Genomic DNA, 57,671 nt, shown 5'->3' on the forward strand with positions numbered 1-57,671 from the left:
CATGCTGCACCCCGGCACAAGGTGCGTGCCTGTGAAGGAGAGGGCGGGATCAATCAAGGAGTCTGATACTCGTGCTCAAGGCAACAATCCACGGTGCCCATGGAAACCCTCCGCACCAAGCTGACCCTCAAGCTCAAAGGCATTACAGATGCACCGGTGTCGACGGTCACAGACACCATTATCATCACCCCGCTGGAACCATCTTGCAAGAGCCACCGCGCAACGGAAACGCACAAATTTACGGCGGCCACTGGCGCGGCGAAGCCGCCCACAAGCTGACCCGCAGAAATGGTCGCTGAATCAACTAGTCTGAGTTGATTCAACGACCACTTCTGCGGGTCATTTTTTTAATGCACGACGGCGGGAGGCACCTTCCCGGGGCCTGCGCGCCATCGCGGCAGGGTGTCGGCGGCCCGGGCGCCTACTGCACGTTCGCGGGAACCGTTTCGAAGATCGCCTCCAACACACCCTGCGCCCACTTGAGCACCTCGGCGTCGGCCAGGTCGCGGCCGCCGATGCGTGCGGTCTTGGGCTTGGGGATCAACACCGAATTCAACGCCGGCTTCACCATTGATCCGGGGTACATGCGGGTCAGCCGCATGACCTTGGATTCAGGCAGGTCGGCAGGGGCGAACTTGATGAAGTTCCCCTGCAGCGCCACGTCGGAAAGACCGGCGGCCCGCGCCAGGACCTTGAAGTGCGCCACGGCAATGAGGTTGACGGCGGCCGGCGGCAGCTCGCCGTACCTGTCCTCCAGTTCCGCCTGAACCTCGGCGATGCCTTCAACCGTCACAGCCGCGGCAAGCTTCCGATAGGCCTCAAGGCGCAGCCGCTCCCCCGGCACATAGTCGTGCGGCAGGTGGGCGTTGACAGGCAGCTCAATCTTCATTTCGGCCAGCCGCTCCTCACCCTCGCCGCGGAATTCGGCCACGGCCTCGCCCACCAGCCGGATGTACAGGTCAAAACCAACACCCTGAATGTGGCCCGACTGCTCCCCGCCGAGCAGGTTGCCCGCCCCGCGGATTTCAAGGTCCTTCATGGCCAGGGCCATGCCTGCACCCAGCTCGTTGTGGGCCGCCACCGCCTTCAACCGCTCAAGGGCCACCTCGCCCAGCGGCTTGTCCGCCGGATACAGGAAGTAGGCGTAGGCGCGCTCCCGCCCGCGGCCCACACGCCCGCGCAGCTGGTGCAGCTGCGAGAGGCCGTAGTTGTTGGCCTGCTCCACAATGAGCGTGTTGGCGTTGGAAATGTCCAGGCCCGTTTCAATGATGGTGGTGCACACGAGCACGTCAAAGCGCTTCTCCCAGAAGTCAACAATGATCTGCTCCAGCCGCGACTCGGACATCTGGCCGTGGGCCACGGCGATGCGGGCGTCGGGCACCAGCTGCTGGATGTGCGCGGCCGTGCGCTCAATCGATTTAACCCGGTTGTGCACATAAAACACCTGGCCCTCGCGCATCAGTTCCCGGCGGATGGCGGCACCGACCTGCTTGTCGCTGTGGGCTCCCACATAGGTCAGCACGGGGTGGCGTTCCTCGGGCGGGGTGGCCAGTGTCGACGTCTCACGAATGCCCGTCATGGACATCTCAAGGGTGCGCGGGATCGGGGTGGCACTCATGGCCAGCACATCGACGTTGGTGCGCATCTTCTTCAGCGCCTCCTTGTGTTCAACACCAAAGCGCTGCTCCTCGTCAACGATCACCAGGCCCAGGTCCTTGAACGCGAAGTCCTTCGACAGCAGCCTGTGCGTGCCAATGATGACGTCCACGGTCCCCACCCGGACACCCTCCACGATCTCCTTGGACTCCTTGGTCGTCTGGAACCGCGACAGCGGCCGGACCTGGATGGGGAACCCGGAGAAGCGCTCGTTGAACGTCTCGAAGTGCTGCTGGGCCAGCAGCGTGGTGGGCACCAAAATGGCCACCTGCTTGCCGTCCTGGACAGCCTTGAACGCGGCACGGACGGCAATTTCGGTCTTGCCGTAGCCCACGTCGCCGGAGATCAGCCGGTCCATGGGAACTTCCTTCTCCATGTCGGCCTTGACCTCGTTGATGGCCACGAGCTGGTCGGGCGTCTCCACATAAGGGAACGCCTCCTCCAGCTCGGCCTGCCAGGGCGTGTCCGGCCCGAAGGCGTGCCCGCGGCTGGCCATGCGGGCGGAGTACAGGCGGATGAGCTCGCCCGCAATTTCCTTGACTGCCTTGCGCGCCCTGCCCTTGGTGGCCGCCCAGTCCGAACCGCCCATTTTGGACAGCGCTGGCGCGTCGCCGCCAACATAGGCCGTCACCTGGTCCAGCTGGTCGGTGGGCACAAACAGCCTGTCGCCCGGCGCCCCGCGCTTGGACGGCGCATATTCCAGCACCAGGTACTCGCGCAGCCCGGCCGCACCGCCAACACCGGCCCCGGGCACCTTGCGCTGGATCAGCTCCACAAACTTGCCGACGCCATGCTGCTCGTGGACCACATGGTCGCCCGCCTGCAGCTGGAGAGGGTCGACGGCGTTCCTGCGCTTGGAGGGCATCTTGCGCATGTCCCGGGTCGAGACAGCGGAGGCACGGCCCAGCAGGTCGGCCTCCGTCAGCAGCCCCAGCTTCAGCGAGTCCAGGACAAAGCCGCGGCCGGTGTCCGCCGTGGTCACCTCGATGATGCCCGGCTGCGGTTCCGCATCCAGGGATTCAACGCGCGACGCCGGGATGTTGGCTTCGTGGAACAGCTCGGCCAGGCGCTGGGCCGGGCCGGGGCCCTGGGTGGCCACGACCACGCGCCACTGGTCCTTGATCCGTGAGCCGATGAACTCCATCATTTCGGCCACGTCGCCGCGGTAGCCGCGGGGTTCGCGGGCGTGCAGGTTCATCACGTCGGTGGTTGTTTCAAGTTCTTCGTCCTGGGCCAGTGCGCTCATGGTCCACCAGCTCACGCCGTGGCCAAGTGTCGCCTCACGGGTTTCGGTCAGGGACTTGAATCCGGCCGAGGCGAGGTCGATGGCGCCTCCGCCGGCAAGGGAGGCAGAGGCCAGGTCCAGGGGTGCGCTGCCGCCGTCGGAGGCCGTGGACCAGGCCGCTTCGAGGAACTCCTCGTTCGTGGACTCCAGGTCGTGGGCCCGGGCACTGACCTTTTCGGGATCCAGCACCACTGTGATGGAGCTGGCGGGCAGCAGTGAGGACATCGCGACCATGCCGTCGACCAGGGCCGGGGCGAGGGACTCCATGCCTTCCACGGCGATGCCGCCGGCAATTTTTTCCAGCATGGCTGCCGCGGCCGGCATGCTGTCCTTGAGCTTGGCGGCCCGGCCCATGACCGTCGGTGTGATCAGGATTTCCCGGCACGGCGGCGCATACAGCTCGGCGGGGTGGTCGATGCTGCCCTTCACCGAGGTCAAGGTGCGCTGGTCGGCGACGCTGAACCAGCGCATCGCTTCCACCTCGTCGCCAAAGAACTCGATCCGGACGGGGTGGTTTTCGGTGGGTGAGAAGACGTCCAGGATGCCGCCGCGAACGGCAAACTCGCCGCGGTGGGTGACCATGTCAACGCGGGAGTACGCGGCATCGGCCAGCCGCTTGATGAGTTCGGTGAACGGGATTTCCTCGCCCACCTTCACGCGCACGGGGACCAGTTCGCCCAGGCCGGCCACCAGCGGCTGCACAACGGCGCGGATGGGTGCCACGACCACCCGGAGGTGGGTCCCGGCGTCGAGCTCGGGATGGGCAAGCCGGCGCAGCACGGCAAGGCGCCGCCCCACGGTGTCCGAGCGCGGGGACAGCCGCTCGTGCGGGAGGGTCTCCCAGCTGGGGAACTCGGCCACGGAGCCTTCGGGCAGGTAGGAGCGCAGGGCCGCCACGGTGTCCTCTGCCTCTCGGCCGGTCGCCGTGACGGCAAGGACAATCCCGGGACCGTCCGGCATCTCGGTGGAAGCGGCCCGCTCGGCGAGCCCGTCGGCCACCTCGGCCAGGAGCACGGCACGCATCCCGGCAGGGGCGCTGAAGGCTACGTCGGTGCTGCGCGTGGCAGGATCCGCCGACGCAAAACTGCGCACCCGGGCGAAGACGGGATCAGCTGAAAGTGCGGTCCGCAACCCTGCAAGACTCATGGGTGATTTTCTCCTCATTGCTTCCCGTGCCGGACAGCACGAAAGCCCGGAATTTCAAAGAAGTCCCGGGACCTTTTCCAGCTTACTCGCAGGAGGGCCGGCCTTGGTATCCTAGGAGCTGCCCCAAACACACCCCCTATCTTGGAGGAACCATGGCGCTTGCCGCCTCAACGACTCTCTCGGCCCCGGCCCAGCGTGTGACAGATGTTTTTGCCAACGCCGATTTCATCAAGCATGTCAGCGAAACTGTTGGCGGGGAGCTGAAATCGTTCACGATCAGCGGACCGACCACCGGCGCGTTCACCACGAAGACGGTGCGCACGCTGCCCACCACCCGGATGCCTGACATCGCCAAAAAGGTCCTCGGAGAAACGTTGACGGTGACGCAGGACGAGTCCTGGAGCGCGCCGGGCGCCGACGGCTCCCGCACCAACACCATCAAGCTCTCGGTGGCCAAGGCCCCGGTGGATGTTTCCGCAGTGCAGAAGCTGGTTGTTGCCGGCGACGCCACGGTGGTTGAGCTGACGGGCGAGGTCAAGTCGAGCGTGCCGTTCCTCGGCGCCAAGATCGCCTCCGCCGCCGAGCCTGTCATCGGCCGTGCGCTGAACCTGCAGGCAACGCTTGCTCAGGAATGGCTGGACACGCACGCCTGAATTTGTCATCACGCATGGCGAAGGGCTGCGGCCTTTCGCCATGCTTGGGGTGTCGATTCCCGAAGGTGCAGCCCACGGCAGCTACGAACAGGAAAAGTACCGGGCCAGCAACACCCCGGGATGGTAGACGATCGTACGGGCAGGCGATGTCGCGTCGGGTGTCCGCCAGCTGATGTTGACTCCCGTGGGATCCACAGTCTTGCCATCGCTGGTGCGTACCACCAGCAATTGCACTGCCAGCGTCTGGTTGCCACCTTCCGTAACCAGACCGAGCAGGGCAAGCCCCGGCCCATATGAGGCTTGGGTGGTCCCCGGGGGCAGGTCGGTATAGGCGTAGCTCGTGCCACTTGTCTGCAACCGTAAGGCGTATCGGGCTCCAGTCGGCAACGTCGTCGGCGTCCATGAGAGTTGAGCACTCGTGAGTGCACCCAGAACTCCCCCGGTTGTTCGGCATGCCAGCTGCCCCGGCACTGGCTGAAGTGTGGCCGCAGTAACAGGACCCGCCGTTGCCGAGGCCTGCGACTGAAATGCCGCCTGTGTTGACTCTACTTTCACTGCCCCACCGAGTGGAACAGCGATCCCAATGGCAGCGACCATCGCGCTCATTCCCAGCAAAGCCCCGCGTCGAGACTCCGAGTCCGTTTCCGCGTGGCGTCCGGCACCGGCGCGCCCACGGTGACGTCGTCGTTCGTCTGTCCCGGCTTCGGAATCACGCCGGATAAATGCCACATATATTAGGTATGCGCACAGCAGTCCGCCCAGAAAGAACAGCCACGGCTGGCTAAACCAGCCCACCACAAAGCCCAACAGGGGAACACTGAACAGTACACAGTCAACGGAATCCACTGTGTAGGGCTGAAGGTCTGCGGTGGGGTTGGCATCGCCTTTAAGAATGAGTCCCTCTCCCGGGACTGCGGACACGGCCCTGTGCGTGACCCGTGTGCCGGACTCGTTCACCACTGACACCACCTGCCCCGGCTGCACCTGTGCAGCTGGCATGGCAACCGCCAAGGCAAGCGACCCCGTGGGGATGGCGGGGCCCATGGAACCGGAAGCAAAAATCAGCGGCTTGAGCCCAAACACCAGCGTCATGGCGGCAAAGAGCAGGCACACGGAACCGAGCACCGCGCCAATGTTCAGCACCCAACGCTGCCAGAGCCCGATGCCGGAGCCGCCCGTCCGTCGCGGCCGCGGCTGCAGGTGACGCATGTCAGGACCCGATCGTTGCGGTGAAGGCAAGTTTTACCGTGGTGGAACTGCCTTGCAGGGTGTTGGCTGCATTGAGGGGCAGCGTGTATTGCACACACAGTGTTGCCGATGCGCCGGGGTTCAACGTTGGTCGCACCACCGGGGCGGGGAAAGCCGCCGACGCGGGTTTGCTGACCACTGGCGCACCGCTGCAGGTGGCAGCAGGCGCAGTCCCGGTCACAGTGCCGCTTGTCACCACCACGTTCAGGGCGTTCCCGAGCGAGCCGCCACCTGTTTCCACCACGCTGCCCGTGATCGAATACGGGACAGCGATGCTGCTGGTATTTTTCACCACCACCACCACCGCTTGGCTCATTCCCGGGTACCAGTTTGCCCCGTTGATGGGCACGTTGTAGCTGGCGGTGTCCACGGCGGTTTCCCCGACGCCAAGCGACACGGTGGCGGCGCTGATGGCCGACGTCGCCGTTGCCGTCCCCGTCCAGGCCGCGAGCGTCGAGACGGCTCCAAATCCTGCCAGAATCCCTATCGACAGCAGTGCCTTGATCTGGATGGCACGGCGCGATCCCAATTTCCTATTCATGATGTGGTTTCCCCTCTCTTTCCGCTTGCTGTTGTTCCCTCCGTCGGGAGACCAAATATGCTCCGGCACCGCTTAGAACCAAGACCACTCCCACCCACCAAATCCCAGATGCTGTTCCAGTGTTCCCCAACTCATTGTTTTCACGGTCCCAGCCCGGGCCAGGCACTGACTCGCTCACGTGCACGCGCAGCTGCACGGCCTGGGTCTGCCCCTGGCTGTTGTTGCCCGAGGACGCTGGCAGCGACAGCCAGACAAGTAGGGACCCCGCAGCCCCCGGATTCAGTGTGACTTCGGACTGCGGCGCCTGCCCGAAGTCCTGCCACGAGGGCGCGCCGGGCGTCAAAGCCGCCACCGAGACATCAACAGCCATCGCATTGTCGTTGCGCACCCACAGCTTTTCCGTCAGGCTCTCCCCCGGCACGAGCTTGGGTGAGTGGGCAAACAAATCCGGCACGCTGGCTGAATAGTCCACGCCGTCGGCGCTGTAGGCCAGGGCGGCCTCATTGCCACCCGGTGCCACGTCCATTGTCGACACCGCGCCCAACTCCGCCGCAACCATTTCCACAGCGGCCGGTGGGGTTTGCGCGGAGGCGTGTGCCGCCGTCGTGCTAAGGAGTGCGAGGCCAACTGCCGCCATTACGGCACGGCGCCGGAGGGTCAATGTCGTCATTGCTTGCGGCCCTTTCCAAATCGGTCGCGCAGGGCACTGACGCACATGAACGCGGCGTAGCCCAGCAGGCCGGCGACGGTGAGGCCGAGCAGAAGTGCGCGCTGCTGCCCGGTGATGGCCGAGTTGACGAACCCCAACAGCGGCACCGAATACCAGAGGCGTCCGCGGATCTGCTCGGGGAGGATCGGCGCATCGTTGGTGTTGTTGGCGTCGCCCCGGAGGGTGAAGCGCTGCTCCCCGCCGGTGGTGGCGCCGACGCCGACGACCCGGTGGGTGACGACGCCGGGCTCGCCGGATTTAAGTTGGTAGGTGACGACATCGCCGGTGCGGATTTCTTGCGGGTCGAGCGGGCGGACCACCGCCAGAGTGCCCGGCGGCAGCCCCGGACGCATGGAACCCGTCAGGACCGTATACGCCGTGGCCCCGCCCGCCCGCGGGATCACGATCATGACGGCCACCAGCGCCAACACGACAAACAGCACCAGCCACGACGCCGTCTGGCCGATCCACCACAGCATCCCCGTTTTTTCGCGCTGTGACTTTGCCTCGCGCCGGGTCCCGGGTGCCGGCGGCGATCCAGCAGGTGGTCGTCTTGTCTGTGGTGGTGCTGTCTGTGGTTCAGTTGTCTGTGGTTCCGTGGCGTCCACGTGTGCCGGGGCCGTCATTGCTGCCCACCCCGGAGTTGCTCGGCCCGGAAGGACAGCTGGAGTGCAAGGCTGCCGCCTGCCGCTGTCTGCAGCGCATTGTTGGGCAAGGCCACACGCACGCACAATATTTCGCGGCCGGAGGCCTCCGCGGCAAGGTTTCGGGGCGCGGCAAAGGCGGCTGCCGCACCCAATGGGCCTTGGTAGAGGGCAGCACCGGGGCTTGGCGTGTCGACGCCGCAGTCCGAGGCCTTGGCAACAGCATGCACCGAAAGCTCGACGGCGGCGGCCAGGGCCGCATCTGCCTCTCCCGGCGTCGGAGCGGCAGAGACTGCCCCGTTCAAGGTGTAGCGCAGTTCCACGTTCCCGGTGTTGCTGATGGTCAGCGGCGCCTGGACGAACCTGCCGGGGGCCAGCGTGGACGTATTAAGCTCCTTGAAGACGTAAGTCTGCGAGCTGACTGTCCCGTTGCCCGCGGCCAGCGACAGGGTTCCGGTCTTGATGATGCCGAGTTCGAGCTGCGCCTCGGCACGCCAAAGGGCGGCCGTGCCTTGGGCGCTCATGAAGAGCACCAAAAGCACGGCCGCTGCAATGGCGGCCTTCAGGCGTTTAGGCATGCTGGAACCCGGGATTCCCTCCTGGTTACGGGCGGACCTGGTTCAGGGTCAGAGTCAATGCCGTCAGGTCCAGGGGCGTGTCCATGGTGGTGTTTTCAGTCGACCCTGCGGTGCCGGCCGTAAACGCCACGGTGATGGTTACCGGGACTTCATAGGTTCCCGGCTCGGCGAATGACACCGTGCTGCCGACAACCGTCAGCTTCGGGTCGGTGGGTGCGGCGGCCACTGTAACGGTGACGTCATCGGCCAATTCCTCTGGAACAGCGGAGGCAAGGTCGCCCACGGTCAGTTCGCCCTTGAGGTTCTTGCCGTCTGCACCGATGGTCACGGTCTGGCTGAATTCCACGGTGTCGCCCGGGACGATCGTCTCGGTATCCGCAGCGAAGGCAACAGGCTCTGCGCCGCTGACATCTGCCCAAGCGCCCGCCGCGCTTGAGTCAAGCGTCAGGTGGCCGGTGCTCACGGTTCCGGCGTCGATGCTGGTGTCGACGCTCCACAGGGCCATCGTCCCCGCTCCCCCAAGCAGCAATGCACCAGCAGATCCGGCGGCAATGGCAGCCTTCATAACTTTCTTCATGATTGATTCCTTCAGCTAAAATCATGCCCCCAGTAGGCAGTCCCTTCCATTGAAGCCCATCGATGGTCGAAAAGTCTGCTGCCAAGCGGCTAGACCTTGGCGCCGAAGGGCTAATGAACTTACCCACCCATCTCCTCCGCCACGCGTTAGGCTCGCAGGTGGGCCGGCCGGCTCCGTCCCCGCTCCCATGTAAAGTGGACAACAGGTGCGCCGGGAAGTCTGGTCGGCAATGTTATTGGTGAACCCAAAAAGGTTCACCGTCAATCATGCAATCGAAAGCAGCAGCGCCTATGAAACCAGCTCACCGTCCGCGCATCTTCAGCCGTGGCAGCTATGGTGAATCCGTCCGGATCAGCACCATTCTGCGTTCCGAAACAGTGGGCGGGGCCCTGTTGCTGGCAGCCACCGTGATCGCCCTGATCTGGGCGAATTCGCCTTTGGCGGACGGTTACTTCAACCTCCGTGACTTCCGCATCGGCCCGGAGTCCCTGCACCTGAACCTGTCTCTGGGCACCTGGGCGTCCGACGGCCTGCTGGCCATTTTCTTCTTTGTCGCGGGGCTGGAACTCAAACGAGAGTTTGTGGCCGGCGACCTCCGGAACCCGGCCCGCGCCGTCGTCCCCATTGCCGCAGCCGTTGGCGGTGTCATCGTCCCTGCCTTGTTCTTTGTGGTGGTGAACTTCTCCGCCGGGCCGGAAGTGCTCAAGGGGTGGGCCATCCCCACCGCCACGGACATCGCCTTTGCGCTGGCCGTGCTGGCAGTCATCAGCACCCACCTGCCCAGCGCGTTGCGGACGTTCCTGCTGACCCTTGCCGTGGTGGACGACCTCATCGCCATCGCCATCATCGCCGTGTTTTACCCCGGCGAAATGCACTTTGGATTCCTGGCCCTGGCCGTTCTGCCGCTGCTGGCCTTCACCTGGCTGGTCCAAAAGCGCATCCGCTCCTGGTACCTGCTCATTCCGCTGGCCGCCGCAACGTGGGCCCTGGTCCACGCATCAGGCGTCCACGCCACCGTCGCAGGCGTGCTGCTGGGCTTCGCCGTCCCCGTCATCCGCAGCGCAAAAAATGGCGGCCCGGACGCCGGCCCCGGCATGGCCGAACACTTTGAACATCGCATGCGCCCCATTTCCGCCGGCCTGGCCGTGCCGCTGTTCGCCTTCTTCTCCGCCGGCGTCGCACTCGGTGGCATCGCCGGGCTCAAGAGCGCCTTCGCCGACACCGTGGCCATTGGCATCGTGCTTGCCCTGGTGGCAGGAAAGTTCATCGGCGTCCTTGGCACCACCTGGCTGGTAACAAAAACCACCAAGGCAGAGCTCGACGACGGACTGGCCTGGATCGATGTTGTCGGCCTTGCGCTGTTGGCCGGGGTGGGCTTCACCGTCTCACTGCTGATCAGCGAGCTGAGCTTCGGCAGCGACTCCCCCCACTACAGCCACGCGAAGGTGGCCATCCTGACAGGTTCGGTCATCGCGGCGCTGCTGGCCGCCGTCGTGCTTCGCAGCCGCAACCGGCACTACCGCAAGATCGCCGAGCTGGAGGAGCTGGACGAGGACAACGACGGCATCCCCGACGTCTACCAGCAGCGTCCCGACCAGCAATAGTCCTCGGCCGTAGACTGGATTGTTGTGAGCACCATCAGCCACAAAGTGGCCATCCTTCTTGCCGTCGCCTATTTTGCCGTGCTGGCGGGCATCTTGTTCTGGCCGTCGCCTGTGGACAGGCCCATCGACAGTGCCCTGGCGGAGATCATCGAGTGGCTCCGCACCCACGGGCTGCCGTTCATTGGCTACCGGAAGGTTGAATTTGCGGCCAACATCCTCTTGTTCGTCCCGTTCGGGATCGTTGCGGCGCTGCGCCTGCCCAGAAGGTTGTGGTGGCTGGCCGTCGTCATTGCAGCAGCAGTCTCCGGGCTGGTTGAGCTGGCACAGGCCATTTTCCTGCCCGATCGCGTCCCTGCGTTGAGCGACATCATGGCCAACACCTCGGGGGCGTTCATGGGGGCGCTGCTGGTGCTGTTCGTGTGGTCGGTGCGCAGGCGACGGGTGCTGCGGGCCAGCCACAGGACCGTTTAGTCAGCCCGGTCTACCGTGTCTGGTTCAGCGCGTCCTCGGCCGCAACCCAGGCCAGCATTGCGCACTTGACCCGGGCTGGGAACTTCGAGACACCCGAGAGCGCGGCTGCGTCACCGAGAATTTCTTCATCCGCCACCAGCTTTCCGCGGGAGCGCATGACCTCGCGGAAACTCTCGATCAACGTCGCCACCTCGGCCCGGTCCAGGCCCACCACCATGTCGCTGAGAATCGAGGCCGACGCCATCGAAATCGAGCACCCATCCCCCGCCCAGTGAATGCCGGAGACCTCGTCGCCTGCGGTTTCAATCCGCAAGGTGATCTCGTCCCCGCAGACCGGGTTGAGCTGATGGCACTGCCCGACATTGGCCGGCAGGTGCAGCCCGTCGAGCTGGTCCGCGGGCAAGTCGGCGCCGCGGCGGGTCTTCGACTCTTCCAAAATGATCTGCTGGTACAGCGAATCCAACGCGCTCATGCCTGCGTCCCTTCCACACCAAAGTAGCCGCGCACCCCGGCCACCGAGGCCAGGAACGTGTCAACATCGGCTGTTGTGTTGTACAGGTACGTGCTGGCGCGAGTTGAGGAGTTCAGCCCAAGCCGGCGGTGCAGGGGCTGGGCGCAGTGGTGACCCACGCGGACGGCGATGCCGGCAGCGTCAAGGTACTGTCCGACGTCGTGCGCGTGCACACCGGCCACCTCAAAGGAGGCCAAGCCGGCCCTGGGGATGCCCGACGCCGGACCCAAGACCCGGATTCCTTCGATGGCTTCCAGCCCGCGCACCAGGCGCTGGCCCAGTTCCGCTTCCCAGGCATGGATGCGCTCCATCCCCGTTTCGTGCAGGTAGTTGGCGGCCGCGGCCAGGGCAACTGCCTGGGAGATGGGCTGCGTGCCGGCCTCGAAACGCTGCGGGGCCGGCAGGTAGGCGGCTTCGTCCATGGTCACGGTGGTGATCATGGACCCGCCGGTGAGGAACGGCGGCATGGCATCGAGCAACTCAGCCCGGCCGTAGACGCTGCCAATGCCTGTCGGCGCAAGCATCTTGTGGCCCGAGAACACGGCGAAGTCAACGTCGAGGGCCTTGACATCGAGGGGCAGGTGCGGGGCCGACTGGCAGGCGTCGAGGACAACCAGCGCACCAACCTTGTGGGCCATGGCCGTCAGTTTGGCAACCGGGTTGATGACGCCGGTGACGTTTGAAACGTGGGTGAAGGCCAGCACCTTGGTGTTTTTGTTGATGAGCGCCGCGGCGGCGTTCATGTCCAGGGTGCCGTCGTCGTGAATGGGGATGAAGCGCAAGGTGGCTCCGGTGCGGCGGCACAATTCCTGCCACGGGATCAGGTTGGCGTGGTGTTCCATCTCCGTCACGAGGACTTCGTTGCCGGCTGCCAGCGCGAACTTCCTGGCAGCCTCGGAGACCTTGCCGACGCTTGCATTTCCGAACGAATAAGCAATCAGGTTCAGCCCGGCGGTGGCATTTTGGGTCCAGACAAGCTCGTTGTCGTTCGCACCGATGAAGGCGGCAACGGCTGTGCGAGCATCCTCAAACGCGTCCGTGGCCTCCACGGCCAGCGTGTGGGCGCCGCGGTGGACAGCGGAATTGCGCTGCTCGTAGTATTCCTGCTCCGCCTCCATGACGCTGAGCGGGTTTTGCGAGGTGGCCCCGGAGTCAAGGTAGACCAGCGGCTTGCCATTGACTTCTTGATCAAGGATGGGGAAGTCGTTGCGGATCCGGCCCACTTCCTTGTCGGTCAGGGGCCCGGTGTGGTCGTGCACGTGGGTTTCTGTCACCAAAATTGTGCTCCTCGGCAATAGTGCGTCTGGCCGTCGTTCGAACGGCAGCGGACACAACTGAATACGTCACATCCATCTCACCTAATTGTCGCACTGATTGGTTGTGGCGGCATCTGAGGGGTGGCTTACCTGCCGGGATCCGGAAATGCGGGCCTAAATCCACTTTCAGCCCCGAGATCGGCAGAATACATGATGGATTTCAAGATTCCCCAATGGGCCCAAAGCTGAGCGATCTGGTCCGAGATTTGAGGGGATGTGTGGCATGCTGTGTCTTTGCTTTGCACCGAGGGCGTTCGAAGAGCGTCGAGGCAGCGTTCTACTTGGCAGGCTCCGGCAGCGCCAGTGTCTGAGTCATCCACATATCGTGTCGCACTCGTAACGGCTGAAGAGTCGTGTGAGGGAAGTCCCCGTTACCGGCGGCGCAGAAAGAATCGATGTCCCTTTAGTCGCGTTGCTCGTGATTGGCTTCGGACTCTAGCTGCATCTGGGCACTGGTCGGTGCCGGCTGTGCTCGCAGTTCGGATTGCGCAGGATTATCCAGGCGCCGGCCAGAAGCAACGATCTTGCCAAGCCTGGCTGCCGCATCTGTATGGCTGTTGGAACCAAATCTCCGGCCGAAGCGAAGGATCGGTGATTCTATGAAGCGGAAGCTGAATGTGGCAACGACAATGGCCAGTACGGTGGTCGCGGCAAACACCACGATGCCAGAGTCCTCCCCTATTCCCAGCCGGATGGCGTTGGCACACAACATATGCATGAGGTAAATCCCGTAGCTGATAACTCCCACATACGCTAGGGGACGAAAGCAGAGAATTCCGTGAAATAGCGTCTTTTCCGTGATGCACACGGACATGACCACGAGGACCATGAGCACTTGGGTCAATTGTTCCGGAGTGTCAAAGGCAAGGCTGGCGAACAGGAGAATAACGACAAGTGGGCTGAACCAGCGCGCACCCACGACTGGTGAAAGGATCCGAAAGGTCCTCGGGGTGTCAAAGAGGATAGCGGCAGCGGAGCCTAACAGGATCGGCAGCGCGAGGCTGCCTAGGATAATGCCCGGCAGTGCAGTGCTGCCAGAGAATATCGCTGCCTGATTGACGGCAATGAGCATGCCAAGAACCGTCAACGGCAGCCATGGAGTCTTCGTGGGTATCAGAAGCAGCAGAGCCAGGAGTGGCGGCCAGAAGAGATAGAACTGCTCCTCGGTTGCCAATGAGCAGGCGAAGTAGAAGGTCACGGCGTTCCCCTCGGACAGGGAAACGAACCAGTTCGAGGTATACGTTAGAAATGCCGGCAGATTCGCTAAGAAGCCTTCTCCTGCCGGGGAATCTCGGCGGGTCGTCAGGACTAGCACCACGTAGAGAGCCAAGACCAAGTAGTAGATGGGGAAGATCCGGAAGAACCGTCGGACGTAAAACCGCCTGATGGAAATCAGGCCATGTTTTCTTCGCTCCCGCAGCAGTAACGTGGTGATGAGGAATCCGCTTATGGCGAAGAAGAAGTCAACACCGAAGTATCCCTTGGAAAAGAACTCCGGACCTGGTCGGCCCGAGGTGTGTTGCCAGATCACCGCGATGACACTGAGCGCCCGCAACCCGTCAAGAGATCCAAACATACGAGTGGTTTGGAACTCAGTATGGGAAACCGCCATCTTGGATCCTCCAAATTTCGAAGCAACATCTTGACCTGGGAACAATGTATGCCACGTGCCCAGGAATGGTGAGGAAGGGCCTTCACGACTGATGCAATTTCTCGGATTGGCCGGGAATTTCGTGTTTGAAAGCCAAAGGACCGTATCCCGCACACCGGTCCATCACCACATTCCCCGCCACCTCGAGAAAGCCCGCACCACCGCGCGCCGGGTTCAACGGCACCCGTCGTCATCACGTAGATTCTGGCGGCAGTCACCGATGCGCTGGACGACGTCTGACCAGGTACTGCTTGCATGAGACTCAGCAGGACAATTTAACTCGTTACATCCAACAGGGAGGGCCAAAACCACGTCGCGAGGACACGGTATTGGCCCACCCGTCAGATTTCTTGTTACGGAGTGGACGGCGAGACGACCACCGTACCCATCACTGCGCTGCCTGATGCGCTGTTGGCCGTGGCCGTCAACCCTCCTGCAGTGGTGCCGGCAATGGGGCCGTTACTGTCCGTCTGCAGCCAGCTCATGTGCCCACCCCCTGTTCCGGCGCCGGTTTCCCGCACGGTCTGGCCGGCCGGGACCGTCCAGCTCGTGGTTGCCGCAGTCTTGTCAGACCAATACTGCAGGGCCCAATCTCCGCTCGCCGCCGCGGCGGTTGGCGTCGTATGGGTGGTCCGGCTCACGGTTTCCGGCTGCATCACGAACGATGCGGCCGCAACCTGCGCATTCCGGTACACGCTGAGCACTAGAGTTGCGCGTCCCCAATTGGCTGTCTGGACCGACAGGGTCGTTCCAGCATCCGCGGCGACAGCTACTCTCGTGATAAACATGCCACGCATCGACGCCGTGTTGGCGTTGGCAGACACCTCCCACCCGGTCGGCGCATTCACGTCGACCGAGCCGGAGTTGGTGCCGAACGAGGCGATCATCACATCACCGGCTTGAACGCTGCCCGGGATCGTCACCGATGTGGTCTTGACAGACCCCGTATTGGTGCTTGCCACGGAATCGACAAAGGCCACGGGATTACTGGCAGGCGGGTTTGGATCCGCCGTGACGGTCACTTCGGCCGTCACCGTCCCCGTCACACCGAGTCCGTTTTTGACGGCCAGGGTCACGGGGTATGTGCCTGCATCCAGGAAGGTGTAAGAAACCACATCTCCCGTCGCCGTGGCACTGCCAGGAAGCGTCCATGTGTATTCCGTGAGCGTGCCTCCATCCGGATCCGTCGACGTCGAACCGTCAAGTGTGCAGGTCAGATAGGTGCAGTCCGTCGTGAACGCAGCAACCGGCGGGTTGCCGGCTGGAGCGGGCGTCACTGTCACGTCCTGGGTCACCGCGTTGGTGGCCGAGTCATTGTCAGTGACTGTCAGTGTGACTTGGTAGGTGCCCGCTGACGCGAATGTGTGGCCGAATGTGGCCGCCGTGCCACTGCCGCCATCACTGCTGGACCACGCGTAGCTTGCAACCGTGCCGTCCGGATCAGCGGATGAAGCACCGTCAAAACTACAAGCCAAGTCCGTGCAGGCCGCTGTGAAAGCGGCCGTTGGCGGGCTGTTGGCCGGAGCGGTCGTCACCGTCACATCCTGGGTCACCGCGTTGGTGGCCGAATCATTGTCAGTGACCGTCAGTGTGACTTGGTAGGTACCGGCTGCCGCGAACGTGTGATTGAATGTCGCGGCAGTGCCACTGCCGCCATCACTGCTGGACCACGCGTAGCTTGCAACAGTGCCGTCCGAATCAGTGGATGAAGCACCATTAAAACTACAGGCCAAGTCCGTGCAGGCCGTGGTGAACGCAGCCGTTGGGGCCTGGTTGACCGGCGGGACACTGGACCCAGTCCCGGGCTTGTCAATCAACGATTTCGCAGCCCAGTCGACGCCGTCCTGCGTAGGACCGCTGACCGCCGTGGAAGTGCCTGTGACCGTGCCTGAAACAACATTGTCGCTCCAGCCCATGGCGTTCAGGTCTCCATTGGAGGATGCCCAGTAGATGTTTCCATCTGAGAGGAACATCCCGTTAACGTTCTTCCAGTCCATGCCAGCCACGGGCCCGGTAACGGTGAAGCGTTGGGCTCCGACGATTCCGGAGTTGAGGCTGAAGTAGCGCATGAACAGACTGCTCTGTCCGGCCAGTGTGTAGTAGATCCTTCCGTTTGAATAGAACAAGCCTGTCATTGACTGCATGTCCACCGAGAAGTTGGTCAAGCCGTAAAGCTCCAGTGCCGTCGCGGAACCGACTGTGGTGCCGTTGAACGGCGCCCGGAGGAAGTCGCCAGTGGTTGTGGCCAAGTACAGGGCCCCGTTGGCAACGAATCCGCCACGGACGCTGTCCCAGGCGACAGAACCGGAGACGTTGCCGGTGCTGTTGGAGCCCGTGCTGCCGTCGAAATACCGATTCGTCATTTTGTTGACTTGGCTGGGCGGCGGTGCCGCGGCATCCAAATTAACAATTTCCACACCGTTGACGGCAGGGTTCTCAACATTGTGTGTTACACCGAGGGTAACTGTTCCGGTGCTGGTGACGTCCTTGGAAACCATGGTGCCCACGTTGTGGCCCACGGCCTGGTTGACGTCGTAGCTGTCGAGCCACGGCTGTCCGTTGACCGTCGTGCTGAAGACCCGCGCTCCAGGAAGAGGTGTGCACGAGCAACGATCAGCGAGATACAACCTCACCTGGACGTGTGTGCCGGCAGGTACTGGGAATGAGTACGTCATGACAGGACTGTCCGACGGACTCCACCGTTCGCTGGAATAGATGGCAGTCGGTGTAGTTGCCGGGACATTCGCGGTGACTGAACCGACAGCGTCGTAACCGGCCGCATTGCCGGAGTTGATATAGGCGCTTGCTGGCGGGGAAGTGTCTCCCTGCCATGCCATGCCGCCATCAAGGCTGGGAATGGTATCTCCACCAGAGTTGACCCGGTACAGGTAGCGGGCATCCGTCGGTGCGTTCATCGCCCCGCTTTGCATGACGTCGACAGGAAGCGTCGGTGCCGTGGCAATCGGCGGCAGTGGCGTACCGCCGGCGGTTGGGAACATCGCTATTCGTGCGCGATACATCCCGCCCGCAATGCGATCCGTGTCGGACCCGACCCAAAGGCCCTGAGTCGTTGCCATCATGTCGAATACGCCACGCCCGCGGTCACGTCCGGGAGCCCAGGTGATGGGCATGCCGTTGTTGGTTTCCAACGCTCCAATGCCGGGACGATCGACGGCGCCCTGTCCTGCCGCGTCGGCGCGGAACGGGTTGTTGACCCAACGGTTATGTCCGCCGAAGTAGACAACGGCGCCGGTGTTCTCCAGCGCGTAGATGCTGTCACCGCCGGTATAGTCTGCCCAGGTGGGGGTCACTCCGGAACCCGTGGCATTCGTTTCCCAACGGGAAACGCTGTCACACAGGCTTGGCGGGCCGCTGCCATATCCACCCATGGAACCCAGTGTGAAGAACGACCCGTCAGGAGAGAAATCCAGGTCATTGAGATAATACGCGAAGCTGCTGTAGCACATCGGCTTCCAGGCGTCGGTTTGCCAGCTGCTGACGGTCGCGGAGCCGGAGGACAGGTCAATCATGCCCACCTGCACCCTGTCCAGCCCGTCCATCGTCCTGAAGTTTCCCGTGACGACCATGGTGTTGCCATCCGGCGATACATCGAACTTATGGACAAAGGTATTTCCACCGTAATGTGTGCCGGCAAAGTTGATGTTCACGCTGGGGCTCAGTGCGCCGGTGGTCGGGTCAACGGCCGCCAAGTTGGTGCGGGCTGTGCCCTTGATGGTCCCGAAATCACCGGCTATGTACAGACGGTTGCCCACCAGCTTCATGTCGTGGACCACGGCGTTGATCGATCCGGTGTTGAAAGCAGTGATTCGCGCGCCATTGTTGACGTTGAGTTTCACGACTTTTGGCACGGAGGCACCGTTCAGTGTGCCGAATTGTCCACCAACGTAAACGGACTGTCCGTCCGGTGCAGCAACGATTTTACGGACCGAAGAGTTAAAGTTCGGGGCGAAGGTGGTGCTGATGGCTCCCGTGTCCTTGTTAAAGGCCAGAATGTTATTGCGGGACAGGATGGGTCCTCCGGAGCTTGCGCGCACTTGCGTGAAGCTGCCGCCCAGAACAACCATGTTGCCGGCCTGGGCTACGGAGAAAACGATGCCGTCGAGGACGTTCGGTGTGTAGTTTACCGGTGTGTCCCTGACGACTGTCGGGAGGGTTTGGCTTGAAGCCGTTGCTGTGGCAGGAACGGCAAAGCCGAGACCCAGCACAGTCAGAAACCCAGCAAAGACTGCGATATACCGTCGCATTCGAATTCCTCTGCTCAAAGAATGAGTCTCACCGCGAGGACCGGCTGACCGAACTCCCGCAAAAGTGACCCCTGAAACCGGCATAAAAGCGCGGATGAATCATTATGTGTGTTCCATGGGAACGGATGAAACACTCGGCGGCAGCTGTAAATACCTAAAGTCCGGTGACGATTACTTGTTTTATTTTCCGTGGCTACCTGCCCAAGTGTTTGGCCGGCACGGTCGAGTATTGGTTTCCCTTGAGATTGCGGCCTTGTATCGGCGCCAAAGGCGTTGGGGCAGCCGAGCCGGGTGAATTACCCGGTGCTACCCGAGTTTCGTCCGGTTGCTACCCGTCTGTTGTTTTACGCCCATAAATCCCTCCCGAAATCCCAAACGGCGCACTATGCTGACGAGCACCGCATACTTTGCGGCAACAAATTCTCAGGGAAGAGTTGGGAAAAATCTTGGATTCCAGGCTCAGCTGGCATTCCGCAACACCAGTGGGCAGCACAGTCCCCTCTGGTTATGGGGAGCGGCTTCGTCATCGCTTGCCATTCTCACGAACGGTGGCCAGTCCGGCGTTCCCCTTGCTCGTATTTTTGGCCGGTTTCCCCTTGTGGTGGGCCATGGGCTTTGGCACGCTGGGATTCCTCCTTGTCGCCGTGCCGCTGGCTTACCACCTGATTCGACAGAGCGTGGTGGTGGTGCCGCGGGGATTCGGGCTGTGGCTGCTGTTTCTGGCGATCTTGCTCGTTGGCGTGCTGGTGCTCTGGACACCAGTGCCAGGATTGGTCCTCGAGCCGGGAATGTCACGCATCCTCCCTTGGGCGTACCGAGCTGCTTGGTTCGCAGCAGTTACCGTGGTGTTGCTGTTCATCGGCGGCTCCACGGAGAAGACCCTGCCGCGCAAGTGGCTGATCCTGCTCATGGCGTGGATGTTCACCATCACAGTGGCCGGCGGTTACGTTGGGCAGTTTCTGTGGCAACACGAATTTCCCTCACTGCTGGAAATTATCCTGCCGCACCCGCTGCGCTCCAACGTCTTTCTAAATTCGCTTATTCACCCCGGTCTTGCCCAGCTGCAGGACATCTTGGGCTACCCCGAGCCTCGGCCCAAGGCCCCCTTCGACTACGCCAACTCCTGGGGCGCCAACTTCGGAATACTTCTGCCGTTCTACCTGATGTCGTGGCGGTACATGCGCAAATCAGTTCACAAGATCGCATTCATTGCCCTGTTGGTATTTGCGATTCCGCCTGTTATTTTTTCCTTGAACCGTGGCCTGTGGGCAGGACTCGGCGTGCTCGCGGCAGTGCTGCTGGTCCGACTGGTGCTAAACGGCAAGTGGATCGCCATGGTGGCCGCTGGCGTTTTGGGTGTCATCGCCTACGCAGTCATCCTGACTACACCGCTGTGGGTCGTGCTGCAGACCCGGTTGGCCAACCCGCACAGCAACGAGGGCCGCTCCAACCTGGCCGAGACCACCGTGGCCACGGTGTTGCAGTACTCACCGTTGATCGGTTTCGGTTCCACCCGCCAGCGGCAGGGCAACTTCTTCTCCATAGCTGCTGGCGCCACAGCCGACTGCCATCAATGTTCCCCGCCGCAGCTGGGGACTCAAGGCTCGCTGTGGTATTTGGTCTTCGGTACGGGTCTGCTGGGGACGCTGCTGTTCTGCGCCTTCGTCGTGCGGCGCACACTCCCTGCCATGAGCAGAAAAACGTCCTGGGCGTCACCACTTTTGTACAGTGTGGTGTTCTTCGCCTGTGTTCTGCCGGTGTACGACATGGTCAGCTCTCCGCTGATGTTCCTCATGATCGCACTGGCGCTCATCTGGCGCTACGAAATGAAACACCCACCGGACGGGGCACGGAAAAACGTGCTGCGTGGAAGGACACGGTCGCTGCCATGAGTGTCACCAACAACAACCCCCGACTGCAAGAGCTGGTTGCCGTCGTGGAGCAGCTCTACCCACGGGCAGATGTCAGGCTTTCACGGGTGGGCAAGGATGCCACCGCGCTGCGGCTGGTCCCGTTCCCCCGGTACCCGCGCATGGTGGTCCCGGCTGGAGTGAATGCTGCGGCAGGCGATGCGCTCTCCCGTCCCAGTGCTGGCGACGGCAGGCTCAGCGCCGCACCCCGCGAATTTCTATCCCGAGTCCTGTCCCACGGCCTGGGCCCGGCGCTCTTGCCCTACGGTTTGTCCGTCAGCGACCAGACGGACTCCATTGTGGAGCATCTCAGCACTGTTCTGGGCCAACAAGTTGTCATTTCCCTGACTGTGGGCTCTGCACGGGCCAACCGCAAACCAATCCTGAACGTCCACGCGGTGGAGGGCGGCGAGATCGGCTTCGCCAAAGTCGGGCTGACACCGCTGACGGATTCGCTCGTGCGGCATGAAGCTGAGATTCTTGATCGGCTGCCTTCCGCCGCAGCAGGAAACTTCATCCTGCCACCGAAGCTGCATTCTGGTCGCTGGCAGGATCATGAGGTCCTGCTGATGGGAGCCCTGCGCCCTGATATCAGGCAAAAGTTGCGGGGCGTTCCCACGAATGCAGCCGCGGCCATCATCACCAGCGTCCCCGTGACCTACTCCAGCATTGCGGACAGCGAGTGGCTGGCCGGGCTGCAGAATTCACTGGAACCACTGCGCAAAACGGACGACGGCGCCCTGCCAGAGCTGCTGGACGCCTTCACCGCCGCCTGTGGTTCCGTGGAACTCCCGTTCGGAGCGTGGCACGGCGACTTTGGACCGTGGAACATGGCATACACCTCTACGCTGCCCATGATTTGGGACTGGGAACGGTATGGCACAGCAGTGCCGGCCGGCTTGGACGTGGCCCACTACACGGCGCACCAGGCGCTGCGCAAGATAGGCAACATGGCGGCCGCGCGGGAAGCGCTGGAAAATGCCCTTCCCGGGCCGCTGCGGGAAGTAGTTTCCCTCGCCACCAGTGCCGGCCTGCCGGATCCGCGACAGTTGACGGCCATTTGCTCGGCCTACCTGTTCACGATTGCCACCAGGTTTACCCTCGACGCCCACACCCCGGACGGCACCTCGGTCCGGCCGCTGGCGCGCTGGCATCACGACGTTATTGCCGATCGCCTGCACCGCACGGTGCCGGCACTGAACCACGAACTGGGGATTCACGATGACAGCCACTGAAAAGTTACGCACCACGGCACGCTCCGGCGCCCGAACACTGATCACGGGTGTGGGACAGCTGAGCGCCCCCCTGCGGATGACACCTTCATTCCTCATTGCAGGCGCCCAGCGATGTGCCACCACCAGCCTGTTCCGGATGCTTGCCCAACACCCGGAGGTGCACCCGCCGGCATTGAACAAAGGCATCCATTATTTTGACACGGCGGACAGGTTCCAACGGGGGCCACGGTACTACATGGGCCACTTCCCCCTGCGCCGACCCAGCACGTCAACAGGCATCACCGGCGAGGGCAGCCCCTACTACATTTTCCACCCATTGGCCGTCTCCCGGATCGCCGCGGAACTGCCCGAGGTGAAGCTGGTGGTGTTGCTGCGCGACCCCGGCGAACGGGCCTTTTCGGCGTACAAACAGGAACGAAAACGCGGCTTTGAAACGCTCACGTTCACCGAGGCCCTCGACGCCGAACGTCGCCGTCTCGACGGCGAAGAGGAACGCATTGTGGATGATGAGAGTTACCAGTCGTTCTCGCATCAGCACCACGCCTACATGGCCCGGGGCCGCTACGCCGGACAGTTGGAGCGCGCCTTCGCTGCCCTTGGCCGCGAGCGCGTGCTCGTATTGGACGCCGACGACTTCATGGCCCCGGGACTCCCACAGTGGAACGAGCTGACGAATCACTTGGGCATCTCCCCGTGGAAACCGCACGACGTCCTGCAGTCCAACGCCCGTCCCAGCAGTCCCATGCCGGAAGACCTCCGCGGCGTGCTGCGCCGGGAATTCACAGACGACGACGAGAGGCTCGCCGACTTGCTGGGCTACACACCAAGCTGGCGGCGATGACCCTCGTCCGCACCCGAGCCGGCAGCGCACCCTCGCCCCGTTTCGCTGACCCGCTGCGTAGCCGTGAGCCTCATGTGGGGGACTACATGGTGCTGCTTCGCCGGTATTGGCTGGTGATTGCGGTGGCGGTCGCCCTAGCCATGCTGATCGGCATCAGTGTGCACATCAGCTCCCCTGCGCGCTACAAGGCACGAATCGACGTGGTCGTTATCGCCACCTCCGAGGTAACCGCCCCCACGGCCGTCTCCTCCGACGTCTCCATTGACTCGGCCGTGCAGATTCTGCTCTCGGACCGGGTACTGGGAGAGACCGCACGAGCATTGGACTATCCGGGCCGGTCCTCCGGTCTGCTAACGGACATGACCATCGCTCCACTCATCAATTCGCGGATCTTGCAGCTGTACGTCACCTCGCCCACACCGCAGATGGCCTACGACGCCGTGACTCTGTTGGTGCAGAACTTCCTGGACGTCCGCAAGGAAGCATTGCTCACTGACGAGAAAAATGCTGCCGCCACCATCCAAGCGCAGCTTGCGTCCATTCAAACTGCGCTGGAACAGCCCATCTCCTCGGCATCGTTGACCAGCCGGAATCCTGAACCCTCCAACCGGGAGTTGGTCGCCGAGCAAAATCGGTTGCAGACCCAGCTCATCTCCTTGAGTGTCAACCCCCCTGCCCCCGGATATATCTCGCATCAGGCCCAAATGCCAAACAACACTGTCCGCTCCGGCGGGTACATCGTCATGGCCTCCGCCGCGAGCGTGGGCCTGCTGCTGGGTTGCGCCGCAGCAGCGGCCCTCGACAGGCGACGGCGCAGACAACCTCCGAAATTGGAGATCTGAACAAGAATTCAACGAGCTTGCGACCCATATCCATGAGCCTGAAGGAGGCCACAGTGGCACTTGCATCAATCAGCACGTCGTGCTCGGTCGACGTCATCATTTGCACCAAGGACAGGATCGAGCTGCTGGCCAAGGCCATCCGGTCCATCATCGAGCAGGATTACCCCGGCCGCATCCGAATTACCGTGGTCTTCGACAACACCGCCGAGCGGGACGACCTGGCGTTCACATCCACTGCCCGACAAGTGCGGGTCGTGGCAAATACCAGGACGCCGGGCCTGCCCGGCGCCCGAAACACCGGGCTGCTGGCAGCGAGCTTCCCACTCGTGGCATTCTGCGACGACGATGATTCCTGGCGACCAGACAAACTAGCAAGTCAGGTGGCGGCCATGGCAGACACCAAGGCCACGGCATGCGTCACCGGGATCGAGGTCCATTTCGGCGAGCAGCGCCGCCAACGCATCCCTTCCGGGACCGAGGTTACCGTCAGCGCCCTCTCCGGCAGCCGGCTCACCGGCGCACACCCCTCCACCTATCTGTTTCAACGGGACCATCTGCTGACCCGTGTCGGACTAGTGGATGAGGAACTGCCCTACGGTTACGGGGAGGACTACGACTACCTACTGCGCAGTGCCCAGCACGGACGCGTAACGGTGCTCCCCCGCGTCGGGGCAGACGTACTGTGGCACCCACAGGGCTCCTATTTCTCCCGGCGCTGGGAGGCCATGGCGGACGGCTTGGAATACCTGATGGCCAAACACCCCGAAATCACCGCCAACCGTCGCGGAACAGCGTGGATGCAGGGCCAGCGCGCCTTTGCCCTCGCTGCACTTGGGAATCAGCCAAGCGCAGCAATGAGGACCGCCAGAAAGTCCCTGCAGCTGAGCCTGCGCGAACCCCGGGCATATTTAGCGCTCGCCGTCGCGGCGAAGCTGCTCAAGCCCGCCTACGTGGTCAAGGTTCTCAACTCCCACGGCCGCGGCATTTAACCGGCTCGCCACTGGGGTCAAATATAAGTGCTGGCCAGCTTTCGGGGGCTCGGCCGGCTACCCATGCTGGCCGTACACCAGGCGCAGGGGGAAACTCAGCAGGCTCGCCACCCGACGCTGCGCAACAGGCATCTTCTGCTTCCATTCAGTGTCCTTGCGGATTTTCAGGGTGCCTGTCTTCATCCGCATGGGGTTTCCGGCCACGGTGTGGTGAGCGGACAAATCGACGGAGTCCGGGTGTATGTGAGCCACGTCGGAGTCCTTCGGCTCAGCTCCCATGAATTCCAGAATCTCCGCCACGACACGTTCCGGGCGGGACATGAAGTCCTCGTAATGAACTGTCTTCATGTCCACGTGGAACAGGGCCAACAGGTGGAACAGGACACTGTAGAGCGACCAGTTGGCGACAGCCGCCGCTGTCGAATAGCGGGGCATGTAGATCTCCGCGTTCCCCACTTCCGGGCGCCGAACCACCTTGGCCCAGGAATACGCCACACCACGGGGGTCCCGAACGACCAATACGCATTTGAGGTTGACCCTGGCCCGGCGCAGGAAGTAGGCGTAGGCGGGATGCTTACTGGAATCGACGATGAACCGGGCACCGCTCACCTCCACGGCAGCGCGATACAAGGTCTCGAGCCGTTCCACCAGCCGCTTGGACCGTACGGACCGACCACGCAACGGGACACCAGTTACCAGTTCCAGCAGCCTTCTGTTTCGCACGACATCGGAGCGATCAGCCACAGCCTGCTCCACATCCAGCGTTTCCCAGCCCCCGTAGGCATGGTCCCCCACGTCCTGCCAAAAGGGGCACTGCGCAAAGGCCAGCCCACAGCCACACAGCTCGTTGTCCCGCAGCCCGCGTTCCCACAGGTGCAGGACCTCACCGAGGCCCACCACATCCGGGCACTCCGCCAGGCATCTTTCCAACAGGGTCGAGCCGCTTCGCCCAAAGCCGCCAAGCATCAAGACATTGGGGTTCAAGACATCGGGATTGGCGGGCTTCGCTTCAGTATTCTTTTGCGTGGCCCTAAAAGGCAGAAATTTGTCCATTGAAACCGTCCTTGAACGTTTACGAACATGCAGTCGGAGAGTATTCCACTTCCCATCAGTCTGCCATCGATTATCAACGGCGTGACCGCCCGAACACAGCATTCTGCCAAAATCGCTACTTGTTTAGAACGGCCCAATACTTGAATGTAAAGACAGGTGTTGCGGCCCCCTCATCTACTGCTTTTCCTGTGTCATGATGGTCAAATAGGCGGCCTTGATGCCGTGTGCAGGTCTCGATTAGTCCAGGTGATGAACATTGAATGAGTCAGCCATGCGCCCCAATTTTTTTTCCAGGGCGATGCGTCACAATTGGGTTCTGGCACTTGTTGTCCTCATTTTTGGTGCCATGGTTGCCACCGGTGTCGTGGCCACGGCGAAGCCAAGCTATTCCTCCACCAGCATTGTTTTCCTGGAACCCCTGGCTGGCAACCCCTATTCTCCAACCACCCCCACGTCCCGTACCGAGCAGCTGGCAGCCCTGACCACTGAAGCAGGGCTGATATACACCGATGCCGTTATGCAGTCCGCCGTTGCGATCGCCAAAGCTGACGGATTCACGCTGGGTGTGGACGCCCGCAATGACATTTTCACCGAGGTCCCGTCAAACTCAACGGTCGTGCAAATTACCCTCACCCAGTCCAGTCCGGAAATTGCCCAGGCCGGCGCACAAGCGCTGGCCGAAGCTTATTTGGGCTATCGCAAGGACAGGGCCACCAACGTGATTACAGCCCAAGATGAACTGCGCAAGCAGCGGCAGGCATCAATCACAAAGCTGCTCACCGACGCCTCCGACCGTCTCAACGCTGCCAAGACATCCGATGCCGAAGCAGCGCAGATCGTTGACCTGCAACAGCAAGTGACGTTGTACGCCGGCCAGCTGGCCACCGTCAACCTGGACCAGACCGGGGCTGACGCGACGTCGATCGCACCCGGCGACATCATCAGTCCGGCTGCCCTGCCTACCGCCAAGAACGGCTTAAACCCGCTGTTTCTGGGCCTGGCCATTTTCTTGGGCGGAGCAGCCCTGGGCATCGTGTTGGCCCTCGCCAAGGAAAATGTGGACCAGAAGGTTCGCGACGCCGAGGACTTCGCGGGGACCGGCATCAGCCCGGTCCGCGGGGTCATCCGGCAATGGAAACACCACGGGGAGGCCATACCGGACATTGAGGGCTATCGACGGCTGGCCAACGTCCTTGGCGCCGCAGAAATTAACAAGCACAAGGTGCTGCTGTTGGCTGCCACGCCCAACGGAGCCGACACCCTGTCTGTGGCCAACGGCGTGGCGCAGGCCTTTCAGGAAACCGGAACTGCCGTCGTAGTGGTTGACGCAGTTCCTCCACACCACAGCGACGCGGACGGTTCCCCGCGCCAGGGCCTGACAGACCTCTTGGCCGGGACACTCCCGCTCACGGCCGTCTGGCGCATGCTGGACGACGGCGGTGGTTCCTCCGTCATTCCCGTCGGCACCGATGCCAGGCGCCTTCCCGCATTGGTTCAAGGGCCGGCCATGGCTCGATTGCTGAAAGAGCTCACACGCAAGCCTGTGGCGGTCTTGGTGGCGGGGACATCACTGGATACTGGAACCGGCGTGGCGCTCGCCCGGCACACGTCGGCCGTGCTGCTCGTTGTCGACGGTCAGCGCGCCAAGGTAACCGATCTGACGTCCTCGCGTGATCTGCTTGAACAGATTGAGGTGCACTCGGCCGGGGCAGTGTTGCTGCACAGTCCACAGCGTTGGAAAGAACAGCACAAAGTGGTTGAGCCGCAGCTGGCGATCAGCGAGACCTCACCCGCGCCGGCAGCGCGTCGCCGCCCGCAGCCAGGGGCACGGGACGGCGCCATCCCCAACTCCACCCCGACGGACGAGTCCGCGCTGGCACGTCCACGCGGCTAGCCTCCATGGACACCCTTCCCCGGCCATCGGATCCGGCCCGTGACAGCCTGGCCATGGCCCGGCAAAACAGCAAGGACGCTACCCGCTCCGTCAACAAGATCGCGAAGTCCGGAGCGGCAAACCTGCTGGGAGCGGGCCTTTCGGCCGTTTCCAGCTTCCTGCTCGTGGTCCTCATATCGCGACTGTGGGACCCGGAAACGGCCGGGCTCATCTTCGCTGTTTCCTCAATTTTCCTGATTGCCCTGGCGTTGTCCGAGATCGGCGTGGACCAAGGATTGGTTCGATTTATAGCGTGGAACAATGCCCGGGACACCCCGCGCAACAACAAATACCTGATCCGGCACAGCGTCTGCATTGCGCTGTTCGTGAGCGTCCTGGTGATGACGCTGGGACTGTTCTTTGCCCATCCCTTGGCGCGGGTGCTCTCCGGTGGGGGCGCCGAGACCATCGCGGCGCAGATGATCGTGGTTTTCGCCTTAGCATTGCCCATCGCCGCCAGCTATGAGCTGACCCTCGCCATCACCCGTGGGCTGACACACATGAAGCCAACCATCGTCATCGAGCGGGTTGTCCGCCCGCTGCTGCAGGTGGTCTTGGTGCTTGGCGCAGCACTGCTGGGTTCGGGCGCGGCTGGTTCTGGGGCGCTTGCCCTGGCCATCTCCTGGGTGGCGCCATACACGTTGGCGCTGATTTGCGCACTGGTCATGCTGTGGCGGACGATGCGCAAAAATCCGGATACTTTTGGCACGGGGAGGCCCGAAGCGCCAAGGGAGGTCGCCACGGAGTTCTGGCGCTTCACGATTCCCCGGGGAGTGGGGAGGCTGGCCCAAGTAGGCCTGCAGCGGGCGGACATCGCCGTCGTCACTATTGTTGCCGGTCCCGCTGCCGCAGCGATGTACACGGCCGTGACCCGTTTCCTGGTTCTGGGCCAGCTGGCGACCACAGCCCTGCAACAGGTAAGCGAGCCGCATCTGGCCAAGCTGCTGGCCAAGGACAACCACAAGGGAGCCAAGCTGGTCACGCAGCAGCTGACACTGTGGACGGTTTCTCTTGCCTGGCCCATCTATCTTGTATTTGTCATTCTCGCGGAACGACTCCTCAGCGCCGTGTTCGGAACTGACTTTGCCGTTGGAGCCGATTCCCTTCGCATCCTGTGTGTCGCCATGCTGTTTGCCACGAGCATGGGTCCCCTGGACATGCTGCTGTTAATGGCCGGTCGGAGCAGTTTGTCCCTGATCAATACCGTCATGGCCCTGGCTGTGGACGTGGTTGGCTGCCTGCTGCTGGTGCCAGTGCTGGGAATCGTGGGCGCTGCCATCGCCTGGGCTGCGGCCATCGTGGTCAGAAATGTCATGTGCTTCGTGCAGGTCAGGCGGACGCTTGGCATCTCTCCCGTGTCCCGACACACGGCGTACATGACCGGTGGAATAGTAGTGATCTTTCTGGCATTCCCCTTCCTGTGGTTCACCTTGTTGCCCGGGACACCCCTGCTGGACGTGGCGGCAATCGCAATTTCGGCCGCGGGCTACGCAGCATTCCTGTGGTGGCGCAGGGAAAGCCTTATCCCAAGGGGCTGAGCAGGGCATTTCAGTGCTCCTCTGCAGGCACGCCAGCCTCGCATTGCCTCGGAATTTCTCCCTTCCCGAGCCCCGAACCCGCGCGGACCCGCTTACATCCGCAGCCAAGTCAAATTTTTCTTCGCAGGATTAATCGGATACTGTTCTAGGCGCAATGTAACAGATCAATAACTATCGTTGCGGTTAGCCTGTGGCTGGGGTCAGGAAGGCTGCCAAAATGGAGTTTTAAAGTATGACGAAACACTATTCGTCCAAGGAGTTCAGCTCGCACCCCTCGAGCCCCAGCCGAAACTCTTTGGCTTACAACAAAAAAGTAGCTGCGGTGTCCGTCGCCGCAGCAGCGGCCATAGTCGCAGGCCTTGCTCTGACGGTCCCCGTATCTGCCGCGCAGGCGGCAACGGCCACAAATGCATCAGCGGACGCCTACACTGTTTCCACCGTTCCGACGCATAATTATGGTGAGACAGACAAGATTTCCGTCGGCCTGGACCAGAAGGACCGCAAGACGGGCTACCTGAAATTCAGCAATCTGGGCGCCATCGAATCCAGCGACGTCATCAAAATTGACTTGCGCGTTATCGGCGGCGACGCCGGAACACTGCAGGCCTCGCAGCTCGAGTCCTCGACATGGTCCGAGACGGGCATCAACTACAACAACGCCCCGGCAACCGCCAAGGTGCTGGCCAATGCCACCGTCGACAATGGCAAACAGGACCTGACACTGTCAGTGACCGGAATTTCCGCCCCGGACGGCACCGTGGCCATCGCGCTGACACGTTCGGATGGCGGCATCACCCGGATCGCCTCCCGTGAGTCCGCCGAAGCCGATCGTCCGGCAATCTCGGTGAACAACGGTGAGGGCTCACAGCCTGTTCCAGCGCCGACGACGCCGCCTGCAGCGACGACACCCACCACACCGCCGGTAACGACACCGCCAACGACGACCAAGCCGGCCGTGCCGGCGCCGTCCGATTGCACTGTCACCGCCAAGCTGGTCCCCAGCTGTGGCGCATGGTTCGGCGCAGCCGCCAACCCGCTTTCCGGTGAAAGCTGGGACACGGCACTGACCAACTTCGAAAAAACGGCAGGGCGCGATATGGACATCGCCCACTACTACAAGCGTGGCCAGTCGGCGATGTTCCCGGCTGCAGCCGAGCTGAATCGCCAGGATGAAGCAGGAAAGAACCGCATCCTGTTCTACAACTGGAAGCCGACCGGTTTGACCTGGCGCGAGGTCGCCGAAGGCGGAGCTGACGACTACCTCAAGAAGTTGGCTGCCCACATGAAGTCAAATGCCAACAAGCCGTTCTACCTGTCCTTGAACGCTGAGATGGAGGACGAGGTCAACACCAATGCCGCTTCCGGCCAGACGGCAACGGACTTCAAGAACTTCTTCCGCCACACCGTCTCTGTGCTGCGTGCCAATGGTGTGACTAACATGGTCAGCGTCATGAACTACACCGGCCTGGAAAAGTGGGGCGGCATGCCATGGTTCGAGGACCTCTACCCCGGCAACGACGTGGTGGACTGGATCGCCCAGGACCCCTATGCCTTTGGCTCTGGCTCAGTCTGGTTGAGCGACTTCGAAGGCATGGTCAACCGAACCTCGAATGCCAAGACCTGGCCCGGATTCTACAACTGGGCCGCGACAAACTACCCCGACAAGCCCCAAATGATCGGCGAGTGGGGAGTGGACCAGCCGGCGTCGAGCCCTGGCTACAAGGCTGACTTCTTCAAGACGGCGGCTGCCGACTTGGCCACCTTGCCCAAGCTCAAGGCTCTTGTCTACTGGGACTCCAACGGCGTCGACACGTCCGGTAATGCTCTCAGCGTAGGTCGGACGCAGATCAGCAATGACTCTGCCGTTCAGTCTGCGTTCCGTTCCTTCGTGGGGAGTGACATTCTGGCTTCGGCCGGGGAAGACTACTTGAAGTAGCTTCCCTCCACAAACAGCGGGGCAGGTGATGAATTCATCACCTGCCCCGCTGTTTCTGTCTTCCCGTTTGCGGTGTACCCGTTTACCACGGGCACGTCTTCGCATACCCTGAAGAATCCAGTCGTGCAGTCGGAGGAAAAGTGCATCGGCCTCGGCATCATTTTGTGGCAGTGATCGTGATGTCGCTGGCTTGTGCCCTCCTCGTTTCAGGCGGCCCGCAAGCCGTTGGCTGCAATGTCCTTTTTGGTGTCGCAGCAAATCCGATGTCCCCGGAACACAACTGGACATCCTCCCTTCGCTCCTTTGAGGCAAAGGTGGGCCGAGACGTTGATGTGGCCCATTTTTACAAACGCGGCCAAGAAACCCTGTTTCCTTCGGACGACGAAGCGGCCCGGGCCAACCAAGGCGCCACTCCCCTGACTCTTTTCTACAACTGGCGCCCCGAAAATCTCACGTGGCGTCAGGTCGCAGATGGTGCCGCGGACAGCTATCTCCATCAACTGGCCGGGAGCCTCGCTCAGGCCCTCGACACGCCGTTCTTCCTCTCACTCAGTGCCGAGATGGAATCCAGGGTGAATCCAACCCCTGGTTCCGGGCAGACAGCCGCAGACTTCCGCGACTATTTTCGCCATGTGGTGACGGTGCTGCGTGCCACGCCCGGAGTGCAGATGATCACGGTGGTGAACTACACCGGCGCCACCAAGTTTGCCACCCAGCCGTGGTTCAGCGAACTGTATCCAGGCGATGACGTGGTGGACTGGATTGCCCAGGACCCCTATGCCTTCAATATTGACCAGACCCCGAATCTCGGCAGCCTGCTCAACCGCCCCGAAGGCCAGTGGCCGGGATTCTATGACTGGGCTGCCACGAATTATCCGGACAAACCACAGATGTTGGCTGAGTGGGGTGTCGCGATCTCCCCGCATAACCCGGCGCCCAGCGCCGCATTCTTTGCCGGTGCCGCCAAGCAACTGCGTGACTACCCGAAATTGCGTGCACTAATTTATTGGAACCACTCGGGTGTTGGGAGCGACGGCCAGAGACTGGGTGTGGGAACCACAGCCGTGGGCTCCAGCCCGGAAGTGTTGGCGGCCTTCAGGAATTTTGTCAACGAGCACACCATGGAGTCCTCCGAGCGGTGCAAGATCCCCACCGGCTGACCCGAATCGTGCACCCATTCGCAATTACGCATCCCTCGGCTCGGTTTACTGTCGCTGTGCCCGGCACTACCTATACCTTCTGGCGGCACACTGCTTTATCATCAAGGCAGCCGGGAGACTGGCGGAAAGTTTCCACTTCAAGCACGGAGTCTCAATGTGAAGAAACTATTCAGTTTAGCTGCACTATCCACCGCCGCCCTGCTGCTGGCGGCCTGTTCCGGCAGCCCCGAGGCTGCCGCTCCGGCGGCTCCAGTGAGCAGTACGGCGAGCGCCAGCCCACAGGCAACTGCCAAGTCCGCCGTTTCTGCCCAGCCTGCGACAGCCGCTCCGTCATCGGCCGCCGCTCCGACGGTGGGTGCGACAGTGGGTCCAACGGCCCCTGTCCCTGCCCCCAGCCCCGCAGAACAGGTCAGCCCGGGTCCAGAGCCTGCTGCCACACCGCTGGCGGATTTGGGGCTGAACGCACGTGGCAACGTGGCCCAAAAGGTCGGGGAGACCAGTGTCTTCGGTGCCGCCACGGGCCAGCAGTTTGCCGATCTCACAGCGGACAGCATTCAGGCCGATTTCAAGTGCACCGGCCCGGACGCCCAGCCCAGCATCAATGGCCAATTTGTCGCCATTACAATCTCTGTGGCCGCGCAGGACAACTTCGCTGACTCTGGCTGGCCCAGCCTTGCCCTGTCCAATATGGAATTCACTGCCTGGGATGCTGCGGGCGAGCAGTTGGTTGACCCGATCGGCAATAGTGCCGGCTGCGTCCCCGCCGAGGACCTGATCGAGTCCCCTGTCGAACCCGGAACCAAGGTCGATGGCCTGGTGATCCTCGATGTTCCCAAGGGCGCGGGCTCGGCCGCGTTTGTAGTGGGCGGCTTTGAGGGGTCCTACGGCTGGGAATGGCACTGGCAATAAGTTCCCACACTGCTCACATCGAGCTGGGCGGAGGGCACAGGGGGCCCGCCACACATTGTGTGGCGGGCCTCCCTGTGCCCTGCTCAGTCCTTGTACCCCGCTCAGATGGCCGCGAGGATCATCCCGGCCCCGACAGTGCTGTTGGTGGACTCGTCGATCAAGACGAATGCACCCGTTTGCCTGTTTCTGCGGTACTCGTCGGCGAGCAACGGGATCGTCGTGCGCAATCGGACTCGGCCTACCTCGTTCAGTTTCAGCTCCGTAGCACCCTGATTGCGATGCAGGGTGTTGACGTTGAGCTCGTATTGCAGCTCCTTGACGAGCGCCCGCGCGTTCCGTGTGGTGTGTTTGACTGCCAGGCGCTGCCCCGGTGCCATCGGTGTGCTGCTCATCCAGCACACCATCGCATCAATATCCTGCGCGACCGACGGCTGGTTGTTCATTCTGCAGATCATGTCTCCTCGGGAGATGTCCAAGTCGTCCTCCAAACAGATGGTGACTGACATGGGTGAAAATGCCACGTCGGCAGGCCCGGATGCGTCCATGATCGAGGCAATCTTCGTCGGAAGCCCGCTTGGCAGTACGAGCACCTCGTCCCCCACTTGCAACACGCCCCCGCACATTTGCCCCGCGTAACCCCGGTAATCGTGGTTGCTGCTCTGGTGTGGCCGAATTACGTATTGCACCGGAAAGCGGACATCCACCAAATTGCGGTCACTGGCAATGTGCAGCGTCTCCATGTGGTGCAGCAGGGTGGGCCCGTGGTACCACGGCATGTTCTCCGACCGTGTCACCACATTGTCGCCCAGCAGCGCTGAGACGGGGATTACGGACAGGTCCGTAATTTCCAGCTTCGCGGCGAAATCCACGAACTCTGCTCGGATGGACTCGTAGACCTCCTCCGACCAGTCCACCAGGTCCATCTTGTTGATGGCCAGCACCAGGTGCGGGACCTGGAGCAGCGAGACCAGAAAGGCGTGCCGCCGGCTCTGTTCACTCAGCCCCTTGCGCGCATCAACGAGCACGACGGCGGCATCCGCAGTAGAGGCCCCGGTCACCATATTGCGGGTGTACTGGATGTGGCCTGGCGTGTCGGCGATGACGAATTTCCGCTTGGGCGTGGAGAAGTACCTATAGGCCACATCAATCGTGATGCCCTGTTCCCGCTCGGCACGCAGTCCGTCCGTCAGCAGCGACAGATCGGTGTAGTCGTCCCCGCGGTCCTTGCTGGTCTTCTCAATGGACTCCAATTGGTCAGAAAATATTGACTTGGAGTCATAGAGCATGCGTCCTATCAATGTACTCTTTCCGTCGTCGACGGAACCTGCCGTGGCAAATCTCAAAAGATCCATTTTAGAAGTACCCCTCCTTCTTGCGGTCTTCCATGGCCGCCTCACTGACTTGGTCGTCACCGCGGGTGGCACCACGTTCGGTGATCCGGGTTGAAGCTACCTCGGCCATGATTTCCGTGGCCGTGGCTGCTGTGGAGCGGACGGCGGCTGTCAGGCTCGCGTCTCCCACCGTGCGGTACCTGACGGTATCCACAAACGTTTGCTCGCCGGATTTGGGCTGGCAGAACTGGTGCACGCCAAAGAGCATCCCGTTGCGTTCAAACACCTCACGCTGATGCGCGTAGTAGATGGATGGGACGCCAATGCCCTCCGCGGCGATGTAGCTCCAAATATCCAGCTCGGTCCAGTTGGATATGGGGAACACGCGGATGCTCTCGCCCAGGTGAACGCGTGTGTTGTACAAGCTCCACAGCTCCGGGCGCTGGTTCTTCGGATCCCATTGGCCAAAGTCGTCGCGGAAGGAAAAAATCCGCTCCTTGGCTCGGGCCTTTTCCTCGTCGCGGCGCGCGCCTCCCATGAGTGCATTGAAGGCGTTCTTCTCCGCCGTATCCAGCAAGACCCGGGTCTGCAGTCGATTGCGGGAGCCGCCGGGCTCCTCGGTGACCAGGCCCCGGTCAATGGCGTCCTGAACGGAGCCAACCACCAAATTGACACCCAATCTTTCAACCACCTCGTCACGGTATGAGAGGACTTCGGCGAAGTTGTGGCCGGTGTCAATGTGGAGCACCGGAAAAGGTATCCTGGCCGGGGCGAAAGCCTTGGCCGCCAGGTGGAGCATGACAAGTGAGTCCTTGCCGCCGGAGAACATCATGGCCGGCCGCTCCAACTCGGCAACCACCTCCCGAATAATGAAGATGGCTTCCGACTCCAGCAACTGCAACTGACTGGGGCTAAAGCTTGGGGTGGAAATTGGTTGTTTCATCGTGCGTACATCCCATCCTTGTTGAGACCTGACATGTGAGGTTCTGCAGCCTGGTGAATTTGTGCAATGTGGGCCAGGAGTGTTGCTGCCAGCTCCGGCCGACAGACCAAGAGGTCCGGCAAATAAGGATCCTGCTGGTTGTATGCCAGCTCCGAGCCGTCAATACGACTCACGTGCAGACCGTATCCGCCGGCGACGGCGACGGGGGCTGCCGAGTCCCACTCATATTGCCCGCCGCTGTGGACATAGGCGTCGACGTCACCGCGAACCACGGCGCCCACCTTGTATCCGGCGGAACCCATGGGCACTAGCACGGCGTCGAGTCTTTCGGCCAGTGCTTTAACGAGTTCGGAGGCTCGGCTGCGGGATACAGCCAAGCGCAGCGGACCCTCCAGCGGCATTCGTTTTGGCGCCTCGGTGCCACTGTTCAGGACCAGCCCCAATCCGGGGAGGGCCACGGCCCCCACCTCCAGACGGCCGGCGCACCACAGCGCTACGTGAACGGCCCAGTCGTGGCGGCCCTCGGAAAACTCCCTGGTTCCATCCAGCGGGTCGATGATCCAGACTCGAGGGCTCGTGGTGCGGCTCGCGTCATCAAGTGCTTCCTCGGACAGGACCATGTCGGCGGGACGAAGCATACTAAGTTCACGACCCAAAAAAGCTTGGGACAAGGCGTCACCCGAATTTTTCAGTTCCGTGGGTCCGACGTCCTCCCGCAGCGCGTGCGCCCGCATCTCCATAAGTTGACGGCCTGCCTCCCCGGCCAGCCGGACAGCAAGCTCCAAGTCGCTTTCTGCACCCGCTTCTTGGGAATTTACATTGTTCATTTCGTTGCCCCCATTTGTGTTCGGTTGTCATTTGCGGCCGCTGGCTGAGCTGTAGGTTCGCAGCTGCGCGGCTGAATCTAATAGGCTCCCTCAGGGGAGCGCATGACCTTGAAGGTCCGCCACATGATCATGAGATCACCGGTCAGGGACCAGTTCTCGACATAGTACAGATCGAGGCGAACACTCTCCTGCCACGACAAATCCGAACGGCCGCTGACCTGCCACAGCCCGGTGACGCCAGGCTTGATGTAAAGCCGGCGGTAGGCGTTCCGGTCATAACGAGCCACCTCGGATGGCAGCGGCGGACGAGGGCCAACCAGGGACATCTGCCCCTTCAGAACATTGACGAACTGCGGGAGCTCATCCAGCGAGTGGCGCCGCATCCATTCCCCAACCTTGGTAACTCTGGGGTCTTCACGCAGCTTGAAGAGCAATCCGGCACCCTGGTTCAAATGAGCCAGACGGTTGAGTTCGGCCTCAGCGTCCACACACATGGACCTGAATTTGTACATCTCAAAGATGTTGCCGTCGCGGCCGACGCGCTTCTGGCGGAAAATAACCGGCCCCTCGGAGTCTCGTTTGATCATGACGGCGAGAATGGTGAAGACCGGCAGGAGAAACAGCAGCGCCATGGCCGAAGCGACAATGTCCACAGACCGTTTGAGCAGGTGCTTGTAGCCGGTGAAGCGCGGCAGGTCCACGTGCATGAGCGGAAGCCCCTCGACGGGGCGCATCTGGATGCGTGGCCCAGCGACGTTGGTCAACGACAAGGCAACCACCAGCTCGGTGGCGCTTTCCTCCAGCTTCCAGCCAAGTTCCTTAAGATAACTGCTGCCACGGGAAACCTGACCGGCTACGATCACGGCATCGGCGTTGAATTCCTCCACGGCAGCAAAGATCCCGTCCAGCCCCGCAACCACAGGCACTCTTGCCTGCCCCACCGTGACGGCTTCGCCGTTGTTGTCGCTTTCCAGCGCCACACCCACAACCTCGTAGGCGGCTCCGGATTTCTTGGTGATCTGGTCGACAACGTACGTGACGTCGTCGTGCGTGCCAAGGACGATGACGCGGGAGAGATAATGTCCGTAGGCGCGCTGGCGTGTAAGCCATCTGCGCCATCCCCAACGGCCCACAAGGAGTGCCGCCGTCCCAACCGGCATTGTCATTAAGAAGACAAGATTCATATGGTAGGCGTTGGCAAACAGGAAAGCCACGGCCAAAAACCCGAATGCGGCGCTGCTGGCCCTGATGATGCTTTTGTACTCCCCGGGACCCAATCCAACGAGCCTGGGGTCCCGGGTGCGGCACAGCCACAAGGTGGTCAGCCACGTCAGTGAAATACCGACGTTGACAGCCATGCCTCGTTGCCAGGTCAGTGTCGGGCTGCTCTGCACCGCCTGCGAGCAGAGCAGGACCGCAAAAAGGATCAAGACAACATCTGTGACAAGAATCTTCGCCCGATACCGGCGGGCCCAAATTAGTGCATATGCCGGTGCTGCGCCGTGCTGGCGGCGAAGCTTTGAAGGATGGTGATTCGGGGCTGCGCCGTCGAACGCAAGCGGGGGCGCGACCTTCAAGGGAAGGCGTCCCATCCCGGTCGCCAATATCGCAGGGTCAGCAACGAGACGCCTAATGCCTGAATCTCCGGAACCCTGTCCAAACGGGCGCATGGTCACCAGCCTCCTGCTGTGAGAGGGGCGCTTGTCGATTCCCGCCCTCTGCAGGCGAGCCTGCGGCGGGGAGCCGACGGTGGCTGGGGAGATGCCTGGGCAAGCCAAGGCATCAACACCGCCGGCTCCGTTTTGAGGACTTCGCGCACGAATCTTCGCACCAAAAACTGGCACGACTCCCCTGCCGAAGTTTGGTGCTCCTTGCAGTCCCTCCGCCAGAATCCTGCCGAGAATTCGACAGGTTCGATCTGGGTGGGTGCATGCCGCGCACGGTTCGCCATCAAGTTATTGGACGGAATTCCCAAGACCATTTTTGACACCATTTCTTCAATTCCTAGCAGTGCAAACCACTACATTGAGCGTATTGACCATTGTTCCGAGTGACACCAGTAGGCGGTACTCGAATCTGTCACTGTTGACCCACGTATTACGCGTGGACGACAAGCAAAAGGAGCCGGCGGCGACTGGGGGTGGTGTCGCGGTCTCAGACGACACCTCCGCCGCCGGCTCCCGACCAGGGGGAGACCTGTGCTGCCCACTTTCTTCACGGGCATGAAGCGGTTAAAGCGACGGGACACGATCATGCTTTCAAAAATTCCGTCAACGCCACAGCTGATAATGACTCCAGGAATCCCCAGTGGATCCAGCTGATTTCATCACTGCGACAGATCGAGAACCCTCAACGCATCCCACATGTAAAAGCCTAGGAAGCTCCAGGCAGAGAAGCACGGGTAGACGTTACGGAGATTGGCGGCGGCGATACCCGGGAATTACCCCGCCGCCCGCCGGTTCTACTTGGACTGCGAGTGAATTACGTGCCGCATTCGGTGCTGGCCACCCACTATTTTCAGTGCGCGTAATCCCCCTGCGGAATCAGGTATTTAGTACTCGGGCGTTCTCAGCGGACCGGACCTAGGCTCGGTGGCATCAGAAAACTGGCAGGTGCCGGCCTGGGACGTCAAGTGAACTCGACGCTCGTGGCTGCAGGGAAACATTCATGCGGCCCCGGGAAAGTGCCGGCACCGATCAGAATACGGCGCCGACGCCCGGGCGCCAGGGGGAAGGACTCAAAATGAAATTGATGCTTGTGGCTTCCGCAGGGGGGCACCTCGCCCAGTTGGTAGCGCTGGAAAGCTGGTGGGAAAACAATTCCAGAAGCTGGGTTACCTTTCGCCGCCCGGAAGTCGAGGCCGTCTTGGCAGGTGAAGAAGTTACCTGGTGCCACTTCCCCACAACAAGGAACCTGCCCAATGCCTTCCGTAATCTATTGCTGGCTTGGCCCACTTTGCTGCGGAACCGACCTGACGTGGTCATTTCTGCAGGGGCAGCCGTCAGCGTGCCATTCTTCATCGTGGCCCGAATCCTCGGCATCAAAACTGTGTACATCGAATGCTTTGACCGCATCACGATGCCAACCTTGAGCGGCCGAATCTGCTATCCCCTGTCAGATCTTTTTTGTGTGCAGTGGGATGAACAGCTGGTCTACTATCCTGAGGCCGTTAACATTGGGCAACTGTTGTGACGGCCGAACGGAGTGAGCCGTCAATTGTCGTGTCGCTGGGTACCGATCACCATAAATTCGACCGTCTCGTGGACTGGATCGATGAATGGCTCCGTTCCATGAGCGACCCACCAACGTGCCTGGTCCAGCACGGCGCCAGCCGACCACCGCTAATGGCCGTGGCTCGGGACCGGATGCCGCGACCGGAACTGTTGCGGCTCTACGAGAACGCGACCGTGGTTGTGGTCCAAGGCGGGCCCGGATCCATTCTTGATGCCAGGTCCGTCGGGCACGTGCCGATAGCCGTTCCCCGCCGGCCCGACCTTCACGAGGTAGTGGATGGGCACCAGATTGCCTTTACCCGGACGATGGCCAAACTGGGTGAGGCCATTGCCGCCGAGTCGGCCGAGGAACTGGTCCGCGCCTTGGAGGCTGCGCTGCGAAATCCTGAAAGTGTTCGCACTCCGCCCCGCACATCCCACCCGGAACTTGCTGGTCAGAAACTTCAGGAAGAGCTGGAGCATCTGTCTGCCACCCATTCAGGACCCATTGCCCTCCGGCGAATCCGCCAGGCATTTACCCGGCACTGACTAATCACCGGGCACTGACCATTCCCTCGAAATCGACGCCATCGGGGTTTTGGGGCAGAAATCCTCCCACGGGTGTCAACGGCGCAGCCAGGCTCCTTTGACTTGGAGCAGTGCCGTGACATCCTCCGGAAGCTGTTTGGCAGCCACGTCCGCCAGAGTGGTCTGTTCGAGGACCGTGCGGATGCTGGCCCGAACCGCGACCCACACATCACGAAGGCTGGCACTGGAGTCCGGGTATTCCACATCCTCGGGCCGCCGCCCGCGCACGCCGGCAAGCGGGCCATCGACGGCGCGGATGACATCTGCCACTGTAATCTCCGCTGCCGGGCGTCCCAGCAGATAGCCGCCTCCCACTCCCCGCTTGGCAATGAGCAGCCCGCTGCGTGTTAGCTCAGCCAATATCGATTCGAGAAATTTAGCCGGAATCTGCTGTTGTGCAGCCAGCACATCCCGGGTGACCAATTCGCCGTCGTGCAGTGAAAGCTCGACTAAAGCCCGCAAAGCGTAGTCAGCTTTGGCGGTCGCGTGCACGGCCGGCCTCCTCATGGCTCAGTGCCGGAACTGGTTCAGGCAGGTATCCGCCACACTAGGTTCCACCGAGCTTGCACGCGAGAGTGACGATTACTTACTTTTCCTACTGGACTACTGTGTAATCCATTTTTCTGACACTTGCTGCTCCCGCTGGCTACGTCTATTTTCGGTTCCTGGACGGTGGCACCATTTGTGCTTATGGACGTTTGGTTAGTTGTTGCCGCCTTCTGTGTCGCCATTGTTGTCGGTCTGACCGGCATGGGTGGTGGCGCGCTGATGACACCGGCCCTGGTGTTGATTTTCGGCGTGCCTCCCTTGGCCGCAGTTTCAAGTGACTTGGTGGCGAGCGCCGTCATGAAACCGATCGGATCATGGGTGCACTGGCGGAACAAGACCGTCAACCTGCGAGTAGTGATGTGGTTGGTGGTCGGATCAGTGCCCGCGGCCTTCTGCGGGGTACTGATCCTAAAATGGATGGGTCCGGGGCAGTCCGTGCAGATCGGGGTAAAGCTTGCCCTGGGCGTCGCGCTGCTGGTGTCGGCAACCCTGCTGGCAGTGCGGTCCTATCTAAAAATGGTGGAGCGGGCCAAGAAACGCAGCGGACGCCTGCTCCCGAAGCCCGCGTCTGAGCTGCCGCCGCGCATCCGGCCGGTCCCCACCATAATCCTCGGCATCATTGGTGGCCTCATTGTGGGCATGACCTCCGTCGGCTCCGGCTCCATCATTATCATCGGCCTGATGATGCTCTATCCCGCGCTAAAAGCCAATCAGCTGGTGGGGACCGACCTCTTCCAGGCAGTTCCGTTGGTGGCATCAGCGGCCCTAGGACATGCCTTTTTTGGTGACCTGGACCTGGGACTCACCCTTCCCCTGTTGATCGGAAGCATCCCTGGCGTCTATCTGGGGGCTCAACTTTCAAGCCGCCTCTCGGGCGGATTCATTCGCCGTGCATTGGCTTTTGTACTGCTGGCATCCGGTTTGAAAATGCTTGACGTCACCAATCAAACGACCGTTGTCATTCTCGTTCTCGCCCTGCTTCTGGCACCTCTGGCGTGGATGCTCCTGCGCCGGCGCCATGGCCTTCCAGCCCTTGCCACCTCAGACATGCGACGTGTGCGGATTGCCCACGACAATGCCGCCCACAAGTAGATTGCCGAGACTCATGAGACCTGACCACGAAATCCCACAAGTTCTGCCCCGCATTGCGCTCACGGGTGCCGCATTGGACGAGTTGGAGCTGTTGGCGGGCGGATTGTATGCGCCCGCCAACGAATATTGTCTCCCAGGCCATGTGCCCGATGATTGGCCAGTGCCGTTCCAGCTCGAGATACCCAGCCCAATCGCTGCTGCGGCGTTGGCGGGTGGCACATTGACCATTACGGACGCGGACGGGACCCCGGTGTTCCTTGTGACGGCCACGGCCACGGCGGAATCTGGACCCGGCCTGGCACACATCGCCGGACAGATCAGTGCGCTGCGGTCCCCCGAGCACCCGCCTGCCAGACATTTGCGCATCACTTCGCCGTTGTCCCCGCAAGCTGAGAACGCCTTGGTGGCCATCTTCTCCTCGACGCCGCGAGCGGCGGAATTGGCACAGGTCATCACGGAGGCCACGCAGTCCGGAAGGCATGTCCTTTTGATCGCCGTCTGCGGGCCCCAACCGCACGGGAAATACACGGTTGTTCCGCTGCTGACGGAGTTGCGGGCGGTCGCGGCACAATTGCCGGATGCCGCCGTCGGGCTGCTGGTTCTGCCGTCACTGGACGGGGAAGCGGCGCATGCCCTGTATCTGCACGTCCTCGGCAACTTGGGCGCAGCGAGCGTCTTGAGCTTTCATGCTCCACGCAGCGCTGCCGCTGCACCGCTGTCCGAGGCCCGAAGCGAAGGCAGTACAACCACAGACACACTGTCCGGGACGGTCATTTTCCTGACCGGGCTTTCGGGCTCCGGAAAATCAACGGTAGCCCGGGCGCTGGTGGAAAATCTGCAAACATGTTCCTCGCGCCCCATCACCTTGCTGGATGGGGACGACGTGCGTCGAATTTTGTCCCCCGGGATGGGATTCTCGCAGGAGGAGCGGGAGGCAAATATTCGGCGGTTGGGTTGGGTGGCCTCACTCATTGCCCAAGCTGGCGGCATAGTGGTCTGCGCACCGATCGCACCGTACGACAAGACCCGGCAGGAAGTGCGCGGCATGATCGAAGCTGTCGGCCGTTTCGTGCTGGTCCACATCTCCACACCGCTGGATGTCTGCGAAGCGCGGGATCGCAAGGGTCTCTACGCCCGCGCTCGTAAAGGTGAGCTCAAGAATTTCACCGGGGTGGACGCCCCCTACGAGGTGCCCGGCGACGCCAGCCTGCAGCTGGACACCAGCATCACTCCCCTGGCCGACGCCGTCGACCAAATTCTGGATTATCTTAACCGCGGCGAACGATCCGCGGACCGGGCCAAGCTATCTACACCAGCGTGTCCCGAAGCTCTGCCCGCGAGGTGACCTGAAGCTTTGAGTACACCTGGTACAGGTGGCCTTCCACGGTGCGGACGGAAATATGCATCCTTGCTGCAATGGCCTTGTTGCTGGCCCCTTCCGCAGCTTGAATGGCAATCTCCTGTTCCCGCAGGGTCAGCACCTGTCCGTCATCGGTGCTTGGCTGTACCCGCCCAAGCGTCAGCACCGCGGTGCGGATCAGCTGCTGGGCCAGGCGCATGTTCACCTTGTCGAGATTTTCCCTGGCAATCTTGAGGGCCGCCCGTGACACATCGCGGGCGAGCACATGGTCGCCGTGGGCCAGGGCGGACTCGGCTGTGGTTACCAGCCGGGAAGCGTCACGCGCCAGCAGTCCCTGGCCAAAATTGGCAAAGATGCGGGCTTGTTCTCCCTGTACGCGTTCGGCCAGGTCAACGAGTCTCCGCGCACTCGACACGTTTCCGAAACGAATGGCTGAGGAAACGAAAGCCAACTCCACGCTAACGGTTTTAAAGCGGCGTTCCTCGTCGGCGAGTGCAAAGAGCCTGACGACGGCCTTTTCATCCGAGCCCAGCTCCGCGACCGTCATGACCTGAAAATAAGCATTGGCAAGTGTGAGCAGTCGAGAGCCCGTCGCTTTCGCTGACCGCCCCCGACGCAGGCACACCTCGGCCTCGTCAGTTTCAGCCTTCAGGGCGTGGACGTAGCCTGCGGCGGAGTAGGCCAGCGCCGCTGCACCGAATTCGCCAAGCCGGTTAAGCTGGCTGGCGGCGGGAAGCAGCGAGGCAAGGGCCTGGTCGCTGCTGCCGTGGTATGCCAAATTCAGCCCGTAAACCAGCTCTTCCAGCGACGTTTCCCGAGCCCGGTTGAACATGCCAGCCGGCTCGTTCCACTTGTGTGTACCTGTCCTGGCGGCCAGTAGGGATGTAGTTACAGCGCCGATCAAGGCAGATCCACAATGTTCGCCAGTGCTGGCCGGATCGTCTCCGACGACGTCGTAGAAGTCTATTTCAGCGGCGATCCGGTCAGCGTCCGCCACCCGGCCGGTCAAAATCCAGATCTCCATCAACCAAAGTGCTGCCAACCGCTTGGTCGTCTTGGTCTCATCGGAGGCGTAGATTTCCCTGAGTTGAGGTTCGATCTCAACGTGGCGGCCCTCGTACATGGCATGTTCGGCCAAGGCCAGCTTCAGCAGTTCGCGCAGGTTGGACTCCTCCGCAGCATCCGTGGACTGGTTGGATTCGGTCTCCTCCAGGAGGCGAGTGATCTCCTCCAGGGCAACGCGGGAATCGGCGTCTTCCTGACCCGAACCGCGGGAGAGACGGCTGCGGAGCAGCAGCAGCTCCAGCTGCTGCTGCTGTGTGGCTTTGTCCCGGCGTGAAATCAGCTGAAGAATCATCGACCTTGCCCGGTTCTGTTCTCCCATGGCCAGGGAGGCTCTCGCCTGCTCGATGCCGAGCGCAAAATCATGCGGATGGTCGGTGACCGCGTCGAGAATGTACTCCGCCTGCTCCGGACGGCCAATGTTGGTGGCTTCCCGCGCCGCTGCGACCGCCTGGTTCCGATCCAGCGGGTGTCCGCACTCGATGGCCCACACGGACATGGCGACCCTTGATGAGCTGGTTGCACCGTTTGTCCCTGCCACCTTTGTCACCAACTGGAACAGCTCCCGACTCCGTCCCACCGTGACCTGTTCAGCGAGCACCCCGGCGAGTAGTTTGTTGGCCAGTTGGGCGCCCCCGTTTTCACCGTGGGACAGGGCCAGATATCCGCGCTTCTGCAGGGAGTCGACTGCCGCGGGTTCGCAGAAGTCCATCACATGATTGATGGACATGCCACCGGAGAGCGCGAGTGCCTCTGCCACTTGACGCTCGGCTGCGGGCAGCGACACCACGGACGCCAAAAGGGTGTCCGCAGTATTTCCGGTGCAGGCAAAGGGCAGGCCGGTCAGCACCCAAACATCGTCATTTTTGACCAGCACCTTGGCCTCAATTTGTTCCAGCAGCACTGCGTGCAGAAGGCGGGGGTTGCCACCACTGGCAACCCAGAGCGCCATGGTGGCGGCTTCGGATATGTGCAGTTGGAGCAACAGTTGCAGCCACTGCCTCGTTTCATCCTCTGAAAATACCGGGACATCGACTCGCCGGAGCAGTCCGTCCTTCCACAACCCTATGATCTCTTGAGGTGCGGTTGCGAGGGAATCACAAGCCAGCAGCAGCCTGGCTGCCTGGTTGACGACCAGCTGGCCAACAATCATTGCCGACTGTGCATCGAGGAACTGGACGTTGTCAAGGAAGAGGATGACGGCCCGGCCGTTGGCACGTTCATCAAGTTCCAGTGTCACACTCCGCAGCACGGCCAGGGGATTGTCCAAATGTGGGTCTTTCATGGCCCCCATCAGCGGCGCCAACGCGCCAAAGGCTATATTCGAAGTGGCTTCGCTTCCGCGCAATGACACCGTGAGGCATTGGCCGGCTATTTCTTCCATGGCCTGTCTGGCAATGAATGTCTTGCCGACTCCATGGTCGCCAATCAAGAGGGCACCGCAATGGTCTTGACTGCGCAATGCAGCTGTGACCGCCATTACTAGAGCCGGCCGGACGTGAAGTACGGCTTCGTTGAGTTGAAATTCCCCAAGGGTTGACGCTTCCGGAATGCCAACAGCCAGTTGGGATTCCAAGATTAAATGAGACATGTTTTGAGACCTTTGACGACGAATCATTTGATTTCTTCTGGTGCTCTTTACGCTACAAGTCACCATGTTCTGAAACATCCGTAGTGAGTACTTGTTTCCCACGTACTCGGCGGCACCGCCACCAGCAGGTGTACTCGGTCCGAGCAACCGCAACCCGGTGGAAGTTCTCAGCTGCCGTCCCCTGCCACCAGCCCCAGTTGCCAGCAATGGCGCGGTTGAACGGTGCATTCCGACAACAGATTTCGCATCAGCAGTCCATGCTTTGTCCGATCCTTGACATGAGTGGCAGCTCACGGGCAGTGGGTGTGAACCTAGGCTGACCACTCGCTTCGCAGGTAGCAACACCCCATTCACGAAGTTCGACTACTCGGTCAGCTCGCGTAGTTCCTCTCGACCGGAAATGCCCAGCTTCGCGTAGGCACGATAGAGATGACCCTCCACTGTTCGAAGGGACAGCACGAGCTCGCCGGCGATCTCCCGGTCGGTGAGTCCCGCGCCGGCCAAATTTGAAACCTCACGTTCCCGACGTGTCAGTTGCGCCGATGGCTGCCGGAGCGATTCCGTGGAAGTGGCCGGAAGAATGGTGGCGTGCGTCCGTTGGCCCAGTTCCTCTTTCACTTGCTGCAAGCTGGCGTTCACTTCCCGCATCCGGTTTCTGGGGCTGTTCTCCCCCATCCACCTGGCTGAAAGCTCGAGCGCCTGTTCGGCAAAACCGAGCAGTCCCGCCCGGCTGAGCACTCCTCCGGCCTGGGCCAGCCGCGGCCCGTCCCTGTCCTGCAGGGCCCGCGCATACCCGCAAAGGGCCAGCGCCCAGTGGCCCTCAACTTCTGCCGCAACCCGTGCCAGCCGCGGGACAACGCTCATGTCCCCAAGTTCGACAATGAGAGCCAAGGCGTTTAGTTCCAAAGTGGTGGAGCGGTCGGCGAGCGCCGCGTCGGCGAGGGCCACCAGTTCAGCCGGCACTCCGCCGTCGTTCTTCAACAAATGTATCGCGGCAGCAAGGTAGGCGCGTTCGTGTGAAACGACCAGGAAAATACAACGTCCCTCGACATGGGAATTCACCAGCTGCCGTGCCAGCGCCATCTTGCCCACCCGGGCTGCGGCATAGGCGGCCATGGCTGTACAGAAGCCCAACAGTTGCTGGGGGTCGCTGAGCTGGAGGGCGTCGACGCCGGCGAGCAGGACTTCAAGCGCGTTTGATGCCCGGCCGCCGCGTAGGAACGCCATGCCGCGGACCACATTGGCACCCCCGCCAAAGGAAAAAAATGCCGGCCCGGTCTCTAAGGAGAACTCCTCCAAAACCTTGGTGGCGCCCTGCCAATCCCCACAACACATGGCCGCCGCCAGGTGACGGAGCAAAATACTCTCGGGCAGAAAGAAGACGTCGTTTTCCTCCGAGTGCTCAAGCGCATACGCCTCGGCGGCCCGGGCCATTCCTCGCACGGGAAAGCCCTGCGCGCTGAGCCTCTCGGAGTCCATGGTGAGAACCATGGCCCGGTTGAGCCGGGCTGAAGGCTCGGAAATGCCGGGAGCGGCTGTCAACCACGACATAGGTGCCGTCATATCGGAATAACGGCCCTGGCGAGAAAGGATCATCAGCTCAATGAACACCGCACCGGACTCGCTGAGTCCAACAATGGTCTCTCCCTCCGCCGGGTTCAGCTGCGCCATTTGTGCCCCCTGTCTGCGCAGGGCAGCCGCATCTGCCGCCAGGAATTCCACGGACATGCCCAAGGCAGATCTGGTGGACGCCCGCAAAAGACTCCCAAACAACAGCTCCTCGACACTGCCCGGCGTCTGCTCGGGAGATTCCATCTGTGCCAGGGCACTCTGGTATTCGCCCAAATTGTAGTGCGCGCGGGCCCGCACCATGCTTGCCCGCAGCCGATACTCCTCGCCGCGAATCTGGCTTGCCAGCTCCAGCGCTGTCTGGGATTGGAACAATTTGCTGGCCAAAACTGCGGCAGCCAGCAGACGGTCTGCCGGGACCTCAACGCCCACGTCCACCGACCACACCACCCGGCGAAGGAGAGCTTCCTTGTCAGTGGGAGGGCCTTCGAGTTCGTGGATCAACCGTTGGTGGAGCAGCCGGCTCTGCGATATCGGCACCATTTCCCGCACCACATCCCCAAATATGGGGTTAACCAGGCCCAGCAGCTTCGAGTTCGGCCGGATGAAACGAACCATGTTTCCATCCAGCAGCTCCCGGACCGGGAGGATTCCGGTCAGCGTCTCAATAGCGGATGCTTCCACAGGTTCCGACAGTGCGATTAGGTTGAGGGCCTCCGATGCCTGCTGGGATATGCCGCGCAACTCCCGACGGACTGCTTCCGTCAAATCCGGGCTGTGGAGGGACACATTCGGGTTAACGACCCAGATGCCCCTGCGTTTGCTCAGGAATCCCCGCTCCAATGCTTCCACCACCAACAGTCGCAGGAAGAGCGGATTGCCGCCGGATGAAGTCCAAAAATGCCATCCCGTAGCCTGCAGCACCTGCCCTCCCAACAAGCGCTCACAAAACGCGTGTGTTCGTTCCTGATCCAACGGCTGCAGTACGGTGTTTTCTGCCATCCCGTCGGTCCACAGTTTCGGGAGCGGTTCGGGCAGAGCATGCCGGCTGGAGTGGGCGGCCACCAAATTCACCGTTCCACCACGCACCAAGCTGACGATCAGCTCGGCTGTGGCCGCGTCCATCAAATGGGCGTCATCGATGACAATCATGGGCGGGTCATCACGTCCGGGGTCATCGTTAGCCTGGGCGGGGAGCCCTCTGGACTTGCCGATACCCTTTATCCGACACCGAACAAGTTCTTCCTGCCTCTGCTTCAATTCTGCCAGCACACCACGCAGCACGGCCAGACGGATACTTGCTTCGCCCGTTCCTACAGCAGACAAAAAGGGCGCCAGGACGCCATAAGGAATTTTCGCCAACGACTGTGAACTGTGGATGGCCAGCACCGGCACGTGATCCTCTACAACGGCAATGAGCTCCCGCAGGATCGTGGATGCGCCCAAACCATTGTCCGAGGTAATGAAGACGGCCTGGCTTCCCTCTGATCGGATGGCCGAGAGGACGTCTGCCAATTCATCCTCGCGGCAGAACGGCGAATTCAGTAGTGAGTGATGCCTATTTGACGGCCCCACTTCGTCCGTCACAGCTTAGTCTCCTGCTCAAGCTCAGACCGGGAGGTGATGCCCATCTTGGCAAACACCTGATACAAATGGCCTTCGACTGTTCGGATCGAAACACCGATGCGCGCCGCAATCTCCCGGTTGGCCATGCCCCTGGCGGCCAGCGCCGTGATCTGTCGTTCTCTCGTGGTCAGTGGGACTGCCGCATTGTTGGGCACTAAGGGCAGCACTGGAACCTGAGGCATGAGCAGGTCGAGCCGCCGTTGGGCCTCCCGGCACAGCCCCATTTCCCCAGCATTGCGCGATAGTTCCAGTGCCACCACGAGACAACGGGACTCAACTGCGGCCAGTTCAAGATCGCGTGCGATTTCTGCCGCCTTGAGAGCCAAGGAAGGGTTCCTGGTCCGGTGTGCCCGAGCCAGCGCCACATTCACCGCCGCCATAGGCCCCTGCCTTTTGAGTGACGTTTCCTCCAACAGCCTGAATTGTCCATCCTTGCCGTAGGTGGTGGCTCCGAAAAGGCTCATGGATGCGGTGCTGAACCGGCCCTTGGCAATATCACTCTCCGCGCTGGCCAACAATTTGGCGGCTGCCGAGGGGTCATCGAGCCACCGGAGAGCCATGAGCTGGAAGAACTCGGTCATGTACCGGTTCACCCACAGGGTGCACGGATCAATGCCCTGCGCCTTCGCCAAATACCGGTGTGCGTTCGGCGCATCATCAATTTGGGCAAATGAGAACGCCAGGGCGGAGTAAACCAGTTTCAAACTGTTGTAGGTGTCTCGCACTTCCAGTTGCGCCGCGGCCACGAGCAGCACGTCTGCCGCTTGCGTTCCTCGTCCGGCATAGACGTAGGCGATACCCAAAGCCAGCTCCATCACAGCGCCTCGATGCTGCGTCAGCCCGGAGGAGAGCTCGGTGGCTGCCGTCAAGGTCGATTCACACGCCCGCCACTGCCCAGTCCAGGTCAAGGCCAGAACCAGGCCATGCATGTTCCAGTCACGCATGCGAAGCACGAGATCGTGCTCTTCAACCTCGAGGGAAATAGTCTCATAGAGATCGATGGCATCCAGCTCGCGTCCGGTCACGGCGAAAACGAGAACCAACAGACTGGCACAGTTCAGCCGAAATTTCCGGTCGCTGGGATCCTGGCTGCAGTCTGTGAGTTCCTGTGTCACTTGAGCGAATTCCCCGCGGTGCACTTGAAATTCAAAACGAGCCAGCTGCAGGTACTTTTCAGCCTGCTTTAGGTCGTCATCGATGTCAGCGTGGTCGATGCGCCAGCTCAAATTGGCCAAGAGCACTTCGATACGTGCATACCCGCCCGGCACCCATAGCAGAGCAGCTGCCAAGTCAACGGCCCATGACGCGTATGCCGTCAGCGGCAGGGCGGCCAGAGCCTCTGCATCAACGTCTTGCAGAGACGCCACGGCCTTCGTGTAGTTGGCCAGAATGTTGTAGGCCCGGCTGCGGATTTGGGCAGCTTGCACACCCAGGGGGTGCCCGGGGCGAATCTGCACGGTGCACGCCAGCGCCAGCTGCGGATCAAGATATTGCACTGCCGCCTGTGCGGCCGCCAAGGCGACTTTGGGATTCAGTGCCATGCCGGCATCGTTCGCCCACGCCGCAAACGCCAGCAATTGCTGCTTGTCCATGGTCGCAGGATCCAACGCCAAAATACCGGCCATCTCGTCGAACAGCAGTGCCCTGTCCACGCGGCTGAGCTGACCTCTGAGCGTTTCCGCAATATACGGTTCTGTAAAGGCAACCATGCCGTTGAGGCCGGAACTCACGGACAAGAAACCCCGCTCCTCCAGTTCTGAAACGACATCGGGGCTCAAAGCGTGCATAACAACCGAGAATGGTGCCGTACGCAAAAGAGCCAACTTCTCCAGTCCCGTCCGCGCAGGTCCAGGCAGTCGGGCCAGCCGGGATTCAACCAACTCCACCAGTATGTTATCTGTGGCTTCGCGCTCCGGCCCCTCCAACACCCAGACTCCACCGTGCTGGCGCAATGCTCCACGCGCGAGGTTCTCGCGGACCAAGGCTTCCAGTGCCAGTGGATTGCCGGCGCTCAAGTTGTGCAGTGACGAAACTACAGACTCCGCGACCGAGCCCTGAAGCGCCCTTCCCAGCAACATGCGAACCTCTGCACGAGTGAAGTCACTGAGGCGCGCTGAGGCCAAGAGTCCATCCTTGATCATCCAAACGAGGTCATCCGGCAATTCGGACAAGCTCCGGGCCATGACCATTAATTTGGCTGTCCCAGAGAGCAACAACTGTATTAATACACCTGTACTGGCCGTGTCGACGCCCGGTAGATCGTCCAACATGATGACAGTGGGCCTACCCTGAGAATCCTGTGCCATAAGTTTCGTCAGCTTCTGCAGGATCATGGTGGGTGATTCGCTTTGGTACTCGCTCAGTCTGGCCATGAGAAGGCTGAAAGCACCATACGGAGCTTCAGCGCCTGAACCGGTTCCGAATAGATTGATGACATGAGTACTGGAGTGAAGCCTAGCTTCAACCGCGTGCGCCAGAGTTGTCTTCCCGACTCCTCGCGGGCCAATGATGGCGACACCGTAAACTTTGGAGTTGGCCAGTTGTTCCATGGTGGAGGCGATGACGTCTTGCCTCGCAAAGGACGACCACTTCCGCCGGTCCTCCGCACCCATGGCCCGTCGTCTGGTTTTTTGCGCGTTCCCGTCCGCGCCCTGAGGTGCTGGGCCACCCCATACACTCGTCATTGAAGAGACCCCCTATGACACGAGTTCCTAGGCGGACGCAACAATCTCCGCACAGTCGTGACTTAGCTGATTCTAACAGTGCGAATGCGTGACGTAGCTCACGTGTGGCATTTGTGCCAGCCCAGCCGGCAATAGCTGACGGACCGGCTTTAGCGGTATTGCTCCTGCGCGGCCAACAAGCCCTCGGCCACAAGCAGTTCGACAGCGTCGGCTGCATTGTCTATCAAAAACGGCAGCGTCTTGTTTTCGGTCGAGGAGAAGTCGCGCAAAACGTGGCTGGCGGCGTCGGCGCGGCCGGGCGGGCGGCCGACTCCGGCACGCACACGGTAATAGTCTTTGGTTCCCAGGGTCCGGGAAATGTCACGCAGGCCGTTGTGCCCGCCTTCACCGCCGCCAATTTTCAGCTTGACGGTGTCAAAGGGAATGTCGATTTCGTCGTGGACGGCGATGACGTTCGCGGCGGGGAGGTTGTAGAACTTGGCGAGTGCCGCCGTCGGGCCTCCATTGAGGTTCATGAAAACGGCGGGCTTGGCCAAAATCAGTTTGTGCCCACCGATCGCCAAGCGGCCGGTGGCAACCAGCGCCTTGGCTTTGTGGGTCTTGAAAGTGGCCCCAAGGCGGGAGGCAAGTTCCTCAACCACCATGTAACCAATATTGTGCCTGTTGCGGCTGTAGCCGGGCCCGGGGTTCCCGAGCCCGACTACAAGCCAAGTATCACTCATGAGAGTTGCTGGTTACTCTGCAGCAGCTTCTTCGGTTTCAACTTCAGCAATGACGACCGGCTCGGCAAAGTGCACGATGAGCAGGTCGGCTTCGTTGACCAGCTCAACACCGGCAGGCAGGACCAGCCCGCTGGCCAAGATGTGCTGGCCGGGGGTGCGCCCTGCAATGTCAACCTCAATGCGGCTGGGAACGTTCGTGGCGTCTGCGGAAAGGCTGACGGTCATTTCTTCCTGGTTAACAACGACGGAAGGAGCAGGCTCGCCAACGAGGTGGACGGGAACGTCAACAATGACCTTCTCGCCCTTCTTGACTGTCAGAAGGTCAATGTGCTCAACGATCTGCAGTACGGGGTCGCGCTGGACATCCTTCACCAGGGCAAGGTGCTTTTCGCCGTCAACGGTGATGGTCAAGAGTGCGTTGGAGGCACGGATGGCGCGAACGGTCAGGCGCTCGGGCAGAACCAGGTGCAGGGGGGCTGCGCCGTGGCCGTAGATGACGGCGGGGATCTGGTCTGCGCGGCGGATGCGGCGTGCCGCGCCCTTGCCGAATTCGGTGCGTACTTCGCCAGTCAGGTTCAAATCGGACATGAAAAAAGCTCCTTCATACTTAGTGGTGGGCGTGGACTAAACAGGTCAACACAATCCATCAAAGATTCAGGAGCTGTGGGACCCAGTCGATCACGGAAACTCGCAAATGGAGCTTCCCTCGCCAAGGTTTACTGAACAAGTTTAGCAGAACGACGGCGGGCGGCTGACCGTTGTGTGGGCGGCACGATTTTCGGCGACCGCCGGAGCGGAGTTGGCAGCCAGCCTGGCGCCCGGTGCCACTCGGCGCCAGGTTCATCATGAACACTGCGTGGAATGTCCGCCAGACGCCAACGGCCGCCTCCCGGTGAGGGAGGCGGCCGCTGGACGGTACAAGCTAAGGGTTAGGCATCGCCGTCGAACAGGCTGGTGACCGAGCCGTCCTCGAAGACTTCCTTGATGGCCCGTGCCAGCAGCGGGGCAATGGAAAGCACCGTCAGTGTCTCGAAGCGCTTGGACTCAGGGATCGGCAGGGTGTCGGTGACGACGACCTCGCGTGCTCCGCAGTTGGCGAGGCGCTCGGCGGCCGGGTCGGAGAACACGGCGTGCGTGGCGGCGATAATGACATCCTTGGCGCCGGCGTCCTTGAGGACGCGAACGGCGCCTGCGATGGTGCCGCCGGTGTCGATCATGTCGTCGATCAAAACGCAGGTGCGTCCCTGAACCTGGCCCACCACAGTCTTGGACACGGCCTGGTTCGGCACGGTCAGGTCGCGGGACTTGTGCACGAAGGCCAGGGGCGCCCCACCCAGGCGCTCCGCCCACTGCTCAGCCACCCGCACGCGGCCGGTGTCGGGCGAAACCACTGTGACGTCGTCGTCCCCCACAATCTTGCGGATGTGCTCAGCCAACAGCGGGATCGCAAACAAGTGGTCAACGGGGCCGTCGAAGAAGCCCTGAATCTGTGCGGTGTGCAGGTCAACGCTCATGATCCGGTCGGCGCCGGCAGTCTTGTACAGGTCTGCCACCAGGCGGGCCGAGATCGGCTCGCGGCCGCGACCCTTCTTGTCCTGGCGCGAGTACGGGTAGAACGGGGCCACCACGGTAATGCGGCGGGCCGAGGCGCGCTTCATGGAATCAACCATGATCAGCTGCTCCATGAGCCAGTTGTTCAGCGGCGCCGGGTGGGCCTGGATGATGAAAACTTCCTTGCCGCGCACACTCTCGCCGGAACGGACGTAGATCTCACCGTTGGCGAAGTCGTAGGCCGACATGGGCAACAGCTCTGTCCCCAAACAGCGTGCCACTTCCTCGGCCAGTTCCGGGTGTGCCCGACCGGTTGCCAACACCAGTTTCTTGTCGACGTTATGACTTAGTTCGCTCATGGATCCGCTCTCTCGCAATGGTGGGGTAGGTGAGAAGTTTTAGTTGGCTGCAGTGCCGGCGGCGCGGGGCGCGCCTGCGTTGTTGGCGGTGTCCGCGTTGTTGGCGGCGTCCGCCGAGATGCTGCCGGGCCGGTTTGCTGCGGTCCAACCCTCGGCGTTGCGCTGCGGGGCCACGGTCAGGCTGAGCGCTCCTGCCGGGACATCCTTGCGCACGATGGCGCCGGCGCCGGTGAAGGCACCGTCGCCCACGTTCACGGGAGCCACGAACACAGTGTTGGATCCGGTGCGCACGCCGGAGCCGATCTTGGTGCGGTGTTTGTTCACGCCGTCGAAGTTGGCCGTGATGTTGCCGCAGCCGATGTTGGTGTCCTCACCGATTTCGGCGTCGCCAGCGTAGCCCAGGTGGGAGAGCTTGGAGCCGCGCCCGATCGTGACGTTCTTGGTTTCGTAGAACGCGCCGATCTTTCCGTCGGCACCCAGAACCGTGCCGGGGCGCAGGTAGGTGAAGGGGCCAACGTGCGAACCTTCGCCGATGATGGCGCCGGAGCCGTGGGTGCGCGTGACTTCAGCCTTTTCGCCGATCTGCACGTCGGTCAGGGTTGAATCGGGACCAACGACGGCGTCACGGGCCACGGTGGTTGTGCCGTGCAGCTGGGTGCCGGGCAGGATGGTGACGTCCTCGGCGAGCTGGACCGTGGAATCGATCCAGGTGGTTGCGGGGTCAATAACGCTGACGCCTGCACGCATCCAGCCCTCAACGATGCGGCGGTTGTGCTCGGTGCCCAGTGCTGCCAGCTGCACGCGGTCGTTGGCGCCTTCAACCTGCCAGCGGTCGGTGGTGGAGACCGCGGCGACCCGGCCGCCGTCGTTCCTGGCCAGGGCAAGAACATCGGTGAGGTACATCTCGCCCTGGTTATTGTCCGTGGTGACGGACTTCAAGGCCTTGCGCAGCACTGCGGCGTTAAAGGCGTAAATGCCGGAGTTGATTTCGCGGATCTGGCGCTCGGCGTCGGTGGCGTCCTTGTGCTCGCGAATGCCCAGGACGGTTCCGTCCGTCGCGTCGCGCAGGATGCGGCCATAGCCGGCGGCGTCGTCGAGAACGGCTGTGAGCACGGTGGCGGCGTTGGCGTCCTTGTTGTGCGTGGCCACGAGCTCGGCCAGCAACTCGGTGGTGAGCAGCGGGACGTCGCCGTACGTGACAATGACGGTGCCGTTGACAAGCGCCTGGGCGTCCAGGGCCTCGAGCGCCTGCTGGACGGCGCGGCCGGTGCCGGGGACGTCGTCCTGGTCCACGATGTGTGCGCTGCTGTCGAGCGTGGCGATGTGTGCGGCGACCAGATCGCGTTCGTGGCGGACAACCACGGCAAGCTTGGCCGGGTCAAGACCCTTGGCTGCTGCCACTGCGTGGCCAACCATGGAAATGCCACCAATGGTGTGCAAGATCTTGGGTGTGCGTGATTTCATTCGGGTGCCGGCGCCGGCGGCGAGCACAATGACGGCTGCCGGGTTGGTGGTGGGGTTGTCTTGGGGGCTCACTAAGTGGCACTCCTGCCCGGACACAAGTCCGTTTTCAAACGTACGCAATGGGAAACTATTCCATGGTACCTGCTCGGCACAGGTGCCCGAACTTTCGCCAAGTGGTTCCGCCCACAGGATTCGAACCTGTACTCCACAGCTCCAAAGGCTGGGGTGCTGCCGTTACACCAGGGCGGACCATGCGCCTCTTGCTCTCGCGAGAAGCTCACGAGAATATAGTGTGCCACGGCGATGGCATATTTCGCGAGTTGAGACTCGTCGTGGCACAGGAATTTCCACAATCACGTGGCGAAGGTCACAGCACTGCGTTGGCCCGGCCGACAGTTCACCGCATCTCAGGAATTTGCGCTGAGCGGATCCGTGCCAGGGCCCGCTCCACCCACCCCACCATAATTTCGGGATGGTACATGGCAACAGCGGCAGGAATCCTCAGCCGCCACATCCCTTCCAGCACGTACATGGTGTCCCTGTGCAGGTCCTGCTCCCATGCCTTCGGATCGTTGTGGTACTTTTTGCTGTCGATTTCCAAGCCCAAGATCCCGTCAATCAAGAGATCCATATGCCCGGCATTGCGGATATACGCCTGGCCCTGCACATTGTGTCCAACCTTGCGCAGGTGGTAGCGGCTGCACGTTTCAGCTATTGACATGGACTGAGGGTCAATCATCCCAACGATGGCCCGGCCTGCAGCATCTTCCCTGCCGGTGAATGCGTTGCGGAGGTGGTTGATGGAGCATTTCCTGTTGACCACTGCCGACTCCAGGATGGCCAGCGCTTCCACTTCGGTGCCACACCGGACGCACTGCCGCAGAACATCTGTCAGCGTTTGGCCCCCCTTGACCCGGTGGACCACGCACCCGGGAACCGGCCGCCCGTGCGCAGTGGCAACATGCAGCTGCTTCGGCTCTTCCAGCACCCACAACCCAAGTTCAGCCACTTTGCTCAGGCAGGTGCGCCGGGCCTGATGGGCGGCAAGGAAGGTGTCTTGGGCAGAAATTTGCGGCACGGCATATACACCTCGGGCCCGGCGCTGGATCAAGCCGCCCGCAACTGCAGCCCGGATCTGGCGGCTGGAAAAGCCGAGAGGCAGCAAGTCCTTTTGCCGGACAATCCCACCCAGAGAAGCGACAACCACTTCCATGGGCTTCGGGACGGGGCTTCTGCGAGGGCTCATGGCACCATCGTTGACCAGAACCGGAGCTGGCGGCAGCCCCGGCGTCGTTAATGTGGACAATGGGCGGCGGAGCCTGGGCTGTGGAGGAATCAACCAGCTGCCCGTGTCCCAATCTGCGCTGAACCGGCGACGGGTGTGCCGCATAACAGTGTCATGCGGCACACCCGGTGGGAGTTCGGCGCAGATCAGGACGGACGGCTCAAAACGCGGCGAAAACGCAGCTCAGAACACGGTTCAGCAACAGCCAGAGGCTACTCCAGCACCTCGGAGGCTCCGAGCCATTCAAGTTCCAGGCCCTCACGTTCCTTGGCGAGCTTGGCCAGCTTGGCGTTGAGGTCGGCCAGGACGTCGTAGTCGCCGACGCTGTCAGCCATTTGCGCGTGAATCTTCGCATCAGCGGCCGAATTCTTGCCCAGCTGCCGCTCCAAACGGTTCAAGACCTTGCGGGCATCGCGCTTCTGTCCCTCGGTGGGCCCGGACGGCGCAGCAGCCGCAGCCGCGGGGCCGGAGGGCGAGAGGCCGGCAGCCTCGCGCAACTCCAGGTACTGGTCAACGCCGCCGGGCAGACCGCGCAGCTGGCCGTCGCCAAGCAGGGCCATCTGGTGGTCGGTGACGCGTTCGAGCAGGTACCTGTCGTGCGAGACCACCACGAGCGTGCCCGGCCAGCCGTCCAGCACATCCTCGACAGCCGCCA

General features: G+C 61.8%; 44 protein-coding genes and 1 tRNA gene (1 of these 45 running past the window's edge). 18 read left to right on the forward strand and 27 right to left on the reverse strand.

Annotated elements, in window-relative coordinates; translation table 11 throughout:
* Nucleotides 1-99 precede the first annotated feature (99 nt).
* Entirely contained in the window at nt 100-279 is a 180-nt protein-coding gene (locus tag ACT3TS_RS12215; protein WP_444531788.1) for a hypothetical protein, read from the forward strand.
* Between the two features lie 142 nt (nt 280-421).
* Here the strand turns inward: ACT3TS_RS12215 and mfd are convergent, their stop codons facing one another.
* Nucleotides 422-4,087, reverse strand: coding sequence for a transcription-repair coupling factor (gene mfd, locus ACT3TS_RS12220; protein WP_444531789.1), 3,666 nt, complete (start codon nt 4,085-4,087; stop codon nt 422-424).
* Between the two features lie 152 nt (nt 4,088-4,239).
* Here mfd and ACT3TS_RS12225 point away from each other — a divergent pair, with 152 nt between their 5' ends.
* On the forward strand, nt 4,240-4,740 hold the full coding sequence (locus ACT3TS_RS12225) for a DUF2505 domain-containing protein (RefSeq protein ID WP_444531790.1): 501 nt from the start codon (nt 4,240-4,242) through the stop codon (nt 4,738-4,740).
* A gap of 81 nt (nt 4,741-4,821) precedes the next feature.
* Here the strand turns inward: ACT3TS_RS12225 and ACT3TS_RS12230 are convergent, their stop codons facing one another.
* From ACT3TS_RS12230 to ACT3TS_RS12255, 6 genes are all read right to left on the reverse strand, one after another.
* Nucleotides 4,822-5,949, reverse strand: coding sequence for a hypothetical protein (locus tag ACT3TS_RS12230; RefSeq protein WP_444531791.1), 1,128 nt, complete (start codon nt 5,947-5,949; stop codon nt 4,822-4,824).
* Nucleotide 5,950: 1 nt separating this feature from the next.
* On the reverse strand, nt 5,951-6,529 hold the full coding sequence (locus tag ACT3TS_RS12235; RefSeq protein ID WP_444531792.1) for a hypothetical protein: 579 nt from the start codon (nt 6,527-6,529) through the stop codon (nt 5,951-5,953).
* Entirely contained in the window at nt 6,522-7,199 is a 678-nt protein-coding gene (locus ACT3TS_RS12240; RefSeq protein ID WP_444531793.1) for an LPXTG cell wall anchor domain-containing protein, read from the reverse strand. The genes ACT3TS_RS12235 and ACT3TS_RS12240 overlap by 8 nt, the downstream gene beginning before the upstream one ends.
* On the reverse strand, nt 7,196-7,717 hold the full coding sequence (locus ACT3TS_RS12245; RefSeq protein ID WP_444531794.1) for a signal peptidase I: 522 nt from the start codon (nt 7,715-7,717) through the stop codon (nt 7,196-7,198). The genes ACT3TS_RS12240 and ACT3TS_RS12245 overlap by 4 nt, the downstream gene beginning before the upstream one ends.
* A 143-nt stretch (nt 7,718-7,860) precedes the next feature.
* Nucleotides 7,861-8,460: a hypothetical protein gene (locus tag ACT3TS_RS12250; RefSeq protein WP_444531795.1), complete on the reverse strand. Its 600-nt coding sequence runs from the start codon at nt 8,458-8,460 to the stop codon at nt 7,861-7,863.
* 25 nt (nt 8,461-8,485) lie between these two features.
* Nucleotides 8,486-9,037: an alternate-type signal peptide domain-containing protein gene (locus ACT3TS_RS12255; protein ID WP_444531796.1), complete on the reverse strand. Its 552-nt coding sequence runs from the start codon at nt 9,035-9,037 to the stop codon at nt 8,486-8,488.
* Nucleotides 9,038-9,327: 290 nt separating this feature from the next.
* Here ACT3TS_RS12255 and nhaA point away from each other — a divergent pair, with 290 nt between their 5' ends.
* Nucleotides 9,328-10,641 carry a Na+/H+ antiporter NhaA gene (nhaA, locus tag ACT3TS_RS12260; RefSeq protein ID WP_444531797.1) on the forward strand — a complete coding sequence of 438 codons (1,314 nt, stop codon included), beginning with the start codon at nt 9,328-9,330 and terminating at the stop codon, nt 10,639-10,641.
* 24 nt (nt 10,642-10,665) lie between these two features.
* Entirely contained in the window at nt 10,666-11,112 is a 447-nt protein-coding gene (locus ACT3TS_RS12265; protein ID WP_444531798.1) for a VanZ family protein, read from the forward strand.
* Between the two features lie 10 nt (nt 11,113-11,122).
* On the opposite strand, the gene sufU is transcribed toward ACT3TS_RS12265, so the two are convergent.
* From sufU to ACT3TS_RS12285, 4 genes are all read right to left on the reverse strand, one after another.
* On the reverse strand, nt 11,123-11,584 hold the full coding sequence (gene sufU, locus ACT3TS_RS12270; RefSeq protein ID WP_444531799.1) for a Fe-S cluster assembly sulfur transfer protein SufU: 462 nt from the start codon (nt 11,582-11,584) through the stop codon (nt 11,123-11,125).
* Nucleotides 11,581-12,897, reverse strand: coding sequence for a SufS family cysteine desulfurase (locus tag ACT3TS_RS12275; protein WP_444531800.1), 1,317 nt, complete (start codon nt 12,895-12,897; stop codon nt 11,581-11,583). The genes sufU and ACT3TS_RS12275 overlap by 4 nt, the downstream gene beginning before the upstream one ends.
* 445 nt (nt 12,898-13,342) lie before the next feature.
* Entirely contained in the window at nt 13,343-14,551 is a 1,209-nt protein-coding gene (locus ACT3TS_RS12280; protein ID WP_444531801.1) for an acyltransferase family protein, read from the reverse strand.
* A gap of 392 nt (nt 14,552-14,943) precedes the next feature.
* Nucleotides 14,944-18,855, reverse strand: a complete 3,912-nt coding sequence (locus tag ACT3TS_RS12285; RefSeq protein WP_444531802.1) for a PKD domain-containing protein — start codon at nt 18,853-18,855, stop codon at nt 14,944-14,946.
* 530 nt (nt 18,856-19,385) lie between these two features.
* On the opposite strand from ACT3TS_RS12285, the gene ACT3TS_RS12290 reads away from it, so the two are divergent.
* Genes ACT3TS_RS12290 through ACT3TS_RS12310 form a run of 5 tightly spaced genes read left to right on the forward strand, consistent with a single transcriptional unit; the run spans nt 19,386 to nt 24,672 of the window.
* The gene (locus tag ACT3TS_RS12290) at nt 19,386-20,747 is read left to right on the forward strand and encodes an O-antigen ligase family protein (RefSeq protein WP_444531803.1); all 1,362 of its coding nucleotides are present in this window, start codon (nt 19,386-19,388) and stop codon (nt 20,745-20,747) included.
* Nucleotides 20,744-22,000 (forward strand): hypothetical protein, encoded by a 1,257-nt coding sequence (locus tag ACT3TS_RS12295; protein ID WP_444531804.1) that lies wholly within the window; start codon nt 20,744-20,746, stop codon nt 21,998-22,000. Before ACT3TS_RS12290 ends, ACT3TS_RS12295 begins: the two co-directional genes overlap by 4 nt.
* Complete coding sequence (locus tag ACT3TS_RS12300) at nt 21,987-22,841, forward strand: sulfotransferase family protein (protein ID WP_444531805.1); 855 nt, start codon at nt 21,987-21,989, stop codon at nt 22,839-22,841. The genes ACT3TS_RS12295 and ACT3TS_RS12300 overlap by 14 nt, the downstream gene beginning before the upstream one ends.
* On the forward strand, nt 22,838-23,683 hold the full coding sequence (locus ACT3TS_RS12305; protein ID WP_444531806.1) for a Wzz/FepE/Etk N-terminal domain-containing protein: 846 nt from the start codon (nt 22,838-22,840) through the stop codon (nt 23,681-23,683). Before ACT3TS_RS12300 ends, ACT3TS_RS12305 begins: the two co-directional genes overlap by 4 nt.
* A 53-nt stretch (nt 23,684-23,736) precedes the next feature.
* Entirely contained in the window at nt 23,737-24,672 is a 936-nt protein-coding gene (locus ACT3TS_RS12310; protein ID WP_444531807.1) for a glycosyltransferase family 2 protein, read from the forward strand.
* Between the two features lie 57 nt (nt 24,673-24,729).
* Here the strand turns inward: ACT3TS_RS12310 and ACT3TS_RS12315 are convergent, their stop codons facing one another.
* The gene (locus ACT3TS_RS12315) at nt 24,730-25,725 is read right to left on the reverse strand and encodes a sulfotransferase (protein ID WP_444531808.1); all 996 of its coding nucleotides are present in this window, start codon (nt 25,723-25,725) and stop codon (nt 24,730-24,732) included.
* Between the two features lie 271 nt (nt 25,726-25,996).
* Here ACT3TS_RS12315 and ACT3TS_RS12320 point away from each other — a divergent pair, with 271 nt between their 5' ends.
* The 5 genes from ACT3TS_RS12320 to ACT3TS_RS12340 all read left to right on the forward strand — a co-directional run bounded on the left by ACT3TS_RS12320 (nt 25,997) and on the right by ACT3TS_RS12340 (nt 33,201).
* Nucleotides 25,997-27,619 (forward strand): hypothetical protein, encoded by a 1,623-nt coding sequence (locus tag ACT3TS_RS12320; protein WP_444531809.1) that lies wholly within the window; start codon nt 25,997-25,999, stop codon nt 27,617-27,619.
* A gap of 5 nt (nt 27,620-27,624) precedes the next feature.
* Nucleotides 27,625-29,196: an oligosaccharide flippase family protein gene (locus ACT3TS_RS12325; RefSeq protein ID WP_444531810.1), complete on the forward strand. Its 1,572-nt coding sequence runs from the start codon at nt 27,625-27,627 to the stop codon at nt 29,194-29,196.
* Nucleotides 29,197-29,428: 232 nt separating this feature from the next.
* Nucleotides 29,429-31,132, forward strand: a complete 1,704-nt coding sequence (locus ACT3TS_RS12330; RefSeq protein ID WP_444531811.1) for a CBM96 family carbohydrate-binding protein — start codon at nt 29,429-29,431, stop codon at nt 31,130-31,132.
* A 164-nt stretch (nt 31,133-31,296) separates the two neighbouring features.
* Entirely contained in the window at nt 31,297-32,292 is a 996-nt protein-coding gene (locus ACT3TS_RS12335) for a hypothetical protein (protein WP_444531812.1), read from the forward strand.
* Between the two features lie 156 nt (nt 32,293-32,448).
* A complete protein-coding gene (locus ACT3TS_RS12340) occupies nt 32,449-33,201 on the forward strand; it encodes a hypothetical protein (RefSeq protein ID WP_444531813.1) in 753 nt (250 codons plus the stop codon).
* 101 nt (nt 33,202-33,302) lie between these two features.
* On the opposite strand, the gene ACT3TS_RS12345 is transcribed toward ACT3TS_RS12340, so the two are convergent.
* The 4 genes from ACT3TS_RS12345 to ACT3TS_RS12360 all read right to left on the reverse strand — a co-directional run bounded on the left by ACT3TS_RS12345 (nt 33,303) and on the right by ACT3TS_RS12360 (nt 37,894).
* Entirely contained in the window at nt 33,303-34,553 is a 1,251-nt protein-coding gene (locus ACT3TS_RS12345; RefSeq protein ID WP_444531814.1) for a sulfate adenylyltransferase subunit 1, read from the reverse strand.
* 1 nt (nt 34,554) lies between these two features.
* On the reverse strand, nt 34,555-35,475 hold the full coding sequence (cysD, locus tag ACT3TS_RS12350; protein WP_444531815.1) for a sulfate adenylyltransferase subunit CysD: 921 nt from the start codon (nt 35,473-35,475) through the stop codon (nt 34,555-34,557).
* Nucleotides 35,472-36,302 carry a 3'(2'),5'-bisphosphate nucleotidase CysQ gene (locus ACT3TS_RS12355; RefSeq protein WP_444531816.1) on the reverse strand — a complete coding sequence of 277 codons (831 nt, stop codon included), beginning with the start codon at nt 36,300-36,302 and terminating at the stop codon, nt 35,472-35,474. Before ACT3TS_RS12355 ends, cysD begins: the two co-directional genes overlap by 4 nt.
* Before the next feature lie 77 nt (nt 36,303-36,379).
* On the reverse strand, nt 36,380-37,894 hold the full coding sequence (locus ACT3TS_RS12360; RefSeq protein WP_444531817.1) for a sugar transferase: 1,515 nt from the start codon (nt 37,892-37,894) through the stop codon (nt 36,380-36,382).
* Nucleotides 37,895-39,044: 1,150 nt separating this feature from the next.
* Between ACT3TS_RS12360 and pssD the strand changes: the two genes are divergently transcribed.
* The gene (pssD, locus tag ACT3TS_RS12365) at nt 39,045-39,494 is read left to right on the forward strand and encodes a PssD/Cps14F family polysaccharide biosynthesis glycosyltransferase (RefSeq protein ID WP_444531818.1); all 450 of its coding nucleotides are present in this window, start codon (nt 39,045-39,047) and stop codon (nt 39,492-39,494) included.
* A 98-nt stretch (nt 39,495-39,592) separates the two neighbouring features.
* Nucleotides 39,593-40,063, forward strand: coding sequence for a glycosyltransferase (locus ACT3TS_RS12370; RefSeq protein WP_444531819.1), 471 nt, complete (start codon nt 39,593-39,595; stop codon nt 40,061-40,063).
* Nucleotides 40,064-40,138: 75 nt separating this feature from the next.
* Here the strand turns inward: ACT3TS_RS12370 and ACT3TS_RS12375 are convergent, their stop codons facing one another.
* Nucleotides 40,139-40,594, reverse strand: a complete 456-nt coding sequence (locus ACT3TS_RS12375; protein WP_444531820.1) for an RrF2 family transcriptional regulator — start codon at nt 40,592-40,594, stop codon at nt 40,139-40,141.
* 198 nt (nt 40,595-40,792) lie between these two features.
* Here ACT3TS_RS12375 and ACT3TS_RS12380 point away from each other — a divergent pair, with 198 nt between their 5' ends.
* Nucleotides 40,793-41,743, forward strand: coding sequence for a sulfite exporter TauE/SafE family protein (locus ACT3TS_RS12380; RefSeq protein ID WP_444531821.1), 951 nt, complete (start codon nt 40,793-40,795; stop codon nt 41,741-41,743).
* Between the two features lie 13 nt (nt 41,744-41,756).
* Entirely contained in the window at nt 41,757-43,088 is a 1,332-nt protein-coding gene (gene cysC / locus ACT3TS_RS12385; protein WP_444531822.1) for an adenylyl-sulfate kinase, read from the forward strand.
* Here cysC and ACT3TS_RS12390 read toward each other — a convergent pair.
* From ACT3TS_RS12390 to ACT3TS_RS12435, 10 genes are all read right to left on the reverse strand, one after another.
* A complete protein-coding gene (locus ACT3TS_RS12390) occupies nt 43,051-45,450 on the reverse strand; it encodes a response regulator transcription factor (RefSeq protein ID WP_444531823.1) in 2,400 nt (799 codons plus the stop codon). The genes cysC and ACT3TS_RS12390 overlap by 38 nt on opposite strands.
* 669 nt (nt 45,451-46,119) lie before the next feature.
* Complete coding sequence (locus ACT3TS_RS12395) at nt 46,120-48,912, reverse strand: AAA family ATPase (protein WP_444531824.1); 2,793 nt, start codon at nt 48,910-48,912, stop codon at nt 46,120-46,122.
* Entirely contained in the window at nt 48,909-51,635 is a 2,727-nt protein-coding gene (locus ACT3TS_RS12400) for a LuxR C-terminal-related transcriptional regulator (RefSeq protein ID WP_444531825.1), read from the reverse strand. The genes ACT3TS_RS12395 and ACT3TS_RS12400 overlap by 4 nt, the downstream gene beginning before the upstream one ends.
* 149 nt (nt 51,636-51,784) lie before the next feature.
* Nucleotides 51,785-52,357 (reverse strand): aminoacyl-tRNA hydrolase, encoded by a 573-nt coding sequence (gene pth / locus ACT3TS_RS12405; RefSeq protein ID WP_444531826.1) that lies wholly within the window; start codon nt 52,355-52,357, stop codon nt 51,785-51,787.
* 12 nt (nt 52,358-52,369) lie between these two features.
* Nucleotides 52,370-52,945, reverse strand: a complete 576-nt coding sequence (locus tag ACT3TS_RS12410; RefSeq protein ID WP_444531827.1) for a 50S ribosomal protein L25/general stress protein Ctc — start codon at nt 52,943-52,945, stop codon at nt 52,370-52,372.
* Between the two features lie 341 nt (nt 52,946-53,286).
* Entirely contained in the window at nt 53,287-54,267 is a 981-nt protein-coding gene (locus tag ACT3TS_RS12415) for a ribose-phosphate diphosphokinase (protein WP_444531828.1), read from the reverse strand.
* A 39-nt stretch (nt 54,268-54,306) separates the two neighbouring features.
* Nucleotides 54,307-55,803 carry a bifunctional UDP-N-acetylglucosamine diphosphorylase/glucosamine-1-phosphate N-acetyltransferase GlmU gene (gene glmU / locus ACT3TS_RS12420; protein WP_444531829.1) on the reverse strand — a complete coding sequence of 499 codons (1,497 nt, stop codon included), beginning with the start codon at nt 55,801-55,803 and terminating at the stop codon, nt 54,307-54,309.
* Between the two features lie 102 nt (nt 55,804-55,905).
* Nucleotides 55,906-55,980, reverse strand: a tRNA-Gln gene (locus tag ACT3TS_RS12425).
* A gap of 148 nt (nt 55,981-56,128) precedes the next feature.
* Complete coding sequence (locus ACT3TS_RS12430) at nt 56,129-56,977, reverse strand: type IV toxin-antitoxin system AbiEi family antitoxin domain-containing protein (protein ID WP_444531830.1); 849 nt, start codon at nt 56,975-56,977, stop codon at nt 56,129-56,131.
* Between the two features lie 251 nt (nt 56,978-57,228).
* Nucleotides 57,229-57,671: the final stretch of an ABC-F family ATP-binding cassette domain-containing protein gene (locus ACT3TS_RS12435; protein WP_444531831.1), read on the reverse strand. It continues 1,333 nt past the right edge of the window; the window shows 443 of its 1,776 coding nt (coding positions 1,334-1,776); its start codon lies off the right edge, out of view; its stop codon occupies nt 57,229-57,231.

The sequence above is a fragment of the Specibacter sp. AOP5-B1-6 genome (genome assembly GCF_052376555.1).
GTDB lineage: Bacteria > Actinomycetota > Actinomycetes > Actinomycetales > Micrococcaceae > Specibacter.

Excerpts from the sequence above, each read along its gene's own strand:
- ACT3TS_RS12215 (WP_444531788.1), top strand. The coding sequence starts at position 100 with ATGGAAACCCTCCGCACCAAGCTGACCCTCAAGCTCAAAGGCATTACA.
- mfd (WP_444531789.1), bottom strand. The coding sequence starts at position 4,087 with ATGAGTCTTGCAGGGTTGCGGACCGCACTTTCAGCTGATCCCGTCTTC.
- ACT3TS_RS12225 (WP_444531790.1), top strand. The coding sequence starts at position 4,240 with ATGGCGCTTGCCGCCTCAACGACTCTCTCGGCCCCGGCCCAGCGTGTG.
- ACT3TS_RS12230 (WP_444531791.1), bottom strand. The coding sequence starts at position 5,949 with ATGCGTCACCTGCAGCCGCGGCCGCGACGGACGGGCGGCTCCGGCATC.
- ACT3TS_RS12235 (WP_444531792.1), bottom strand. The coding sequence starts at position 6,529 with ATGAATAGGAAATTGGGATCGCGCCGTGCCATCCAGATCAAGGCACTG.
- ACT3TS_RS12240 (WP_444531793.1), bottom strand. The coding sequence starts at position 7,199 with ATGACGACATTGACCCTCCGGCGCCGTGCCGTAATGGCGGCAGTTGGC.
- ACT3TS_RS12245 (WP_444531794.1), bottom strand. The coding sequence starts at position 7,717 with ATGCTGTGGTGGATCGGCCAGACGGCGTCGTGGCTGGTGCTGTTTGTC.
- ACT3TS_RS12250 (WP_444531795.1), bottom strand. The coding sequence starts at position 8,460 with ATGCCTAAACGCCTGAAGGCCGCCATTGCAGCGGCCGTGCTTTTGGTG.
- ACT3TS_RS12255 (WP_444531796.1), bottom strand. The coding sequence starts at position 9,037 with ATGAAGAAAGTTATGAAGGCTGCCATTGCCGCCGGATCTGCTGGTGCA.
- nhaA (WP_444531797.1), top strand. The coding sequence starts at position 9,328 with ATGAAACCAGCTCACCGTCCGCGCATCTTCAGCCGTGGCAGCTATGGT.
- sufU (WP_444531799.1), bottom strand. The coding sequence starts at position 11,584 with ATGAGCGCGTTGGATTCGCTGTACCAGCAGATCATTTTGGAAGAGTCG.
- ACT3TS_RS12280 (WP_444531801.1), bottom strand. The coding sequence starts at position 14,551 with ATGGCGGTTTCCCATACTGAGTTCCAAACCACTCGTATGTTTGGATCT.
- ACT3TS_RS12285 (WP_444531802.1), bottom strand. The coding sequence starts at position 18,855 with ATGCGACGGTATATCGCAGTCTTTGCTGGGTTTCTGACTGTGCTGGGT.
- ACT3TS_RS12295 (WP_444531804.1), top strand. The coding sequence starts at position 20,744 with ATGAGTGTCACCAACAACAACCCCCGACTGCAAGAGCTGGTTGCCGTC.
- ACT3TS_RS12300 (WP_444531805.1), top strand. The coding sequence starts at position 21,987 with ATGACAGCCACTGAAAAGTTACGCACCACGGCACGCTCCGGCGCCCGA.
- ACT3TS_RS12305 (WP_444531806.1), top strand. The coding sequence starts at position 22,838 with ATGACCCTCGTCCGCACCCGAGCCGGCAGCGCACCCTCGCCCCGTTTC.
- ACT3TS_RS12315 (WP_444531808.1), bottom strand. The coding sequence starts at position 25,725 with ATGGACAAATTTCTGCCTTTTAGGGCCACGCAAAAGAATACTGAAGCG.
- ACT3TS_RS12320 (WP_444531809.1), top strand. The coding sequence starts at position 25,997 with ATGCGCCCCAATTTTTTTTCCAGGGCGATGCGTCACAATTGGGTTCTG.
- ACT3TS_RS12325 (WP_444531810.1), top strand. The coding sequence starts at position 27,625 with ATGGACACCCTTCCCCGGCCATCGGATCCGGCCCGTGACAGCCTGGCC.
- ACT3TS_RS12330 (WP_444531811.1), top strand. The coding sequence starts at position 29,429 with ATGACGAAACACTATTCGTCCAAGGAGTTCAGCTCGCACCCCTCGAGC.
- ACT3TS_RS12345 (WP_444531814.1), bottom strand. The coding sequence starts at position 34,553 with ATGGATCTTTTGAGATTTGCCACGGCAGGTTCCGTCGACGACGGAAAG.
- cysD (WP_444531815.1), bottom strand. The coding sequence starts at position 35,475 with ATGAAACAACCAATTTCCACCCCAAGCTTTAGCCCCAGTCAGTTGCAG.
- ACT3TS_RS12355 (WP_444531816.1), bottom strand. The coding sequence starts at position 36,302 with ATGAACAATGTAAATTCCCAAGAAGCGGGTGCAGAAAGCGACTTGGAG.
- ACT3TS_RS12360 (WP_444531817.1), bottom strand. The coding sequence starts at position 37,894 with ATGGGACGCCTTCCCTTGAAGGTCGCGCCCCCGCTTGCGTTCGACGGC.
- pssD (WP_444531818.1), top strand. The coding sequence starts at position 39,045 with ATGAAATTGATGCTTGTGGCTTCCGCAGGGGGGCACCTCGCCCAGTTG.
- ACT3TS_RS12370 (WP_444531819.1), top strand. The coding sequence starts at position 39,593 with ATGAGCGACCCACCAACGTGCCTGGTCCAGCACGGCGCCAGCCGACCA.
- ACT3TS_RS12380 (WP_444531821.1), top strand. The coding sequence starts at position 40,793 with ATGGACGTTTGGTTAGTTGTTGCCGCCTTCTGTGTCGCCATTGTTGTC.
- cysC (WP_444531822.1), top strand. The coding sequence starts at position 41,757 with ATGAGACCTGACCACGAAATCCCACAAGTTCTGCCCCGCATTGCGCTC.
- ACT3TS_RS12390 (WP_444531823.1), bottom strand. The coding sequence starts at position 45,450 with ATGAAAGACCCACATTTGGACAATCCCCTGGCCGTGCTGCGGAGTGTG.
- ACT3TS_RS12400 (WP_444531825.1), bottom strand. The coding sequence starts at position 51,635 with ATGACGAGTGTATGGGGTGGCCCAGCACCTCAGGGCGCGGACGGGAAC.
- pth (WP_444531826.1), bottom strand. The coding sequence starts at position 52,357 with ATGAGTGATACTTGGCTTGTAGTCGGGCTCGGGAACCCCGGGCCCGGC.
- ACT3TS_RS12410 (WP_444531827.1), bottom strand. The coding sequence starts at position 52,945 with ATGTCCGATTTGAACCTGACTGGCGAAGTACGCACCGAATTCGGCAAG.
- ACT3TS_RS12415 (WP_444531828.1), bottom strand. The coding sequence starts at position 54,267 with ATGAGCGAACTAAGTCATAACGTCGACAAGAAACTGGTGTTGGCAACC.
- ACT3TS_RS12430 (WP_444531830.1), bottom strand. The coding sequence starts at position 56,977 with ATGAGCCCTCGCAGAAGCCCCGTCCCGAAGCCCATGGAAGTGGTTGTC.